Annotated in this window: 45 protein-coding genes and 1 riboswitch (2 of these 46 running past the window's edge); of the genes, 23 read left to right on the top strand and 22 right to left on the bottom strand. The window is 43.3% G+C overall.

The annotated features are described in order from the left end of the window. From E2R65_RS18145 to E2R65_RS18100, 10 genes are all read left to right on the top strand, one after another. Positions 1 to 582, top strand: partial view of an ABC transporter permease gene (locus tag E2R65_RS18145; protein WP_134337911.1) — the 3' end only. Its footprint begins 1,848 nt before the window's first position; only the last 582 of its 2,430 coding nucleotides appear in the window; its start codon lies off the left edge, out of view; its stop codon occupies positions 580 to 582. Positions 583 to 698: 116 nt separating this feature from the next. After that, positions 699 to 3,095: an ABC transporter permease gene (locus tag E2R65_RS18140; RefSeq protein ID WP_134337910.1), complete on the top strand. Its 2,397-nt coding sequence runs from the start codon at positions 699 to 701 to the stop codon at positions 3,093 to 3,095. Between the two features lie 63 nt (positions 3,096 to 3,158). Further along, positions 3,159 to 5,543, top strand: coding sequence for an ABC transporter permease (locus tag E2R65_RS18135; RefSeq protein ID WP_134337909.1), 2,385 nt, complete (start codon positions 3,159 to 3,161; stop codon positions 5,541 to 5,543). A gap of 18 nt (positions 5,544 to 5,561) precedes the next feature. Then, positions 5,562 to 7,931 carry an ABC transporter permease gene (locus E2R65_RS18130; RefSeq protein WP_229704610.1) on the top strand — a complete coding sequence of 790 codons (2,370 nt, stop codon included), beginning with the start codon at positions 5,562 to 5,564 and terminating at the stop codon, positions 7,929 to 7,931. A gap of 90 nt (positions 7,932 to 8,021) precedes the next feature. Then, a complete protein-coding gene (locus E2R65_RS18125; protein ID WP_134337908.1) occupies positions 8,022 to 10,475 on the top strand; it encodes an ABC transporter permease in 2,454 nt (817 codons plus the stop codon). 38 nt (positions 10,476 to 10,513) lie between these two features. Continuing rightward, on the top strand, positions 10,514 to 12,919 hold the full coding sequence (locus tag E2R65_RS18120) for an ABC transporter permease (RefSeq protein ID WP_134337907.1): 2,406 nt from the start codon (positions 10,514 to 10,516) through the stop codon (positions 12,917 to 12,919). 54 nt (positions 12,920 to 12,973) lie between these two features. Continuing rightward, positions 12,974 to 15,394: an ABC transporter permease gene (locus tag E2R65_RS18115; protein ID WP_134337906.1), complete on the top strand. Its 2,421-nt coding sequence runs from the start codon at positions 12,974 to 12,976 to the stop codon at positions 15,392 to 15,394. Positions 15,395 to 15,686: 292 nt separating this feature from the next. Further along, the gene (locus tag E2R65_RS18110) at positions 15,687 to 16,364 is read left to right on the top strand and encodes an ABC transporter ATP-binding protein (protein ID WP_134337905.1); all 678 of its coding nucleotides are present in this window, start codon (positions 15,687 to 15,689) and stop codon (positions 16,362 to 16,364) included. A gap of 13 nt (positions 16,365 to 16,377) precedes the next feature. Continuing rightward, the gene (locus E2R65_RS18105; protein ID WP_134337904.1) at positions 16,378 to 17,715 is read left to right on the top strand and encodes a TolC family protein; all 1,338 of its coding nucleotides are present in this window, start codon (positions 16,378 to 16,380) and stop codon (positions 17,713 to 17,715) included. 113 nt (positions 17,716 to 17,828) lie between these two features. After that, positions 17,829 to 18,431 carry a porin family protein gene (locus E2R65_RS18100; protein ID WP_134337903.1) on the top strand — a complete coding sequence of 201 codons (603 nt, stop codon included), beginning with the start codon at positions 17,829 to 17,831 and terminating at the stop codon, positions 18,429 to 18,431. Between the two features lie 65 nt (positions 18,432 to 18,496). Here the strand turns inward: E2R65_RS18100 and E2R65_RS18095 are convergent, their stop codons facing one another. The 5 genes from E2R65_RS18095 to E2R65_RS18075 form a co-directional block, all read right to left on the bottom strand. Then, a complete protein-coding gene (locus E2R65_RS18095) occupies positions 18,497 to 19,606 on the bottom strand; it encodes a DUF3667 domain-containing protein (RefSeq protein ID WP_134337902.1) in 1,110 nt (369 codons plus the stop codon). 18 nt (positions 19,607 to 19,624) lie between these two features. Beyond that, on the bottom strand, positions 19,625 to 20,884 hold the full coding sequence (locus E2R65_RS18090) for a nucleoside permease (RefSeq protein ID WP_134337901.1): 1,260 nt from the start codon (positions 20,882 to 20,884) through the stop codon (positions 19,625 to 19,627). A 153-nt stretch (positions 20,885 to 21,037) separates the two neighbouring features. Then, on the bottom strand, positions 21,038 to 21,637 hold the full coding sequence (locus tag E2R65_RS18085) for a bifunctional nuclease family protein (RefSeq protein WP_134337900.1): 600 nt from the start codon (positions 21,635 to 21,637) through the stop codon (positions 21,038 to 21,040). Positions 21,638 to 21,670: 33 nt separating this feature from the next. Further along, positions 21,671 to 22,648: an electron transfer flavoprotein subunit alpha/FixB family protein gene (locus E2R65_RS18080; RefSeq protein WP_134337899.1), complete on the bottom strand. Its 978-nt coding sequence runs from the start codon at positions 22,646 to 22,648 to the stop codon at positions 21,671 to 21,673. A gap of 28 nt (positions 22,649 to 22,676) precedes the next feature. After that, positions 22,677 to 23,417, bottom strand: coding sequence for an electron transfer flavoprotein subunit beta/FixA family protein (locus E2R65_RS18075; protein WP_134337898.1), 741 nt, complete (start codon positions 23,415 to 23,417; stop codon positions 22,677 to 22,679). A gap of 78 nt (positions 23,418 to 23,495) precedes the next feature. On the opposite strand from E2R65_RS18075, the gene E2R65_RS18070 reads away from it, so the two are divergent. Then, the gene (locus E2R65_RS18070; RefSeq protein ID WP_134337897.1) at positions 23,496 to 23,840 is read left to right on the top strand and encodes a tetratricopeptide repeat protein; all 345 of its coding nucleotides are present in this window, start codon (positions 23,496 to 23,498) and stop codon (positions 23,838 to 23,840) included. 107 nt (positions 23,841 to 23,947) lie between these two features. On the opposite strand, the gene dnaB is transcribed toward E2R65_RS18070, so the two are convergent. Next, positions 23,948 to 25,513, bottom strand: coding sequence for a replicative DNA helicase (gene dnaB, locus E2R65_RS18065; RefSeq protein WP_134337896.1), 1,566 nt, complete (start codon positions 25,511 to 25,513; stop codon positions 23,948 to 23,950). Positions 25,514 to 25,805: 292 nt separating this feature from the next. Between dnaB and rlmB the strand changes: the two genes are divergently transcribed. From rlmB to E2R65_RS18050, 3 genes are all read left to right on the top strand, one after another. Then, entirely contained in the window at positions 25,806 to 26,576 is a 771-nt protein-coding gene (gene rlmB, locus E2R65_RS18060) for a 23S rRNA (guanosine(2251)-2'-O)-methyltransferase RlmB (protein WP_229704611.1), read from the top strand. Between the two features lie 175 nt (positions 26,577 to 26,751). Further along, positions 26,752 to 28,221 carry an IMP dehydrogenase gene (gene guaB / locus E2R65_RS18055; protein ID WP_134337895.1) on the top strand — a complete coding sequence of 490 codons (1,470 nt, stop codon included), beginning with the start codon at positions 26,752 to 26,754 and terminating at the stop codon, positions 28,219 to 28,221. 105 nt (positions 28,222 to 28,326) lie between these two features. Then, positions 28,327 to 28,911 (top strand): LOG family protein, encoded by a 585-nt coding sequence (locus E2R65_RS18050; RefSeq protein WP_134337894.1) that lies wholly within the window; start codon positions 28,327 to 28,329, stop codon positions 28,909 to 28,911. 15 nt (positions 28,912 to 28,926) lie between these two features. Here the strand turns inward: E2R65_RS18050 and E2R65_RS18045 are convergent, their stop codons facing one another. Both E2R65_RS18045 and E2R65_RS18040 read right to left on the bottom strand, forming a co-directional pair. Then, the gene (locus E2R65_RS18045; protein ID WP_134337893.1) at positions 28,927 to 29,421 is read right to left on the bottom strand and encodes a T6SS effector amidase Tae4 family protein; all 495 of its coding nucleotides are present in this window, start codon (positions 29,419 to 29,421) and stop codon (positions 28,927 to 28,929) included. A 1-nt stretch (position 29,422) separates the two neighbouring features. Beyond that, positions 29,423 to 29,884 (bottom strand): hypothetical protein, encoded by a 462-nt coding sequence (locus tag E2R65_RS18040; protein WP_134337892.1) that lies wholly within the window; start codon positions 29,882 to 29,884, stop codon positions 29,423 to 29,425. A gap of 147 nt (positions 29,885 to 30,031) precedes the next feature. Here E2R65_RS18040 and E2R65_RS18035 point away from each other — a divergent pair, with 147 nt between their 5' ends. The 6 genes from E2R65_RS18035 (at position 30,032) to E2R65_RS18010 (ending at position 37,671) form a co-directional block, all read left to right on the top strand. Beyond that, on the top strand, positions 30,032 to 31,660 hold the full coding sequence (locus E2R65_RS18035; RefSeq protein WP_134337891.1) for an acyl-CoA carboxylase subunit beta: 1,629 nt from the start codon (positions 30,032 to 30,034) through the stop codon (positions 31,658 to 31,660). 175 nt (positions 31,661 to 31,835) lie between these two features. Then, positions 31,836 to 33,011: a dipeptidase gene (locus E2R65_RS18030; RefSeq protein WP_134337890.1), complete on the top strand. Its 1,176-nt coding sequence runs from the start codon at positions 31,836 to 31,838 to the stop codon at positions 33,009 to 33,011. 85 nt (positions 33,012 to 33,096) lie between these two features. Further along, positions 33,097 to 34,053 carry a thioredoxin-disulfide reductase gene (gene trxB, locus E2R65_RS18025; RefSeq protein WP_134337889.1) on the top strand — a complete coding sequence of 319 codons (957 nt, stop codon included), beginning with the start codon at positions 33,097 to 33,099 and terminating at the stop codon, positions 34,051 to 34,053. A 198-nt stretch (positions 34,054 to 34,251) separates the two neighbouring features. Next, positions 34,252 to 36,567 carry a family 20 glycosylhydrolase gene (locus tag E2R65_RS18020; protein ID WP_134337888.1) on the top strand — a complete coding sequence of 772 codons (2,316 nt, stop codon included), beginning with the start codon at positions 34,252 to 34,254 and terminating at the stop codon, positions 36,565 to 36,567. A gap of 11 nt (positions 36,568 to 36,578) precedes the next feature. Continuing rightward, positions 36,579 to 37,319, top strand: a complete 741-nt coding sequence (locus tag E2R65_RS18015; protein WP_134337887.1) for a hypothetical protein — start codon at positions 36,579 to 36,581, stop codon at positions 37,317 to 37,319. Positions 37,320 to 37,383: 64 nt separating this feature from the next. Further along, a complete protein-coding gene (locus E2R65_RS18010) occupies positions 37,384 to 37,671 on the top strand; it encodes a hypothetical protein (protein WP_134337886.1) in 288 nt (95 codons plus the stop codon). Here the strand turns inward: E2R65_RS18010 and E2R65_RS18005 are convergent. From E2R65_RS18005 to E2R65_RS17995, 3 genes are all read right to left on the bottom strand, one after another. Then, positions 37,652 to 38,392, bottom strand: coding sequence for a DUF72 domain-containing protein (locus tag E2R65_RS18005; RefSeq protein ID WP_134337885.1), 741 nt, complete (start codon positions 38,390 to 38,392; stop codon positions 37,652 to 37,654). The genes E2R65_RS18010 and E2R65_RS18005 overlap by 20 nt on opposite strands. Positions 38,393 to 38,458: 66 nt before the next feature. Next, the gene (locus E2R65_RS18000; protein ID WP_204986332.1) at positions 38,459 to 39,739 is read right to left on the bottom strand and encodes a DNA polymerase Y family protein; all 1,281 of its coding nucleotides are present in this window, start codon (positions 39,737 to 39,739) and stop codon (positions 38,459 to 38,461) included. Between the two features lie 96 nt (positions 39,740 to 39,835). Next, a complete protein-coding gene (locus E2R65_RS17995) occupies positions 39,836 to 40,360 on the bottom strand; it encodes a DinB family protein (protein WP_134337884.1) in 525 nt (174 codons plus the stop codon). Between the two features lie 134 nt (positions 40,361 to 40,494). Between E2R65_RS17995 and E2R65_RS17990 the strand changes: the two genes are divergently transcribed. Next, positions 40,495 to 41,076: a hypothetical protein gene (locus E2R65_RS17990; RefSeq protein ID WP_134337883.1), complete on the top strand. Its 582-nt coding sequence runs from the start codon at positions 40,495 to 40,497 to the stop codon at positions 41,074 to 41,076. A gap of 1 nt (position 41,077) precedes the next feature. Next, positions 41,078 to 41,728, top strand: a complete 651-nt coding sequence (locus E2R65_RS17985) for a hypothetical protein (protein WP_134337882.1) — start codon at positions 41,078 to 41,080, stop codon at positions 41,726 to 41,728. Between the two features lie 126 nt (positions 41,729 to 41,854). Here the strand turns inward: E2R65_RS17985 and E2R65_RS17980 are convergent, their stop codons facing one another. The 8 genes from E2R65_RS17980 to E2R65_RS17950 all read right to left on the bottom strand — a co-directional run bounded on the left by E2R65_RS17980 (position 41,855) and on the right by E2R65_RS17950 (position 50,556). Further along, complete coding sequence (locus tag E2R65_RS17980; RefSeq protein WP_134337881.1) at positions 41,855 to 43,156, bottom strand: DEAD/DEAH box helicase; 1,302 nt, start codon at positions 43,154 to 43,156, stop codon at positions 41,855 to 41,857. Between the two features lie 25 nt (positions 43,157 to 43,181). Beyond that, positions 43,182 to 43,568 (bottom strand): acyl-CoA thioesterase, encoded by a 387-nt coding sequence (locus tag E2R65_RS17975; RefSeq protein WP_134337880.1) that lies wholly within the window; start codon positions 43,566 to 43,568, stop codon positions 43,182 to 43,184. 73 nt (positions 43,569 to 43,641) lie between these two features. Continuing rightward, a complete protein-coding gene (metE, locus tag E2R65_RS17970) occupies positions 43,642 to 45,966 on the bottom strand; it encodes a 5-methyltetrahydropteroyltriglutamate--homocysteine S-methyltransferase (protein ID WP_134337879.1) in 2,325 nt (774 codons plus the stop codon). A 175-nt stretch (positions 45,967 to 46,141) separates the two neighbouring features. After that, positions 46,142 to 46,335: riboswitch (cobalamin riboswitch) on the bottom strand. Between the two features lie 57 nt (positions 46,336 to 46,392). After that, the gene (locus tag E2R65_RS17965; protein WP_134337878.1) at positions 46,393 to 46,872 is read right to left on the bottom strand and encodes a nucleotidyltransferase; all 480 of its coding nucleotides are present in this window, start codon (positions 46,870 to 46,872) and stop codon (positions 46,393 to 46,395) included. Positions 46,873 to 46,875: 3 nt separating this feature from the next. Continuing rightward, positions 46,876 to 47,040, bottom strand: coding sequence for a hypothetical protein (locus E2R65_RS19675; RefSeq protein WP_158285296.1), 165 nt, complete (start codon positions 47,038 to 47,040; stop codon positions 46,876 to 46,878). A 54-nt stretch (positions 47,041 to 47,094) separates the two neighbouring features. Next, entirely contained in the window at positions 47,095 to 47,850 is a 756-nt protein-coding gene (locus tag E2R65_RS17960; RefSeq protein WP_134337877.1) for an EcsC family protein, read from the bottom strand. 14 nt (positions 47,851 to 47,864) lie between these two features. Continuing rightward, positions 47,865 to 49,184 (bottom strand): BamA/TamA family outer membrane protein, encoded by a 1,320-nt coding sequence (locus E2R65_RS17955; protein WP_134337876.1) that lies wholly within the window; start codon positions 49,182 to 49,184, stop codon positions 47,865 to 47,867. Between the two features lie 94 nt (positions 49,185 to 49,278). Continuing rightward, positions 49,279 to 50,556, bottom strand: a complete 1,278-nt coding sequence (locus E2R65_RS17950; protein WP_134337875.1) for a DUF5690 family protein — start codon at positions 50,554 to 50,556, stop codon at positions 49,279 to 49,281. A gap of 143 nt (positions 50,557 to 50,699) precedes the next feature. On the opposite strand from E2R65_RS17950, the gene E2R65_RS17945 reads away from it, so the two are divergent. Then, positions 50,700 to 51,848 (top strand): DUF3095 domain-containing protein, encoded by a 1,149-nt coding sequence (locus E2R65_RS17945; protein ID WP_134337874.1) that lies wholly within the window; start codon positions 50,700 to 50,702, stop codon positions 51,846 to 51,848. A gap of 12 nt (positions 51,849 to 51,860) precedes the next feature. Here the strand turns inward: E2R65_RS17945 and E2R65_RS17940 are convergent, their stop codons facing one another. From E2R65_RS17940 to E2R65_RS17930, 3 genes are all read right to left on the bottom strand, one after another. Then, positions 51,861 to 53,306: a TonB-dependent receptor gene (locus E2R65_RS17940; RefSeq protein ID WP_134337873.1), complete on the bottom strand. Its 1,446-nt coding sequence runs from the start codon at positions 53,304 to 53,306 to the stop codon at positions 51,861 to 51,863. A gap of 68 nt (positions 53,307 to 53,374) precedes the next feature. Then, entirely contained in the window at positions 53,375 to 54,760 is a 1,386-nt protein-coding gene (locus tag E2R65_RS17935; protein ID WP_134337872.1) for a sigma-54-dependent transcriptional regulator, read from the bottom strand. 155 nt (positions 54,761 to 54,915) lie between these two features. Next, a protein-coding gene (locus E2R65_RS17930) for a S9 family peptidase (RefSeq protein WP_134337871.1) crosses the window boundary here: on the bottom strand, positions 54,916 to 57,671 show its 3' portion. Its footprint extends 52 nt past the window's final position; the window shows 2,756 of its 2,808 coding nt (coding positions 53–2,808); its start codon lies beyond the right edge, outside the window — the gene reads right to left on this strand; it ends in the stop codon at positions 54,916 to 54,918.

Here is a 57,671-nt window from a genome sequence, read left to right as displayed (position 1 = left end):
CGTGATGCTGTTAAGCCGATAGTTATATCACCGCTTAAAAAGTTCGAGTCGGTTGCGGCGGTTAAGATTCAAACAAAAAACCTGACCAATACGGTAGCATCCATCCAAAAACTTTGGGAAAGCACTTACCCGGAATATGCTTACAACGGCTATTTTCTGGATGAGAACATTGCGCAGTTTTATAAGCAGGAAAACCAGCTGGCACTGGTTTACAAGATATTTGCCTTTATAGCCATCTTTATATCATGCCTGGGCTTATACGGCCTGGTATCTTTTATGGCAGTACAGCGCACTAAAGAGGTGGGTGTACGTAAAGTATTGGGTGCATCGGTATTTAATATCGTATTGCTGTTCTCTAAGGAATTTATGATCCTGATAGCCATTGCATTTGTGTTAGCAATGCCTGCGGCCTGGTACCTCATGTCGGGCTGGCTGCAAAACTTCGCCTATCGTATCAATTTAACAGCCGGGGTGTTTGTTCTGGCTATAGCGTCATCATTGGCCATAGCCTGTTTAACGGTTGGCTACAAAGCAATCAAAGCGGCGCTGGTTAACCCGGTAAAAAGTTTAAGAAGCGAGTAGCTTTAAAGAACACGCATTAGTTTATTAAAGATTAAACAGAGCTACTTTAGGATTTAGTTTTTAGAGTTAGCTTTTAGAATTTAGTATTTAAAGTTTAGAATTTCACCTTCAGCATTATGATAAAGAATTACTTTAAAATTGCCTGGCGCAACCTTTGGAAAAACAAGGTGTCATCGGCCATAAACATAGTAGGTTTAGCTATTGGTATGGCGGCATGTATTGTAATTATGCTGTTTGTAACCTACGAACGTAGTTTCGACAGTTTCCACGGTAATGATATTGTACGATTGAACGAGGTGCAAAAATTCCCGGGGATGGCCGCCTCACAAAAGGTAGGCTTATCTATGTTCCCGATGGGGCCTGCGTTAAAGGCAGAATACCCCGAGGTAAAAAGCTTTACCCGCATAAAGTGGGACCAGAAATACCAGATGACCTATGGCGAGAAACGTGTATTTGTGCCACAGGTATTTGCCGTTGACCCTGATTTTTTAAAGATATTTACCTTTAAAACACTAAAAGGCGACGCCCAAAGCGCCGTTAATAAACCAAACAGTATAGCCATCACCAAAGAAACTGCCGAAAAGCTGTTTGGCACCGAAGACCCTATTGGTAAAGTGATCAATCATTATGGCGGCGATACTGTAAAGTTTACCGTGACCGCTGTAATGGAAAATGCGCCAAAAAATTCGCAGCTACAGTTTGATGCTATTTATTCGTTACCCGGTATCCAGCAAAAATGGATGGACAGCTGGGGCGGCAACTGGCTTAATACCTATTTAAAATTAGCGCCGGGTACAGATCTGAAAGCTTTTGAAGCCAAGATGCCCGCCTTCCTCAAAAAACACCTTAAGCCAGAATATACTTCCTACTACGAATTATTTTACCTGCCGCTTAAAGATGTGCATGCGGGCGCTACAGATATAGGGCTGGATTATTTGAACTTCCAGAAATTCGATCAAAAGTCAACTAATCTTTTCGCCATTATCGCATTCATCGTGCTGATCATCGCCTGCGTTAACTTCATGAACCTGTCTACCGCGCGCTCGGCAGACAGGGCTAAAGAAGTGGGCATCCGCAAATCTATCGGTGCTAACCGGCCACAGCTGGCGTTTCAGTTTTTAGGCGAAACTATCCTGCTATCGTTACTCGCCCTGGTGCTTGCCTTAATATTGGTAGAATTGGTATTACCTTATGTAAACAACCTTAGCTTGCGCAATATGAGTATGCCTATATTCAGCAAGCCATCCTTTTTAATCCTCATTTTGTTGGGTACGGTGCTGGTGGGGCTTGTTTCGGGCATCTATCCGGCGTTGTTCCTGTCGTCTTTTCAGCCGGTTAAGGTGTTAAAGGGAGCAGTAGAATCCGGTAAAAATAAAGGCATGCTGCGTAATGTGCTGGTGATAGGGCAATTTACCAGCGCTGTGTTTTTGATGATCGCTACCGTGTTTGTAGTAAAGCAGCTAAAATTTATGCAGGAAAAAGACCCCGGCTTTACCCGCGAACAGGTGGTTACCATACCGCTGGACAATATTTCGGGCAAAAAATACGAATTGTTTAAACAGCAGTTATCGGGCAATACTTTAATTGCCGGTGTTACCGCTTCGCAAGATCAGTTGGGCAGCCACCTGGATCAATCGGGTGTAAACTTTAAATATAATAACGATGCCGTAAGGGAGCTTGCTGCCACACAACTTGTTGTAGACCATGATTACCTGTCGGTTTATAACATTAAACTGGCCGCGGGTAAGAATTTTTCGACGGAAAGAACCGCCAACGGGCGCGAATACATCGTGAATGAATCTATGGCTAAGGAGCTTTTGAAAGATCATCAGGGTGCCAGGATAGAAACCTTATTGGGGCAACGCTTTGGTTATGATTCGCTTGGGGTGATTACCGGGATCGTAAAAAACTTTAATTTTAATTCACTGCATTACAAGGTAGAGAATTTGTTTATCGTTAACCAAAGCGAGTGGGGGTTCCGTACGGTATCTGTAAAAATAAAACCCGGCAGTTCGGCACAGGCTATCAACTTTATAAAAACCACCTGGACAGATGTTAATCCCGGTTACCCCTTTGAATATGAGTTTCTTGACGACCATTTTGCCGAAGTGTACCGGGCAGATAACCAGGTGAGTAAAATTGTTGGGATCCTGGCTGGTTTGGCTATCCTGATATCCTGCCTGGGCTTGTTCGGCCTGGCATCCTTCTCTGCCGAAAAACGGATCAAGGAAATTGGTGTGCGCAAGGTATTGGGTGCATCGGTGCAAAACATTGTGCTGTTGTTATCCGGCCATTTTGTTAAACTGGTTGTCATATCAAACATGATAGCCTGGCCGCTGGCCTGGTATGCCATGAACCGCTGGCTGCGCGATTTTGCCTTCCATATAGATATTACCCTGGGCACATTTGTTTTTGTGGCTTTGTTATCTGTTTTTATAGCGCTTATTACCATCAGTTTTCAATCGGTTAAAGCAGCAATTGCTAACCCGGTTAAAAGTTTAAGAAGCGAGTAGGGGTTAGTGACCCGAGATCAGAGTTATTACAGAATTGGATTTAGAATTTTCATCTTTCATATTATGTTAAAAAATCATTTTAAAATAGCCTTACGCAACCTTTGGAGGCACCGGGTATTTTCATTTATTAATATCACCGGCTTATCTGTAGGTATTACGGCCTGCTTTTTTATATCCATGTATGTGGCTTTTGAATTAAGCTACGATAAATTCCACACCAAGGCCGACAGGATCTACAGGGTGGTTACGGATATTAAAACCCCGTCGGAAACCATTAAAACGGATGTTACCTCCTGGGCATTCGCACCTAACCTTAAGTTAGATTTTCCGGAGATACAATCATTTGTGCGGGTTAGCGGCGGCAGTTTTTTGGTTAGAAAAGGCAACGTTAAATTTCAGGAAGATAACACCCTGTTTGCTGATTCGGCTTTTTTTAAAGTGTTTGATTTTAAAATGTTAAAGGGTAACCCCAACACCGCTTTAATTGCACCGGCCAGCGTTATCTTCAGCCAAAAGGCGGCTAAAAAATATTTTGGCAACACTAATCCCATCGGGCAAACGGTGCTGTTATCCGGCGAGGCAATGCCCGCCATGGTTACCGGTATCATTAAAGACATGCCCGAAAATTCGCAGATCAAGGCAGATATGATCTTATCGATGACTACCCTCACCCAAAAATTCAATAAGGGGATTGATGAGCAATGGGGCAATTATGGTGCTACCACTTACTTGTTGTTGAAGCCTGGCGTAAACGCTAAAGTACTGCAATCAAAGTTTCCGGCTTTTATAGAGAAACGTAACGGCGAAGAAAGCCGCAAGCGCCAGATGTCGGCAACCCTGATGTTGGAACCACTCAAAGATATTTACCTGCACTCCAAACGGGGCGGGCAGGAAGTTGGCAGCATCAGCAATGTTTACATTTTTAGTATTGTGGCTGTATTTATCCTGCTTATTGCCTGTATCAACTTCATCAATTTAACTACGGCCCGCTCGGTAGAACGCGCTAAAGAGGTGGGTATCCGTAAAGTAGTTGGCGCCGCTAAAGGCGAGTTGGCCGGCCAGTTCATCGGCGAATCGGTGGTGCTGTGTATCATAGCGTTTTTTGTGACCGTAATACTATCGGTCGTTTTTCTGCCAATGTTTAACCAGTTATCAGGTAAAATCATCAGTCCGGGGATATTTTCAAATGTATCATACGTTGCCATATTGTTTGGCATATCTGTGCTAATCGGTTTATTGGCCGGTATCTATCCGGCATTGGTGCTTTCCTCATTTAAGCCGGTGATGGTGTTAAAGGGCAGGTTCTCCTCGGGCACAAAAGGGAACTTCCTCCGCAAAAGCCTGGTGGTAGCACAATTCAGTATTTCTATTGCGCTCATCATAGGCACCATCATCGTTTATAACCAGATGGATTTTATGCGCAACCGCGACCTGGGATTTACAAAAGATCAGATGCTGGTAATGGATAGCAACGGCGACCCGGCCAAACAGGCTTTTCAGCAGGCCATTAAAGAGATCCCCGGTGTTAAATCAACCGCTTTATCATCAAGCGTGCCCGGTGGCGGTAACAGCGGCGCCTATTCTGAAATTGAGAACAACAAAGGAGATCTGCAGATAGCCAATCTCGACCTATATTTTGTTGATTTTGATTACCTGAACCAGTTTAAAATAAAGATAGTTGCAGGCAGGCCTTTTTCACGGGATTTCATGAGCACCGATACGGCGCAAGCTATGATCCTGAACGAGGAAGCGGTAAAACTATTCGGCTATAGTTCGCCGCAGCAGGCAATTGGTAAACGCTTTAAGCAATGGGGCCGCGAAGGTAAAATAGTAGGGGTGATGAAGGATTTTCACTTCCGCTCTTTACAAGAAAAAATAAAACCGCTAAGTATGCGGGTGGAATTGAACAACCTTAATCTGGTATCGGCAAAGGTGGATGCTAAAAATTTAACGGCAACCTTAGCAGCTATAGAAAGCAAATGGAAGGAACTGATCCCAAACAGGCCATACAGCTATTACTTTTTAGACGAATTTTTTGACAGGCAATACCGCACCGAGCAGCGTTTTGGTAAACTGTTCTTCAACTTTGCCATACTGGCCATCGCTATATCATGCCTTGGTTTGTTAGGCCTGGCCTCCTACAGCACTTATCAGCGCACCCGCGAAATTGGCATCCGCAAGGTATTAGGGGCATCTACACCGGGTATCGTAAATATGCTTTCGTCAGATTTTATGAAACTGGTGGGCATCTCATTTTTGATCGCCTCGCCAATTGCCTGGTATTTTATGCATAAATGGCTGCAAGATTTTGCTTATAGAATTGATATACAATGGTGGGTGTTTGCAGTGGCCGGCGTTTTAGCCATGGTTGTGGCGCTTACCACCATCAGCTTCCAGGCTATCAGGGCTGCCATTGCCAACCCGGTTAAAAGTTTACGAAGCGAGTAAGTACCCTTTAAATTAATTATGATGCTGAAAACCAATTTAAAAATTGCGTGGCGGAACCTTACCCGCAACAAGGTATATAGTATATTAAATGTAATGGGCCTTGCTGTAGGTATGGCCGTTGCTTTGCTGATTGGCCTTTGGGTTAGCTACCAATATGCTTATGACAGGTTTTTGCCCAATTACGGGCAGGCCTACCAGGTAAGGCGCAATTTTAACAGTAACGGCGATACGCTAACCTTTAGCAGTACATCATTAAAACTGGCAGATGCCCTGCGTAGCAACTACCCCGAAATAGCGTACGTTGCAGAAACAGACGGCGGCCGCAGCCATGGTTTAATGGCGGGCAACACCAAATTAAACTTAGATGGTAAACAGGCAGGTGCCGATTTTTTTAAGATCTTTCAATTTCCGTTTGTGCAAGGTAACGCGGATGCCCTGAAAGACCCGTATTCTATTGTACTGACCGAGGCCACGGCCAAGGCGTTGTTTGGTAATAAAAGCGCCATCAACCAAATGGTAAAGGTGGATAATAAGGATAACCTGAAGGTGACCGGCATTATCAAAGATCTCCCTGCCAATTCATCCTTACATTTTAGTTATATTATCCCCTTCAGCTATTTTGAGATTACCGACCCGGGGGTAAAAGAATCGCGCAAACAGAATTTTGGCAGCAACGGATTTGAACTTTTTGCCAAGCTTAAAGATGGCATCAAGTATAGCCAGGTTGCCCCCAAGATCAAAAACCTGGAGCATTATGAGGATAACCTTAATGCCAAAAACTCCGACGTGATCATGCAGCCCATACAGGACTGGCACCTCTATGGCACCTACACCAACGGTAAAGCGCTGGGTGGTTTTATAGAGTATGTCCGCATCTTCAGTATCATTGGTATATTGGTGCTCTTGATCGCCTGTATCAACTTTATAAACCTGACTACAGCCCGGTCGGAAAAGCGCGCCCGCGAGGTAGGCATCCGCAAAGCCATAGGCTCGCAGCGCCAGCAATTGATACTGCAATTTTTAACAGAAAGTGTGCTGGTTACCTTTGTGGCCTTTTTATTTGCCGTTGTAATGGTACAACTGGCCTTGCCATCATTTAATATACTCGCCGGTACATCTGTTACCATACCCTACAGCAGCGCAATTTTTTGGCTGATAACCCTAAGCTGTACATTGCTTACAGCCATATTAGCGGGTAGCAGGCCGGCTTTCTATCTGTCGTCATTTAACCCGGTGCTGGTATTAAAGGGCACAATACAAACAGCCCGGTCTGCCTCTGTATCCCGTAAGGCGTTAGTTGTACTTCAATTTAGTTGTTCTATCGTGCTTATTATCAGTACAGTTATTATTTACCAGCAGATACAACATGCTAAAGACAGGCCGACCGGCTATGCGATAAACAGGCTGGTTACCACCACAACCAACGATGATATCAATGCAAATGCAGTTGCCCTAAAAAATGAGCTGCTGCAAAGCGGCGCCGTGTCATCCATCACTACCTCATCAAGCCCTGCAACCCGGGTAGACTGGCATAGCGATGTGGAAGAGTTTCCGGGTAAAAACCCCGGCGAAACGGTAGAAATGGGTACCATCCTCATCTCAGAAAATTACTTTAAAACCCTGGGCATGCAGCTAAAAGGGGGGCACGACTTTGTGGGGAACGCTAAAGCTGATAGCAACAGCGTAATTTTAAACGAAGCTGCCGTAAAACGCTTAAGACTAACCAACCCTTTGGGCCAAACCATCCGTAAATTTGGCAGGCAAATGCACATTGTGGGTGTTGTGAAAGATGCCCTGATGGATTCGCCATTCCAGGCGGCAGACCCCAGCATGTTTTTCTTTGATGGCGGCAGCAATATCATTTATCGCCTATCGCCTAACATTAATCCGCATGAAGCTATTGAAAAGGTAAGCGCCATTTTTAACAAGTACAGCCCGGCTAACCCGTTTACTTACCGTTTTGTGGATGATGATTACAACCAAAAATTTAACCTGGAACTGTTAGTAGGTAAACTGGCCGGCATATTTGCGGCGCTGGCTATATTTATATCGTGCCTGGGCTTGTTTGGGCTTGCTGCATACGTTGCAGAACAGCGCACCAAAGAGATAGGGGTAAGAAAAGTACTGGGTGCTACGGTAGCCCAGGTTTGGATTTTGCTATCTAAAGACTTTGTTGTACTGGTAGTGTTAAGCTGCCTTATTGCATCGCCCGTTGCTTTTTACTTTTTACAAAACTGGCTTAATCAATACACCTACCGTATTACCATAGGGCCGGGTGTATTTGTAATATCGGCAATAATAGCAGTAACTATAACGCTTTTAACTATTAGTTTTCAGTCCATAAAAGCGGCACTTGCTAATCCCGTAAAAAGTTTAAGAAGCGAATAGGTTTAGGGATCAGACATTAGTTTATTAAAGATCAGACAGAGCTACCTTAGAGTTTAAGATTTAGCTTTTTAGAATTTCATCTTCAAAATTATGATAAAAAATTATTTTAAAATAGGATGGCGTAACATGATGAAGAACAAGTTCTTCTCATTCATCAACATATTTGGTTTGTCGGTAGGTTTAGCATGCTGCATTCTGATAGCGCTGTACCTTAACTATGAAACCAGCTATGATAGCCAGCATAAAAACGCGCCAAACATTTACCAGGTAGTAACTGCATTTATACAAAGCGGCAGCAAGCGCATGGCACTGCCTAACACGCCGGCGCCGATGGCTGCTGCCTTAAAACGGGAGTACCCCGAGATTGTGGAGACAGCAAGGTTACTGAGCTTGTTTACCGAAGATAAAACCATTGTGCAGTACAATCCGGCACAGGGCGAAAGGCGATCATTTCTTGAGCAACGGGGCTTTTTAGCGGATAACTCTTTTTTTAAGATCTTTACCTATCAGTTTACCGAAGGGAGCCCGGTTAATGCACTGGCAAACCCACGCACGGTTGTAATTTCACAGCAACTGGCTAATAAACTGTTTGGCAGCCAGCCGGCGCTTAATAAAGTGATACATGTAAACAGCAACACCAACGGCGAGCAGGATTACACCGTTACCGGCGTATTTGAAGCCGGTAAAACACCATCACACATCGATGCCAACTTTTTCCTGTCGGTTAACGGCGGTAACATGGAAGGCTTTATTAAAAGGCAGCAAAACGATTTTGCCAGCAATAATCTGTTTTTTACCTACTTGCTGCTAAAGCCCGGTACGGATGCAGCCAAATTACAAGCTAAACTGCCGGCCTTTATAAATAAGTATGCCAGTAAGGACCTTAAAAATATAGGTTTCCGTAAAGAGCAATCGCTTTTGGCCCTGCGCGATATACATTTAACCAGCGAGGTAGATAGCAATGTTACCCCGCCTGCCAGCAAAACTTATTTGTATGTGCTGTTCTCGATAGCGGTATTTACACTGATAATTGCCTGTATCAACTTCATGAACCTTTCTACCGCTCGCTCATCTAAACGCTCGTCCGAGGTGGGTGTGCGTAAAGTATTGGGAGCAGAAAAATCAACCCTGATCAAACAATTTTTGGGCGAATCTATTTTGATGACGCTTATTGCATTCGTGTTTGCCATAGCGCTAACGCTGATACTGCTGCCGCTGTTTAACCAGGTATCCGGCAGGGCAATAACACTGTCGTTTTCGAGGGACTTAGTGATGTTTTTTGAATTTTTGCTAATGGCCTTAATTACAGGAATTTTAGCAGGCAGTTACCCGGCATTTTATCTGTCATCGTTTAACCCGGTAAAAGTTTTAAAAGGCAAACTAACCAACTCGCTTGCCGTAGTGGCTGTGCGTAAAGGCCTGGTGGTATTCCAGTTTATCATCTCGGTAGTGCTTATTGTGGCATCGGTGGTTATTGCAAGGCAAATGAATTACATGCGCACGGCTGATCTGGGCTTTGCCAAAGATCAGCAAATTATCGTGCCCCTGCGTACCGGCGCAGCCAAGGCAGCCTACACCGCTTTAAAAACCGTATTGGAGGAGAACAGCAGCATAGCATCTATTGGCGGCTCGGCCTATTATCCGGGTATTTTTAACCCGAGCGATAACCTGGTTTACAAGGATGGGCAAACCTCTGCAGAAGGGCGGCGCACGCGTATGAATTTTGTTGATGATAACTTTTTGCAAACCTTAAATATCCGCCCGGTAGCAGGGCGCTTGTTTAGCCCCGAGTTTCATTCAGATACCAACAATAATATCATCATCAACGAAAAAGCCGTGCAGGAATATGGCTTTGGCACCGCGCAGAATGCCATCAACAAAAAGCTGTACAATAAGTATCAGGACAATACCTCCACCTTTACCATTATTGGGGTGGTGAAAGATTTTCATTACGAAGACCTGCATTTGCCGGTAACCCCTTACGGTTTCTTTTTGAACACATCGGGCTTTAATTACATGGTGATACACGCCAAACCGGGCAACATGGCCGCGGTGCTAAAAACCATTGAAACCAGCTGGAAAAAGTATGATACCAGCGATCCGTTCGATTATAGTTTCCTGGACGAGGACTTTAATAAAAACTACAAGGCAGATACGCGCCTTGCAGCCATTGTAAGCTACTTTACAGTTGTAGCCATAGTGATATCCTGCCTGGGACTGTTTGGTTTGGCTGCCTTTAGTGCCGAGCAGCGCACTAAAGAAATAGGCGTGCGCAAAGTGTTGGGGGCGAGTGTAAAAACCATCGTATCTTTATTATCGATAGATTTTTTAAAGCTTATTGTGGCCTCTATCGTTGTAGCATCGCCCATCGCCTGGTGGCTGATGAATAAATGGCTGCAGGGATTTTCTTACCGTAGGGAAATAGACTGGACGATATTTGCTTTAACAGGGGGCATTGCCATCCTTATTGGGCTGATAACCATTTGTTCGCAGGCATTAAAGGCCGCGCTGGCAAACCCTGTAAAAAGTTTACGTTCAGAATAATAAAGGCATAAAAACAAAATACTCATAAACTACAAAGCATGATCAGGAACTATTTAAAAACGGCGTGGCGCAACCTTGTTCAAAACAAAACTACATCATTCATCAGCATGGCCGGGCTTGCGGTAGGAATATGCAGCTTTTTGCTGCTGGCAACTTACCTTACTAACGAATTGCGGTATGACAGGTTTAATACCAATGCCGGCAGGATCAGCCGTTTAACGTTCAGCTACAAATCTGCCGACGATAAAGAGGTAAATACCACCGCTTTAACGCCTACTGCCCCCGTGCCTGTTTTTAAGCAGCAACTGGCTGATATTGAAGATGGCGTAAGGGTTGTAAACTACTCTAACATGCGTGCTGCCGTTGTGCAGTTTGGCGATAAATTGTTTAAAGAGAAAAAGATGCTGGTAGCAGATGCATCTTTTTTCAAGATCTTTACCTTCAAGTTTCTCTCCGGTAACCCGGCAACGGCGTTGGCTAATTCAACCTCTATCGTACTTACAGCATCAACGGCTGAAAAATACTTTGGTGATGAGGATGCCATGGGTAAGATCTTAAAGGTAGACCAGAAGAACAGTATGATCGTTACCGGCGTGATTGAGGACGTGCCCGAATATTCGCAGATAAAGTTTGATATGATGGGCAGCTACGCTATGATGCCCAGATCATTGAATCTGGCCTGGAGTTCATCAAACGATTATTCTTACATCCTTTTAAAACCTGGCGCAAACAGGGAAGCGGTTGCCAAACAAATGACCGACTATATCAATAAAGACAGGCCTGCATCGGGCGGTAAAATGTGGTTTGGTTTAGAGCCGCTTACCCGTGTGCATTTGTACAGTACCGCAGGTAAGGGTTTAGAGCCGTCGGGTAATATCAAGTACGTTTATATTTTAGGCTTTGTAGCTATCGTATTGTTGGTGCTGGCCTGCGTAAATTTCTTAAACCTGGTTACGGCGCGCTCGGCAGAACGTGCCAAAGAGATTGGCGTACGTAAAGTAATGGGGGCTATGCGCGGCCAGTTATTTGTGCAATTTATTGCAGAGGCGGGGATAATTACCTTGTTTTCGTTAATAGCGGGGGTATTGTTGTTATCGGCATTGTTACCGGTATTCAGCAACTTTACGGGGCAGCAGCTCTCCCTGCAAACCTGGAACCCCGAATGGCTGATTTTGGCATTGGTTACCCTGTTTGTTGTGGTTACGCTGTTAGCCGGTACTTATCCGTCGTTATACCTGTCGGCCTTTAAACCGATTGTAACCCTAAAGGGTGGGTCATCCATGCAGGCGGGCGGTAATATGTTAAGAAAATCGTTGGTGGTGTTTCAGTTTGTGGTATCGGTATTCTTTATTATCAGTACCATCATTGCCGGTAACCAGTTGCGTTACATCCAAAGTTTAAATACAGGTATCAACCGGGATCAGGTTTTGGTGTTGGATCTGGGTGGTATGGGATACAATCAAATAGAGTCATTTAAGGGCGAAATAGGGCAGCAAACAGGCGTTTTAGGGTCTACGGCAAGCTACGATTCGCCGGTTAATGTGGGCGGTGGTTACTCCATTAATACCGCCGAAGGTAAAAATGCCGATTTTAACCTTTCGGTAACGGCCATCCCTGTGGAGAAAAGCTTTACCAAAACGCTGGGCATCAAATTGATAGCCGGCAACGACCTGGACCTTGGCGACGAGCAGCAGGTGATGGATACCAGCGCTGACAAAAGGCGCTACAGCTTCATCCTGAACGAGGCCGCCGTAAAGGGAATGGGGTGGAAGCCAGAGCAGGCTATTGGCAAAAAAATAGGCTTAAACGGCCGTATGGGAACTATTAAGGCCGTGGCAAAGGATTTTAACTTTGCATCCCTGCACGAAGAAATCACACCTATAGTGATGTTTCCGGAATATGATTGGTTTGGCAAGCTGCTGGTTAAAACATCGGGTAAAAATACAGCTAATACCATAGCCGCTATCGCCTCTAAATGGCATAAATTTTACCCTAATTCGCCCTTCGAATACCATTTTCTTGACCAGGAGTTTGATGCCATGTATAAAACCGACCAGCGTACGGGGGGCATACTTACTGCATTTACCGTAGTAACTATATTGATATCTTGCCTGGGCTTATTTGGTTTGGCAGTGTTCTCTACCCGCCAGCGTATCAAAGAAATAGGGATCCGCAAGGTACTGGGTGCGGGCGTGGCAAGCATTGCAGGCCTCATATCCTTTGATTTTATTAAGCTGGTGCTGATAGCCATTGTGATATCATCCCCGTTGGCCTGGTTTGCCATGAATAAATGGCTGCAGGATTTTGCATTCCGCGTAAGCATACAATGGTGGGTTTTTGTGCTTGCCGGCGGTATGGCCGCGCTGATCGCATTTTTAACCGTTGGTTACCAGTCTATTAAGGCGGCGCTATCCAACCCGGTTAAAAGCTTGCGCAGCGAATAACGGCAATTACATCATATTTAAGATTCAGTTATCAGAATTTAGAGTTAATAAATCATGCTTAAAACCAACCTTAAAATTGCCTGGCGTAGCTTGTTAAAACACAAAGCATACTCATTAATAAATATTATTGGGCTAAGTGTGGGGCTAACCGCCTGCCTTATTGTAGCCACTGTGGTAATTGATGAATTATCCTACGATAAGCAATGGGCTAAGGCTGATAATATTTATCGTATTTTATCTGCATACAAGGAAGTTAAGGGTGAAGAATTGATGCCCGCAGCTTTCTCGGGACTTGGGCCTTCACTAAAAAAAGACCTTCCCGAGGTGCAAAATTACTGCCGGATGGATGTAGTTAAAAACCGCTTGCGTTTTGATGAAAGTAAAGATGCTGTAAGTTTTAATATGTTACGTGCCGAAGCTACGGTTTGGAATATACTTGATTTTAAGATAGTACAAGGCAATCCACGTAGATTTGTAAAGGGATATACCAACCTGATAATTACAAAAAAAACGCAGCAGCAATACTTTAAAGGCAAAGATGTAATTGGTACGATAGTTACTACGCTACCAGATTTTGGCGAACCACAAAAATATTTGATAACAGGCGTTGTAGATAATTTGCCACAGAACACCCATTTGCGGGCAGATGTGATGGCGCTATCTGAATACAGGGCAATTGATAACAAAGTACCGATAACAGGTGAGAGCTATACCTTTCAGTCGCAGTATGTTTTACTTAAACCCGGTACAGATGTTAAGGCTTTTACGCAAAAGGTAAATAATTGGTATAAACAACAATTAAACGGAAGGAAAGTAGATTATCTGTTTACGTTCCAACCTATAAAAGATGTGTATTTAAAATCGGATTTTGCGGCTGTGCAAGATGTACATGGCAGCATGCGCAACGTTTACATATTTGCCGGTGTTGCTGCCTTACTATTGCTGATTGCCTGTATCAATTTTATTAATTTAACAATATCCCGGATATTTAACCGCGCCAAAGAAACAGGCGTGCGCAAGGTTTTAGGTGCCGGTAACAGCCAGTTAATTATACGTTTCCTTTCAGAGTCGGTACTGTTTTTTGCAATATCTTTTTCGCTGGCTATCATACTTTATCCCTTTTTATTAAAACCTGTTGAAACCTATCTGGATCATAAGTTAGTTGTTAATTTATATAGCTCTGTTTTTTTACTGGTAACAATAATTGGGGTATTGCTCATCAGTATAGCAACGGGGCTTTATCCGGCCTGGTATCTATCACGCCCAAAACCCGCGGTTATTTTGCGGGATAAAATAGCATCAGACGTGGGGCTTAATTTTTTGAAAAAAGCTTTAGTAGTTGGCCAGTTTGCGATATCTGTAACTATTATTATAATAACGCTGGTAGTGCATAATCAGCTTAATTTCATGAGCCATAAAGATCTGGGGTTTGATAAAAACAATTTGGTTAATATTGATTTTAGCGATTGGGGCAAAAGCGGGCAGTCATTTAAAACGGAGTTGATGCGGATGCCGGGCGTTGCAGGGGCAAGTATAACTAATTGGTACCCATCTTCCGGATCGGGCAATATGTCGAGAACCGTAAAGGTGGGTAATGAAAAACTGACCTTGCACTTTATACAGGCCGATGCCGATTTGCCGGGTGTATTAAAACTTAAAGTAAATTCGGGCCGCATCTTTAACCCTAACGTTAGTACTGATGCTATAGATCAGGACACATTAATGGGAGGAGGGGCCACAGCTAAAACAAAGGCTTTGATACAAAACCAACCCATGCTGGTAACGGCTTACACCGCTAAACTGCTTAACCTGAAGGTAAATCAAAGCAATGTTAAGTTTGAAGGTACTACCGTAGGTATAGTAAAAGATTTCTACAGCGAATCGCTCCATAACAAAATTAAGCCTACGGTGCTGCAAGCGTTGTCTAACCCACGATACGGCGCTATGCTGATCAGGGTTATCCCCGGCACCGAAAGGGCTGTATTGACAGGTTTAAACAGGTTGTACAAGCAATACTATCCGGATAATAAACCATTTGAATATAATTGGGTAAACGAACTGGTAGATAAGCAATATAAAGCAGAAGCTAAATTACAGCAATTGTTTACTTGCTTTAGCCTGCTGATAGTTTTTTTGGCCTGCCTGGGTTTATTTGGCCTGGTAAGTTTTACGGCAGAACAACGCGTAAAAGAAATTGGCATCCGCAAGGTACTGGGGGCTAATGTAAGCGATATTGTTGCACTGATATCAAAAGATTATTTGTGGCTGGTTATGATAGCTTTTATAATAGCCACACCAGTTGCCTGGTATTTTATGGATAAATGGCTGCAAAATTATGCTTACCGAACCCATATACAATGGTGGCTATTTGGTATAGCCGGCGCTGCAGCCGTGCTTATCTCCTTTTTTACCATTAGCCTGCAATCTGTAAAGGCGGCTTTAGCCAACCCGGTAAAAAGTTTAAGAAGCGAATAGTATCAGCATCAGAGATTGGTGATTAGAGGTTAGAATCGAATATTCTGACCTCTAATTGTATATATGCCTTTCTGATCTCTTATCGCTAATCACCAATCTCCATCTCTCTAACAACTGTATCATTACCGAACGCACGCTGTACATAAGCGTACAGTTTTTACTTTTAAATTAATTATAAATATCTGATACGTAGTAACTTATAAGTTTGGTATATTATTCATACTTCAATACCAAAATCAGTTTAAGAAATTGCAAAAAAATAAACAGTAATTCATTAACCTAACAATTAAACATGTTATCACTTCAGCATATTTCTAAGTATTACCAGGTAGGCGGGAACAAAAACTTTGTTGTAAACGATATTAGCCTCGATGTAGACGAGGGTGAATTTGTTTCGATCATGGGGCCGTCCGGGTCGGGCAAATCAACATTACTAAATATCATCGGGATGCTTGATGAACCGAACGACGGTTACCACTATTTTGTTAATCAGCCCGTTCATCAGCTTAAAGAAAAACAACGTGCCGCTTTGTACAAGCAGTATATCGGTTTTGTTTTTCAGGCTTACCATTTGATAGACGAACTTACCGTTTACGAAAACATCGAAACACCACTCATCTACCAGGATGTAAAGGGTTCTGAGCGTAAGGCGATGGTAGCCGATATGCTGGATCGTTTCCAGATCGTAGGTAAAAAGGATTTATTTCCGGCGCAGCTATCGGGCGGCCAGCAGCAACTGGTAGGAATAGCCCGTGCGCTTATTGCCAAACCAAAACTATTACTGGCTGATGAACCTACAGGTAACCTTAATTCTAAACAAGGGGAGGAGATCATGGAGCTTTTTCGTAAGCTGAACAAAGAAGACGGTGTTACCATCATCCAGGTAACGCACTCTGAAAAAAACGCGGAGTATGGTTCGCGGATTATTAACCTGTTGGATGGAAGGGTAGAATCTTCGAGGAAATTCTGAACAATAACACAAAATGCGATACTTTAAATTTATACTTTTTAGCTTAATAACCCTTGCGCCGGTTTTGGCACACAGCCAGGCTGTTGATAGCGTACTTAACCTGCAGCAATGTATTGATATAGCTGTAAAAAATAATCTCGACGTAAGAAAAAGCGAGTTGCTGTTACAAACTGCTAAGGTTGATAAAAACCAGGCAAAAGAAAACCTGCTGCCCTCTATCAACGGGCAGATTGACCACGGTATCAGCAACGGGCGTAGCCTTAACCAGGTAGATTATACCTACGTTAACGCTTCAACTAAATTTGCCAGCTACAGTGCCAGCGCCGATCTTACCTTATTTAGCGGCCTGCAAAACCTGAACAGGATAAAACAAACATCCCTGGCCTATAAAGCGGGCGAGATGGACCTGCAGCAAGCAAAGGACCTGGTAACCATTAACACCATTACGGCTTATTTACAGGTGCTTAATAATACCGAATCACTGTCGCAGGTGTTAAACCAGCTGCAGGTTTCAAAACAACAGGTAGACAGGCTGAACATACTGGAAAAACAAGGTGCCAATAAACAACCAAATGACCTGACAGATCTTAAAGGCATTTATGCCGATAACCAGGTAAGTTATGTGAATGCAAAAGCTACGCTGCAAACATCTAAACTGAACTTATTACAGATATTGAATATCCCTTACCGGCCGGAAATAAGGTTTGAAAAAATTGTGGGGAACGAGATCTTACCGCAAAACGGTACGTCAGACCAGATCTATCAAACAGCACTGCAACAACTGGCTTATGTTAAGGCAGCAACACTACGCCGCCAAAGCGCAGAAAAAGGCGTATCGGCAGCTAAGGGTGCTTTATCGCCAACGCTATCGCTGTTTGGCGGTTTAAATACCAATTATTCAAGCGCAGCACAGGTAAATAGTGCAACCATACCTTACTGGGATCAGTTTAAAAACAACTTTTACAACCAGTTTGGTGTAACCGTCAGGATCCCGATCTTAAACTATTTCCAAAACCGCAATAAGGTAACCTTAGCCAAAATAGATCTTCAGAACTATAAATATGTTGAAGAAAATACCCGGATCCAGCTGCGCCAGAATGTAGAACAGGCTTATCTAAACATGAGCAATGCGCTTGAACGTTACGCTGCCTTACAAGACCAGGTTAAAGCTTATGCCGAATCTTTCAGGATTGCCGAGATCCGTTTCAATGCCGGTGTTTTAACTTCTGTAGACTTTGTATTGGCTAAAAACTATATGGACAGGGCAAACCTAAACCTTATCAACGCCCGTTACGATTGCTTTATCTACAACAAAATATTAGATTATTACCAGGGCCGCTTATCACTCTAAATTGCTATGCATTTGTAATGCCCAAATATCCGGCGCCATAAACAGGGCAGCTGGATATTTGCTTTTAAAACAAATGTTAACTTAGCACGTTTAAAGGTAAAAATCATTAAACCATGAAAAAACTAATACTTGCGTTTGGCTTATTTATAGCCGCAGCTACAGCAACCCAGGCACAAATACTCCCCAAAGTGCAATTTGGTGTTAAGGGAGGTGTAAATTTATCAAGCTTATCAAACTCAAACGGTACTTTCAGCAGCGATAACCGTGCGGGTTATCTGGGTGGTTTTTGGGCCAGATTTGGCGCTTTAGGTTTTAATTTCCAGCCGGAGTTGTATATCACCAGCAAAAATGTTGATATCAATAACAGCAACGTAAAAATTGGTTCTGCAAAATTCACAAGTATTGATGTACCCTTGCTTTTAGGTGGTAAAATTGGTGCATTTGGTTTAGGCGGCAGGTTTTATGCCGGCCCGCTATTATCATTTGCCATTAATAAAGATAATAACTTTGGTACGGCGGTTGCAAGCGCTTCCCGTTTTGATTACAAAGATTCGAATTTTGCTATTACGGCAGGTGCCGGCGTAGATATCCGTAAATTTTCAATTGATTTACGTTATGAGGCAGGCTTATCTAAACAGAATTATTATGACGGCTCTACAAATTACAAAACCCGCGTAAGCTTATTTAACCTGAGTTTAGGTTACGCTTTTTTATAATAGCTAAACATTAAAACAACAAGGCCTGCCATGTAAATTTGCAGGCCTTGTTGTTTTAATGCGTTTTATACTGATGTTAAAGCTGTTATAACTAATATTATAAATACCGACAGGCCAAACACCATAGAATACATAAACGACACACCAACCATTTTACTAACCGTGCGCCAGCGTGTACGGTTATAAACCAAACGTAAAGACCGGTAGATATACCAAATAATACTAAGGGTTGCTGCGGCCTGTATGATGCTGATCAGGGTTTCCCAGTTATCGGGTATAATTATTTTAACCAGTATGGTAATGGTTAAAAACAAAAATAAAAAACAATGCAGGTGGATAGCATAGATGATGTGCTCTACATAAAGTTTGTGATTTTTCCAGAATGCCACTTTTAATATCAGGGCAAACAGGGGTAAAAGCAAAAACATCACCTTTGGTGCATTATGCTTCAGTCCTTCAAATAAAACCTCTTTAGCATTTTTACCCTGGTTTTTCCAATCAAAGCCTTTTTTTGTAATATATCTCCAAATAAAATTATCCCGTTTAGCTTCGGGTAGCTTTTGCTGGTCGGCAAGATATGCATCATAGTTTTTAAATTTATTTAGCTTATCATCGCCATATACTACAAAACCACCGCCGTCATCATTATCTACCTTCAGTTGGGCCTTATCTTTATTTCTATCATGTTCTATTTCTTTGGCAATTTTATCGGGTATCCAGGCATCTACTTTTTCTGCTAAAACCTTTTTTTGTTCTTTAGTTAAATTTTTGTCTGCATTAATAGCCTTTCCGATATTCTTTTTTACAGTATCTGTAGATGTTGTTTCTTTAGCATGTTCCTGTTTGCCGCTTTTTGCGTTATGATTACTTCCGCTTAAAAAGAACACAAAAAACACCAAACTTATAAAAATATACATTTTAACAGGGTGCAGATATTGCGCACGGCGGCCGGCAAGATATTCAGTGGTAAGATGGCCGGGCTTTAAAAAAAGCGGCCTAAGTGTATGAAAAAACTGATAATCGAAATGGAAGTAATCGCTTACGGCATGGTTGAGCATGTGGCCAAAGCTTTCTTTCATCTCCAGGTTTTCCTGCCCGCAGTTGTGGCAAAATTTACCTGCTAATATAGTCCCGCAATTGAGGCAATCGTTCTCTATACGGTAATGCTTTTTCATGGTTTAGGGTTAGGTGTATTAAGCGTTCTCTATAGCTTGTTTTAACGCAGCATTATGTTTGTACTTAAATATAAAGGGAAACACAATAGCAATAGCCAGGGCGTAGCCTGCAAAGGTTAGCCAGATGCCATGCCAGTTCTTACTATGGTCTGCCAGGGTAAAATATTTATCAATAATGTAACCGCTTGCAAAGCTGCCAAACAAAGCACCAAAACCGTTCACCATCATCATAAACAAACCCTGTGCGCTGCCCCTTATCTCTGGCGTGGTTTGTGTTTCAACAAATAATGAGCCCGAGATGTTAAAGAAATCGAAGGCCATACCATAAACGATGCACGATAATACGATCATCCAAAGGCCGTTGGCAGGGTCGCCAAAGGCAAAAAGGCCAAAACGCAGCACCCAGGCCAGCATGCTAAATAACATTACATATTTGATCCCGAATCTGCGCAGAAAGAAAGGGATAGCCAAAATAAACAAGGTTTCGGATATCTGTGAGATAGACATAATGATAGCCGGGTACCGCACAGGCACCAGGTTTTTATAAGCAGCAACCTTGGCAAAATCGTGAATGTAGGTATCGCCATAGGCATTGGTTAACTGTAAGGCTGCACCCAACAGTAACGAGAATGCGAAGAAGATGGCAAATCTTGGCGTTTTAAAAAGGGCAAATGCATTTAAGCCTAACAGGTTGGTGAATGATTTATTACCCGTGCGCACGGCGAAAGGCCTGCATTTAGGCAGCGTAAAGGCATAAACACCCAAACAAAGGGATACTGCCGATGCGATATAAAATTGATTTGATGAAGTTTCGTTATGTGTTAAGCTTACCGTCCACAAGGCTACAATAAAGCCTATTGTTCCCCATATACGAATAGGCGGGTACTCTTTAACAATATCAATGTTGCTGTTTTTTAATGCAGAATACGCCACGGTAATTGATAAGGATAGGGTAGGCATGTAAAACATCATGTTAAGCAGTAATACCCAAAAAAATGTAACCGGATTTTCTACCAGTGGTAAACAAAATAAAGTTACAGCACCCAGTATGTGCATGATGCCGTATAACTTTTCGGCATTAATAAATCTGTCTGAAATTATACCCGAAATGGCCGGGGTGAAGATAGATGCAATGCCCATGGTTGAAAAAATTGCAGCAAAGTTGGTGGCCGACCATTGTTTATTTTGAAACCAGTATGCACCAATGGTGAGTAGCCAGGCCCCCCATATAAAAAATTGCATAAAATTCATCAGTATTAAGCGAAACTTAATATTCATACAGCACTGGTTTAAACAATTAATAGTTAAAAAATAAAGGCTGAAAATAGTGAAATAAAGCGATATGGGGAAACTGCAAAATCCAGTTCAAAAAAAACGGAATAATTAGCTTATTCCGTTTTTTGTTAAATATTATCTCATGAATTTATCCGGTCAGGATGATTTGCGCTTGTTTAATTCATCTCTGATCTTAGCTGCTTTTTCATAAGCTTCTTCGGCGAGTGCCTGCTGTAACCTGGTTTTTAATTCATCCTCGCTTAAGGATGTAAAACTACCCGCTGCCGATGAATGCGTTTTCTCTTCGGGTGTTTCGTTAATGTTTTCCAGGTAAACAAAATCGTTGCCCTCTATCACAATACCCGCCGTAGAAAGGATAAACTCATAAGTATAGATCGGGCACTCAAACCTTACGGATACGGCAATAGCATCTGAGGTGCGCGCATCTATCTCTACAGTTTTTTTGCCGTCGTAGCAAATCAGTTTGGAGTAAAAGATCCCGTCAACCAGGTTGTAAATAATAACCTCCTGCACGGTAATATTAAATGCCTGCCCCAAACTTTTAAACAAATCGTGGGTTAGTGGGCGGCTTGGCGTCATTTTTTCTATCTCTATGGCTATGGCCTGCGCCTCAAAACTACCTATAATAATAGGCAGCCTGCGCCGGCCGCTTACCTCGCCCAATACCAAAGCATAAGCGCCGGATTGTGTTTGGCTGTAAGATAATCCTACAATATCCAGCTTGATCTTTTTCATGTCATTCCCCATCACGGCGATATATTATATGTTTTAAGCTGATGCTTTGTATTCTTTTACTGCGGCAATTAATTTTGGCAATACTTCAAATGCATCGCCAACAATGCCATAATCTGCTACTTTAAAGAACGGCGCTTCGGCATCTTTGTTTATCACAACAATAACTTTTGATGAACTGATACCGGCCAGGTGCTGTATAGCGCCAGAAATGCCTATAGCAATATATAAATTAGGGCTTACGGCTATTCCCGTTTGGCCAACGTGTTCGCTATGCGGGCGCCATCCGGCGTCAGATACCGGCTTTGAGCAGGCTGTAGCAGCACCTAACAGGTCGGCCAGTTCTTCAACCATTCCCCAGTTCTCGGGCCCTTTTAAGCCACGGCCGGCAGATACCACGATCTCGGCATCCGGCAAAGATACCTTGTCTGTAGAACGAAGGATGTCTTTGATCATTTCTTTAAAATCAGACGCTTTTGCTTCTGTAGTAAAATCTTCTACAGGTGCTTCAGCGCCGCTTTCAACCACTTTATAGGAATTTGGCGTAAGTGCAATAACCTTGTTAACAGAAGTCAGCTCAACCACGGCAAAGGCTTTGCCGGAAAAGGCCGTTTTTTTAACCGTAAACTTGCCGCCATCCTGCACAGGCAGTGCCACTGCGCCATCGGCAACACCGGCTTGCAGTTTAACACCCAAACGGGGGGCAAGGCCGCGGCCACTAAAAGAGTTTGATAGCACCACCACATCTGCACCATTGGCTTTAGCAGCCTCGGCAATAACCGATGCATAAGCCTGGTTCAAAAAATTCTTTAGTTTATCGTTACTTACATTTAAAACTTTTTCGGCACCATATTTACCTAATGCGGCCAGGTCATCTTTGGCAACATCCCCAATAGATATGGCGATAAGGCTGGTGTTATTTTGGGCGGCTATTGCTTTGGCATAGGATACAGCTTCAAAAGTTGATTTTTTGAATTTGCCGTCCGCATTTTCCGCATATATTAAAACTGACATATTATAATGTTAATCGTTAAAACCTTAATTATATAACTTTTGCCTCGGTATGCAACAGGTTAACCAGTTTAGCGGTATCATCTGCCGAAATCAAATTTACCTGTCCGCGCGGGGCAGGGGTTTCATAACTGATGATCTCTGATAAAGTTTCCACTTCAACCGGTTCAACCACATTTAATGGTTTGGTACGCGCACCCATAATACCGCGCATATTGGGTATTTTAGGCTCGGCCACACCCTCGGCACAACCGGCCACAAATGGGAATGGGACAGTCAGTACTTCTTTACCACCTTCTATCTCCCGCTCAACAGTAGCTTCAGTTTCGGTAGCATCCAGTTTTTTAATGATGGATACCGACGGAATATCAAGCAATTCGCCCAGCATGCCGGCAACTTTAGAGCCATTGTAATCGATCGATTCGCGGCCGGTCAGGATCAGGTCAAACGGGTTTGCCTTGGCATATTCAGCAATCTGATAAGCCACATACCAGGCATCGTGTGCTTTGGCATTGATACGCACGGCATCGGTGGCACCAATAGCCAGCGCCTTACGGATGGTGGCTTCGGTATTGGCTTCGCCAACATTAATAACGGTTACGCTGCCCTTGCCGCCATCTGTTAGTTCGATAGCGCGTGCCAGGGCTATTTCATCATAAGGGTTTAAAATGAACTGTACACCGTTTGTATTAAATTGGGTGTTGTTATCTGTAAAAGTTATTTTTGTAGTGGTATCCGGAACATTGCTGATACCTACCAGTATTTTACTCATTATAATTGGTTTATGTTTTTACAGGTATTTGTAATTTAAAGGACACCACAAATTTAGTTAAAAAAGAGAGAGTTTAAAATGGATACAAGCAGATTAGATAAGCTGTTGGCGTTTTTACAGAACGAGCCCGAAGATGAGTTTTTAAAATATGCGCTGGCTACTGAATACCTGCGACTTAACGATACAGATAAAGCGTTGAGCTATTATGAGGACCTGGTAAATAACCACCCGGGTTACACCGGTACTTATTATCACCTGGGTAAATTATATGAAGCCCTTAACCGTAAAGACGACGCAATTACCACCTACGAAAAGGGCATGGAAATAACCAAAAGCAAGCGCGATATGCACGCTTTTAGCGAATTGCAGTCTGTTTACCGCTCTGCCAAAGGCTTTGAGGAAGATGATGACGAGGATTATTAGGAGAGCATTAAGATAGTAAGAATCAACAGTCAGGACAGATAAGATAAAGGCCGTTTAAATGAAACGGCTTTTATCTTTGTTCTTAGGGTCTTAATATCCTGTGTCTTTTAAAAAGGCGGCTCATCATCTATATCATCCATTCTGGATGGGCGGATAATGAAGTTGCTTGGCTTACTGTCAAAATCTTGTGAGGGGCTTAGGCCGGCAAATGCATTTGCTGCACCGGGCGCACCAAAGCTGTCCATCCCCTGGTCAAGATCCTGGAATTTTACATATTTACCTACGAATTTTAATCTTACGCGGCCGGTTTCGCCGTTACGGTGTTTGGCGATGATCACCTCACCAACGCCCTGGGTAGGGTTATTATCCTCATCCACATCTAAACCGTAGTATTCTGGTCTGTAAAGGAACAATACCATATCCGCATCCTGCTCGATAGAGCCCGATTCACGAAGATCTGATAGCATTGGCCTTTTAGAGCCACCCGGCCTGTTCTCTACCGCACGGCTTAACTGCGATAGTGCAATAACAGGTACGTTCAACTCTTTAGCTACCGTTTTAAGGGCACGGGAAATACTGCCAATTTCCTGTTCGCGGTTACCACCGCCTTTACCATCGGCCTTGCCCTGCATCAGCTGCAGGTAATCGATAATGATCAGCTGGATATCATGCTGCGATTTTAATCGGCGGCATTTGGCACGGAATTCAAATATATTCAGCGAAGGTGTATCGTCTATAATTAAAGGGGCAGCTTCTAAACGGCCAATCTTAGAGTGGATCTGCTGCCATTCCCATTCTTCTAAAGTGCCTTTACGGATCTTTTCCTGCTCTATTTCAGTTTCGCCGGATATTAAACGGTTAACCAACTGTACAGACGACATCTCCAGCGAGAATACCACAACCGGTTTATCAAAATCAACTGCGGCATTACGGGCGCAGCTTAATACAAAGGCCGTTTTACCCATGGCGGGGCGGGCAGCTATAATTACCAGATCTGATTTTTGCCAGCCCGAGGTCATCCGGTCCAGATCGGTAAAACCGGATGCAACACCCGTTAAGCCGTCTTTTTTATCTTTCAGCGCCTCAATATCTTTTAAAGCCTCGTGCACCAGGTCATCCATCTTACGCGAATCACGGCGGAGGTTGTTCTGGGCTATCTCAAACAGGTTTTTTTCAGCCTTATCCAGCATTTCCAGTACGTCGCTGGTATCTTCATAAGCAGAGTTGATCACATCGGTCGAGATCCGTATAAGTTCGCGCTGAATAAACTTTTGGATAATGATACGCGAGTGATACTCAATGTTGGCCGCAGATGCTACGCGGTTGGTTAGCTCTGTTATATAGTATGCGCCGCCTATCATTTCCAGCTCGCCCTGCTGGCGTAGCTGTGCGGTAACAGTAAGAATATCTACAGGAGATGTTTTCTCGAAAAGGATGCGTATGGCATCAAATATTTTTTGGTGCTTAACCTCGTAAAAAACCTCGGGTTTCAATACATCAATAACAGATGACAGGGCATCTTTTTCCAGCATCAGCGCACCAAGTACGGCCTCCTCAAGGTCTAAAGCCTGGGGCTGTAACTTACCATTCCCAAGGTAAGATTGTGGGTTAGTGATCCGGCTTCTCCGGTCGGTGTTTTGCTTGTAATTAGGGGAATCGTTCTCAAAATTCATGACGAACAAAAATATATAAAATATGTTTCCTAATATTTTGCGGCAGGTTGATAACTGTTTTTAACCAGTTAAAGTGATGATAGACATTAAGATAATTTTTTATATCTATTAACACTCTAATGTTAATAACGTAAATGAAATTCTTGTGTTGTATTGATTATTAATAAGTTGAAGTATTTGTGTATAATTTTTAGAATTGTTAACTAAAATAAAAAGTCTAAAGTTCGATGTAGTTCAATAACCGCAAAATGAGTTAATATAGCTACTTTTGGCGAAAATAACTTTAGTTGAAATGGCATATAATTCTAAACCACCGCCACGCGAAGGCAACCAGATGGTTTTTGGTATCAGAGCAGTAATTGAGGCAATACTGGCCGGTAAAGAAATTGAGGCTTTATACCTGCAGCGCGGTTTGGGCGGGCAGTTACTTAACGAACTGAAGGAGGTTTTGAACGAATACCATATTACAGCGCAGCAAGTACCGGTAGAAAAGTTAAACCGCATCACCATGAAAAATCATCAGGGTGCCATTGCGTTTATTTCGCCTATTATCTATCAAAAAATAGAGAACATTATTCCCGAGGTTTTTGAACGGGGCGAAGTGCCCCTGATATTAGTGCTGGATAATATTACCGATGTACGCAACATGGGCGCCATAGCCCGCACGGCAGAATGCGCCGGAGTGCATGCTATTGTTATTCCGGCAAAAGGTTCGGCACAGATAAACCCGGATGCCATAAAAACATCGGCAGGGGCCTTATATAAAATACCGGTTTGCCGCCATGATAACTTTATGCAAACCGTTAAGTTTTTGCAGGAATCGGGCCTGCAACTGGTTTGCTGTACCGAAAAAACCAACGACTATATTTATAAACCGGATTATACCGCGCCAACGGCCATCATTATGGGTTCTGAAGAAGATGGTATCCGCAACGAGATCATCCGCATCAGCGACCATCTGGCCAAGATCCCGATGTTTGGTGAAATAGAATCGCTTAACGTATCGGTATCAACCGCGGTTATTTTATATGAAGCTATAAGGCAACGCGAAGTGTTAAAATAGGTTTGCAGAAAATCAGATGTAAGGGCGGATCGCACACTTACATCTGATAGCTGTAGATATTTCTTCGTAATGTAAAATTAGTGGGCCTGGCGTTCTATTCTTAAATCTGTTTCGCAAGTTCCATAAATTTTGTTAGCTTTGCCCGGCAAATAATAACTCCAAATAATTATTTGCTATGCAGTTAGACCCATCCAAATTTGTCGCCGAAGGATTAACTTATGACGACGTACTGTTACTCCCCGCATATTCAGAAGTATTACCCCGCGAAGTTAACACGAGTACTTTTTTAACCAAAAAGATCCGTTTAAACATCCCGATCATATCGGCCGCTATGGATACCGTAACCGAAGCCGGTTTGGCTATTGCCATTGCCCAGGCAGGTGGTATTGGCATGCTGCATAAAAACATGACCATACAGCAACAGGCTGATGAGGTGCGTAAAGTAAAACGTTCTGAAAGTGGCATGATCCAGGAGCCAATTACCTTATCTGAGGCCGCCTTACTATCTGATGCGGTAAATATCATGCGCGAATATAGCATTGGCGGTATCCCTGTAATAGATGCCGAAGGCAAATTAAAAGGCATTATAACTAACCGCGATCTGCGTTTTCAAAAGGATCTTACGGTACCGGTGAGCGAAGTGATGACCAAAACTAACCTGATCGTAGCGCCAGAAGGCACAACTTTACAGGACGCCGCTGCCATACTGCAAGATAATAAAATTGAGAAACTACCTGTTGTTAATAAGGATGGTAAACTGGTAGGGCTCATCACTTATAAAGATATTCAAAAGGTTAAAAACTTCCCTAATGCATGCAAGGATGAGTTTGGCCGCTTACGGGTAGGCGCAGCAGTAGGGGTTGCCGCTGATAATATTGACCGCGTTACCGCCCTGGTTAAAGCAGGAGTGGATGTGGTTACGGTTGACACCGCCCACGGCCACTCTAAAGGGGTTATAGATATGGTTAAAGCCGTTAAAGCCCTTTACCCTGATCTGCAGGTTATAGCGGGTAATATTGCTACAGCCGATGCTGCTATTGCTTTGGCAGATGCCGGCGCCGATGCTGTTAAGGTAGGTATAGGCCCGGGGTCTATCTGTACCACACGTATCATAGCCGGTGTGGGTGTACCGCAATTATATGCCGTTTATGAATGCGCTAAAGCCCTGGAAGGCCGTGGCATACCGGTTATTGCAGATGGTGGCATTAAACAAACAGGCGATATGGTTAAGGCTATAGCGGCAGGTGCAAGCACCATCATGGCGGGGTCGTTATTTGCAGGGGTAGAAGAATCACCCGGCGAAACGATCATATACGAAGGCCGTAAGTTTAAATCATACCGGGGTATGGGCTCTATAGAAGCTATGGCCAAAGGTTCAAAAGACCGTTACTTTCAGGACGAGACAGATGTGGTAACCAAATTGGTACCCGAGGGCATTGTTGGCCGTGTACCATTCAAAGGTAATATGGCCGAGGTGATCTATCAATATATTGGCGGCTTACGTGCAGGTATGCATTACTGTGGTGCTGCTACGATAGAAGACCTGCAAAAAGCAAAGTTTGTACGCATCACTGCTGCCGGTATGCGCGAAAGCCACCCGCACGATATTACCATTACTAAAGAAGCACCGAATTATACACGATAGTGATTAAAGACTGGAGGTTAGAGATTAGGATGAAGTTCTAAATTCTAACCTCTAAATCCTAAAAACAGGCATTCCTGATTTCTAATTAACTCATCTCTTACCTCTATGCGTAGCATTTGCGTATTCTGCGGTGCCAATTTTAACGGCGACCCTGTTTTAAAACAAACTGTTGAATTACTGGCTGATGTGATGGTTGTTAAAAACATCAGTTTGGTTTACGGTGGCGGCAATGTTGGCGTAATGGGTTTACTGGCTGATGCGGTACTAAGCAGGGGCGGAGAGGTGATCGGTGTTATTCCGCAGTTTTTGATGGATAAGGAAGTTGGGCACAAGGGTATTACCAAGTTGCATATTGTTGATAATATGCACCAGCGCAAACAAATGATGAATGACCTTTGCGATGGCATTATTATGCTGCCCGGTGGCTTTGGCACGCTCGAAGAATTTTTTGAAGTACTTACCTGGCTACAGTTAGGTTTGCATAACCACCCTGTGGGTATTTTAAACATCAATGGTTTTTATGATGCCTTGCTCACACAAATGGATGTAATGGTACAGCAGCGTTACCTGAAACCTGCCAACCGCGAACTGGTATTAACGTCTACCGACCCCATACAACTGGTTAATCAGATGGAAAATATTGACATAAAACCCGATGAAGTTTGGTTTAGAGACAGAAACCTGACTTAACAGAATAATCAACGGTTAACATTTCCAAAATGCTATGGAAGTAGTTTGTTTCATGGCGAAATAGTTATGATCGCCACAATACACACAAGATGATCCGTTCCAAAAGGTAAAATGACCGGTTGCATCGCTCCAGCCACTTACTTCAAAACGAATTATACCAGATACACCATTGATCTTTTTAAGATCAAACTCACCGTTTTTCCTGGTTAACGATACCGTAGGGTCATGATAATGATGCCTCAAATACTTGTCGAACTCCTTTACCCTGATGGCATAATTAAGTTTATCTCCACCCAAAAATGTTACCATGCCGGGGTATGCTTTAGGTATGTCAAACAATTTGCCGCTGTTAGCATAGTTAAATGCGCGGCTCATTCTTATAACGCAGGTATTACTAAAACTTGGGGAATGGCTTTCAATCTCACCTTTTATTAATTCCCTAACCTGAAAAGAGCTGTAAGCGCTGTCAGGATAGTTCTTTATCAAACTTTCATAAGTAGGTAATATCATGTTATTTAAGGTTTAGCAAGTAATTTTTAAGATCGTTATCAAAAGCAAATTCAACATTAGGCTCTGTACGGCTCCAATGCACACCTTCGTTGTAAAGTTTCTTATCTTGTTTATTAGAGGTAAGAAACATAATCAGCTCCTTTCCTATAAACTCTTTGTAATCACCCTCTTCTAAAAAGGCTTCATACTTAATATGAGGTTGTTTTTCTGTTTTACCCTTGTAAACTTCAATTAAACGGGCATCTATAACGTAAATCTCCTGATGCTTTACTGCGCCGGTAACCTTAATCCTGGCAACAAGGTCAGATTTAGCGTACAGGCTTTGTACGTATGCTTCATTGAATTTTACAGAATTGGTTTTAACTGCAACGGTATCCGGTGATTTGGCTACCGGGGTTTTTGTGGGGTTTGAGCAAGCACTTAAAAACAAAGTTGTGATAAGAACTATCGATCGTATCTGCATAATAAACTTTTATTTTATAACGCCGTAATTAACTAATAGTTTTATTTAACCTTTAGTTATTATTATGCATGCATAATAAATTAGCTGTTGATAGGGGATTTTATGATTTATTTACTTAAAATTACATAACCTATTATAAACACGTACATGGATCTGGAATTCAATAAGAATGAGGATGTTAACAAACAGTTAGTTTACGAATTTAACACCAGGCTTAAAAAAATATTTCTGGGTGGTGGCGATAAGGCTGCTGCCAAACAAAAAGAAAAAGGCAAAATGCTTGCCCGCGAGCGTATTGCTTACCTGATAGACGATGATAAGCCCTGGCTGGAAGTTGGCGCCTTTACGGCTGATGGTATGTACGCAGAACATGGCGGCTGCCCAAGCGGTGGCGTGGTTTGCGGTATTGGTTATATAAGCGGCAGGCAATGTGTAATTGTAGCTAATGATGCCACCGTAAAAGCCGGTGCCTGGTTCCCTATAACTGCCAGGAAAAACCTGCGCGCACAAGAGATTGCGATGGAGAACCGCCTGCCTATTATTTACCTGGTAGACTCTGCCGGAGTGTATTTGCCTCTACAGGATGAGATCTTCCCGGATAAAGAACATTTTGGGCGCATTTTTAGGAATAACGCACAAATGAGCAGCATGGGTATTATCCAGATCGCTGCTATTATGGGTTCGTGCGTGGCCGGTGGTGCTTATTTACCTATCATGAGTGATGAAGCCATGATTGTAGAAGGTACAGGTTCGGTATTTCTTGCAGGTTCGTATCTGGTAAAATCCGCCATAGGCGAAGATGTGGATAACGAAACCCTTGGCGGTGCAACTACCCAATGCGAGATATCCGGTGTTACCGATTACAAGCACCCTAATGATAAGGCCTGCCTGGATGCTATCCGTAACATCATGAGTAAGGTGGGCGATTATAACAAGGCCGGTTTCGACCGTATCAAACCATCAGCACCAAAACTTAACGAGAAAGAAATTTACGGTATCCTGCCGGATACGCGGGATAAAGCCTATGACATGTACGAGATCATCAAACGACTGGTAGATGATTCGGAGCTGGAGGAATACAAGGCAGGGTACGGGCAATCTATCATATGTGGGCTTGCCCGTATAGATGGCTGGGCTGTTGGCATTGTGGCTAACCAGCGCAAGGTAATCAAATCAAAAAAAGGCGAGATGCAGTTTGGCGGGGTCATTTATTCCGATTCGGCCGATAAGGCAACCCGCTTTATCATGAATTGTAATCAAAAGAAGATTCCACTGGTTTTCTTGCAGGATGTTACCGGTTTTATGGTAGGCAGCCGCAGCGAACACGGCGGTATCATCAAAGATGGTGCTAAAATGGTGAATGCGGTTTCCAACTCTGTTGTGCCCAAATTTACCATAGTAGTGGGTAACTCTTACGGCGCCGGTAACTATGCAATGTGTGGCAAAGCTTACGACCCCAGGTTGATATACGCCTGGCCATCTGCAAAAATTGCCGTAATGGGTGGTGCACAGGCAGCCAAAGTTTTGGTACAAATGCAGGCGGCAGGTTTAAAAGCAAAAGGCGAAGAAGTAGACGAGGTAAAAGAAGCCGAACTGCTTAAACAAACTACCGACAGGTACAACGCACAAACCACGCCGTACTATGCCGCAGCCAGGCTTTGGGTAGATGGCATCATAGACCCATTAGAAACCCGTAAAGTGATCTCTATGGGGATAGAGGCGGCTAACCATGCACCTATAGAAAAGCAATTTAACGTAGGCATCATACAGACGTAGGGGGATAATGAGCGGTGAACATAGGTGGACTTTGTTTTCTACCCACCACTTCATTGCGAGGTACGAAGCAATCTCTTTAGGATAGTTATACACTATGCGTGATAGATTTGCTTAAAAAGATTGCCACGCTATCGCTCGTAATGATGTGTTTTTAAAACTTTTCTTATCTTCCCAAATGAAAAAACTTCTACTGCCACTATTTCTTTTTTCAACCCTTGCCGCTTCCGCACAAAACGTTAAGCAAATTCATCAGCGTGCAATTTTAATAGATACCCACAACGATGCCTTATCTAACCAACTCATCACCAAAGTTGACTTGGGTAAAAGGCAAACCGAAGGTAATTTTGATTTGCCACGTGCCAGGCAAGGCGGGCTTGATGTACAGGTTTTTTCGGTTTGGTGTGGCGACCAATACGGCAATGGCAACGCTTATGCCTACGCTAACCGCGAGATAGATTCTTTATACGCGCTCATTAAACGTTACCCTGCTAAAATACAATTAGTGCGTACGGCAGCAGATCTGCGAAAAACCGTAACACAAAAAAAACTGGCAGCCATGATAGGTGTTGAGGGCGGCCATATGATAGAGGACAGGCTGGATTATATAGATAGCCTGGCTAAACGCGGCATGAGTTACCTTACTTTAACCTGGAACAACAGCACCAGCTGGGCAACATCTGCCCGCGACGAAACCTTGCACAGCGATTCTTTACCGCACAAAGGGCTTACAGATTTGGGTAAGCAGGTAGTACAGCGCCTCAACAAACTTGGCGTAATGATCGACCTGTCGCACCCCGGCGAACAAACCTTTAAAGATGTAATGGCATTGACCACCAAGCCGGTTATCGCATCGCATAGCTGCGTTTATGCCTTAAACCCGCACCGCCGTAATCTTAAAGATTACCAGTTAAAAGCCATTGCTAAAAATGAGGGTGTGGTATTCCTTAACTTTTATAGCGGCTTTATAGATAGTACGTATAACAACAGGCACGAAGCTTACCTGGCCCGCCATAAGCCGGAAATGGATTCGCTCATCAAGGTATATAACGACTATGATCTGGCCAGTATCCGCCTGAATGCCATCAACAAAACAGAAGCCGACCAGTTTCGCCCGCCATTAAGTATGCTCATCAAACATATCGATTATATGGTGAAGATGATAGGTGCCGACCATGTGGGTATCGGCTCTGATTTTGACGGTGCCGAATCATATCCCTTAGGTTTGGATAGCGTACTTGATTATCCTAAAATTACTGCCGAACTGCTCAAGCTAAATTATAGCGAAAAGGATATTGATAAAATTTTAGGTGGCAATTTTATAAGGGTTTTAAAGGCTAATGTTGGTAAATAGTCATTAAGGTATGGCAGTGTGTTGACTATTACCTATTGGCATAATGATGTATTAATAGTAAATTCGCGTCATATAACAGATACAAATGTCACAAGATATCGAACACGTTAAATGTTTAATTATAGGTTCTGGCCCGGCGGGATATACCGCAGCAATATATGCTTCACGCGCCGATCTGCACCCGGTAATGTACACAGGGATGCTGGCCGGCGGGCAGCTTACCCAAACTACAGATGTAGAAAATTTCCCGGGTTACCCGGAGGGGATCATGGGGCCGGAGATGATGGAAGATTTTCGTAAACAGGCCGAGCGCCTGGGTACCGATATTCGTTTTGGCTATGTAAGTTCGGTTGATTTTAGTTCGTTGCCCCACAAAGTAACGGTTGACGAAAGCAAAACTATCCTGGCAGATACAGTGATCATTTCTACCGGTGCATCAGCAAAATGGTTAGGTTTGAAATCCGAGCAAAAATACAGCGGTTTTGGGGTTTCTGCCTGTGCCGTTTGCGACGGATTTTTCTTTAAAGGGCAGGATGTAGCTATAGTAGGCGCCGGTGATACTGCTGCCGAAGAAGCGACCTACCTGGCTAAACTGGCCCGAAAGGTTTACATGATTGTTCGCCGCGATGAGTTCCGCGCTTCTAAAGCAATGGTACACCGCGTGCTAAACACCCCTAATATCGAGATCTTATATAATACTGATACTAAAGAAATTTTAGGCGACGGGCAAAGTGTTAATGCGGTTAAGGTATGTAATAACGTAACTAACGAAGACCGCGTGCTGGATGTTACCGGTTTCTTTGTAGCTATCGGCCACAAGCCCAATACAGATATCTTCCGTGGAACGATCAATATGGATGAGACGGGTTACATCATCACTCGTCCCGGTTCTACAGAAACAAATATAGAGGGCGTGTTTTGCTGCGGTGACGCACAAGATCATATCTATCGCCAGGCGGTAACTGCTGCGGGCACAGGTTGTATGGCTGCTATAGATGCCGAGCGCTATTTGGCTGCTAAAGAGCACGTTGTTACTGCGTAATTGTCTTTTGTGATTTGAGGCCAGTTAATTAGAAATTAGTTTTTTTATTTATTCTTAGCAATTGGTTTAGAGTACTAATCTGTAATCTTTGATCACTAATCTCTATAAAAGTAAAAGGCCAATTCTTGTAAAGAATTGGCCTTTTACTTTTATAATGCTAAATTACGGCCTCGTTATTTACCTGATTTTGTTTTTGCTATGTATTTAAGGATAACTGCGGTATTACTCATCGTTTTAATAACCACCTCGGTGATGGCCCAGGTGGAGGGTACCGGCCCTTATGCTGGTATTATTCCTGCCCCTGTATCTGTAAAAAAATCAGCCGGCGAGTTTATTTTAAGCCAGGAAACCGTTATACAGGCCGATACCACCAATAACAAGGCTGTACAATTCTTCTCGGCTTTTTTATCCAATAATATGGCCTATAACAAACAGGTAGGCTTAAGAAACGCCCGTGTAAGCACTACTACCATATATTTAACATCAGCAGGTGCAGAAAATCTGCCTGCAGAAGGTTATCGCCTTACCATTACGCCGCAGCAAATTACAGTTGCAGGTAAAGGCGCAGGTTTATTTTACGGCATTCAAACTTTGATACAATTAATGCCGCTTGAAAGGGCCGCAACAGCAAAATTACCTGCGTTGGTTATTGAAGATTACCCGCGTTTTGGTTACAGGGGGATGATGCTGGATGTTTGCCGCCACTTTTTTTCGGTAGAGTTTGTTAAGCGTTACATCGACCTGATGGCTGCTTACAAATTAAACACCTTTCACTGGCACCTGACTGATGACCAGGGCTGGCGCATCGAGATCAAAAAATACCCAAGGCTTACTTCAATAGGCAGCACACGTAAGGAAAGTGTTATCGGTAATTTTAAAGACCGTACACCGCTGCAATACGATGGTGTACCAGTATCGGGTTACTACACACAAGACCAGATTCGCGAGGTGATCAAATATGCTGCAGACCGCTATATTACGATAGTGCCAGAAATTGAAATGCCCGGACATGCCTTAGCTGCTTTATCTGCCTATCCGGAATTAAGCTGCGACCCAAGCCAAACCTATGAGGTATCCGGTAAATGGGGGGTGTTCAACAATATCTTTTGTCCCTCAGAAAAAACGTTTAGCTTTTTGCAGGATGTTTTAACGGAGGTAATAGATCTTTTTCCGGGCAAGTATATTCATATCGGTGGGGATGAAGCCCCAAAAGAAGTATGGAAACAGTCTGCATTTTGCCAGGCGCTGATCAAACGCTTAAAGCTAAAAAACGAGCATGGCCTGCAAAGCTATTTTGTACAGCGTATAGAAAAATTTGTGAACAGCAAGGGGCGTAGTATTATTGGTTGGGACGAGATACTGGAAGGCGGCCTTGCACCAAATGCTACCGTAATGAGCTGGCGTGGCGAAGAGGGCGGCATACAAGCAGCCAAACAAAACCACGATGTGATTATGACGCCAAGCAGCCAGGCTTTATATTTTGACCATACGCAGGGTAAATTAAACCAGGAACCGGTAGGTATTGGCGGTAATGCACCCATACAAAAAACTTATGCTTATAACCCAACGCCTGCAGCTTTAACGCCCGAACAGCAAAAACATATTATAGGGGTACAAGCCAACCTGTGGACAGAATATATCACTACCGAGAACAAAGTGGAGTACATGATACTGCCCCGTATGCTGGCCTTATCTGAAGTAGCATGGACACCGGTTGCGAACAAAAACTATAAAGATTTTGCAGAAACCCGCCTGCCGGAACATTTGGCCTGGTTTGACGAAAACGGCTACAACTACCGTGTACCGCAAGCCATCGGCGCAACAGATACTACCATGATAGGCAGCAGCATGACGGTTAACCTTAAATCGCCGGTAAAGGGGGCGAAGATCTATTACACCATAGATGGTTACACCCCGCGCGAAACCGAATTATTGTACACTAAACCCGTAACTTACCAAATTCCGCTAAATGAGTACCGCGATCTTAAAACCATTGTGGTAACCCCATCCGGCAAGCGAAGCATTATCACTGCTGCTAAAGTATTTAATAAGGCGCCGTTAGCCCCCGTACAATTTACAGGCAATACGCCCGGTTTAAAATACCAGGTATCGGCAGGTACTTATATTAATACTACACAGGTAAACCCGGCAGCAGTTATTGATACAGGTGTGGCAAAAAGCTTTAGTACGGCGTTAAGTGCGTTTAAAAAAGCGTTTAATAAATATGGTGTGGTGTTTAACGGTTATTTAAGGGCCGATGTTGATGGCAATTACGGCTTTTCTACCGCATCGTCAAATGGTTCGGTGTTATTGATTGATGATGTACCGATTGTAGATAACGATGGCAGAACCGGCTCGGTAGAGCAACAGGGTGTTGTACCTTTATTAAAGGGATATCATAAGATCACTATAAAATATGTTGATGCCAATTCATCAGGCAGCGGCCTGCGTGTTTACATGACCATACCGGGTAAACCCAAAGGAGAAGTATCGCCAGACATGATGTTTAATTAACTATTCACATAATGAATTTAAGGAATTATTTATTCGTAACTGTGCTTGGCTTATTAATTACCGGCTGTGGTAGTAAGGATAATAAACCGGCTGCCGGTAAAAGCGTTGCTGCCCGGCCGGCTGTGATGCAGCCGTTCCGCTTTCATAAAGCTATTGAGGTATCGCCGGGGCAAACCTATGATGTGGTAAGCTGGGGCAGGGGATCAACCCAAACAGGGGCGTTTGCCATACTGCATTCAGATTCGGCCGCGATGAAATATAATACAACCACCGGCGACCTGGATGGTACGATAAGCGATGTTTTTAATGCTGATATGGATCTTGATGGTAACCCCGAGATATTGATCCAGTCGAAAGGGAAAGACACGGTTAACTATGCTAAAATTTATGCCTTTGAGTTTAATAACAACAATGTTAATAAGCTTGATTTCCCGAAGTTAACCAGGCAGCAAAAAAAAGGTTACCGGGGCAATGATAATTTTTATATCAGGGATGGAAAGCTTATTCGTGAGTTTCCGATATATAACAGTAATGATTCTACCGCAAAACCTACCGGTGCAAAACGCTTGTTAGAATATGGCCTGCGCAGCAACAGCTTTACGGTTACGCAGCTAAGTAAGGATTCTGCATCGGTTAAAAACGACAAACAAGTTATAAAACAAGACGCACCCGAGAAGAAAAGATCTGTTAGCAGTTCTAAAAAACGTAAGCATACCGAAACTAAAAAGAAGCGACGCAGGCGCAGGGGGTAGTAATAACTATACATTCATAGCAGGTGGTTTGGTATAACTAAGCCACCTGTTTTAATTTAAGTAAATGATATTAGAAGATTTTTTGTACCGCCTTAAACTGGAATACCATACACTGCATACGTTGAACACAGAAACTTATTACCAGCGCCTGGCAAGCCTTTTTGTGGTGCTGGAGTTGGATGGCGATAATCTGAACGCCGAACACGACCTGGGTTTAGACCAGGTACTCGAAAAAATGAACGATATTAATGAAGACGACCTGCACCAGGATCTTTCGCCGGAGGAGCTTGCTTTGCTGATCAAAAAAGTTAAAACTGGCCTGGCGCTCCTGATCAATCAGATAGAGGCATAGTTAAACCTGCCATAAGCATCATTGTTTTAGCATTGTGTATGGCATGGGTTTCTACATCATTATTAAAATACAGCCAGGCTTGTTTAATTTTGGGGTTTGCAATAAGCGTGTCTGCTATATTTTGCAGATATACTTCAGTATAGCAGGAACGGTAAAGATCAGGCACGCCATGAAAACGGTAATATACAACAGGTGTATTTGATATTACTTCATCAGGCAGGGTAGGGTGGCTCATCCCGCAAAAAGCGATACCATGTTCGGCAAGTTTTTGATATACATCTTCCTGCCACCAACTGGGATGCCTTGGTTCCAGCACATTACTAAAAACAGGGTTAAGTGCTTTAATTATTTTTTCTAATTTCTCTTCGGTATAATTATAGTTTGGGGGGATCTGAAACAGCACCGGGCCAAGCTTGTTTTTTAAACCGTTGTTTATGGTATCGTAAAAACTGTTTAACAGATCAGCGGTATCATTAAATTTTTTATAATGTGTAATGGCCCTTGGCGCTTTTACGGCAAACCTAAATTCGGGCGGGCTTTTAGCATACCAGTTTTGCAGGAATGCAACCTGCGGGAAACGATAAAATGTAACGTTTAGCTCAAGCGTACTAAAGTGCCGGCAGTAAAAATCAAACCACCTGGCCATAGCCAGCTTTTGGGGGTAAAATGTGCCCCGCCAGTGTTTATAATAAAAACCCGAACAGCCGATATGCCAATCCATAGTATTATAAAAGCCAGCAGGTGTAATTTGTTTTATTGAAACAGATAATCAGATATATGATGCAGATCAGGTGGTTTTGTAATCCAGGTCGGTAAGGTCTTTTACCGAGCCAAAACCTATTACGTCCTTTATTACTTTTCCATCAGTCATCTCCACGGCGCGTATCAGCTTGTCAGATCCAAATTTATCTTTTATCTGGTGCATGGTTTTCAGCGCAGTTTCCTGTTTATCCATGTCTTCAAACAGGCTGTAAAGCATATTGCCGTTATTTACAAAATTGGTTACGGCAACCCGCATCTGGCTTATTTGGGTATTTAAGATAGGCCCGCATTTTGCTGCTTCTTCAAATTTTGCCATCCGGATGCGGATCATGCGCATCAGGCTGATGGCATCCTGCACGGGGGTGCTAATGGTAAAGGCATCATCCCAGCGGGTATCATCGGTATAGCGCACGGTAAAGCCTACCGATTTGCAATAAAATTTATGATGTACCATGCGTTTCTCCAGCGTCAGGCAAAGTGTCATAAATAATTGGTCGATGTAATTGATATGCTGCCTTTTCTCTGCCGAGATCTGCCGCATGGCCTGCATGCCTTTGTATTCATGCGCTACAATATTAGTTTCGATGAAATTCAGGCGATAATGCCAGTAAACGCCGTCAATACTTTTAAAAATACTACGTAAGCGTTCGGGAGGGGTGTAACGCATTTCCAGGGGCGTTTTAACCCCGGCCCGCTCCAGCCTGTATGACATGTTTGCACCGATGCCCGGCAGGTCGCCCAATTTTAATTCGCCCAAAACGGCATCAATATTTTGCGGGGTTATCATCATCAATCCATCCCGTTTTTTACCGCGTACAGATGCCAGCTTGGCTAAAAATGCATTAGGCGCAATACCAACAGAGCAGGTAAGCCAGTCGCCCACCTTGCTCAAAATATCCCGTTTGATGCTAATGGCCATTTGCATGGGGTCAACATTCTCATAATTGCTAAAGTTTAAAATAGCCTCGTCTATACTTTTGGGTACCACATCGTTGCAGTACTCGCGCATTACATTTATAATTTTGGTGTGATACTGCCGGTAACGGGCAGGGTTGCTTTCAACCGGGATAAGTTCCGGGCATTGCACAATGGCATCGTTAAGGCGCATCCCAGCTTTAAGGCCACGCTCTTTAGCCTCGGTAGATAAAGAGATAACGCAGCCGTATTTACCGGTGTACACACAAACCCCCACCGGGCGGCCTCGCAGCCAATAGTTTGCCTGCTGCTCGCAACGGGCAAAATAACTGTTCATATCTATGAACAATACCCGCGCCTCTACCTTTATCTCTATTTTATTTTGGTTCACAATTACAAATTTGCTAATTATTTTAGCAAATTCAAATGTTTGTTAACAAAAAAGCCACTCTAATTAAGAATGGCTTTATACGAGTTAAAATCCGGGTTAAAACAACATTTCGTTTGGCGGAGTTACACCTTTTAAACGGATGTAAATAGTTGTTTGGCCGCGGTGATGGGTTTGATGCTCAAATGCTTTTGCCAGCAACGCGCCTTTTTTTACCTTCATATCTTTACCCATAGATACTTCTTCCTGAAATTGCGCCTCAGTCATACCTTGTATGGCTGTAATCGCAAAATCGTAGCTATCCATTACGGCTTTGGTAACGGCTTCTTTGTTTTGGGCAACTGTTTTTTCTAAAGACGTTTTACCAAGCGGACTTGCTTTGCCGCTGATCGTAGATAAAAAGAAGTAGTTAGCATCGCCAATGTGCAGCATCTGCTCGGCAAATGTTTTTACCTGCGGGGTTGCTTTAAGGGTGTAACCATCATCAGGCATGGCATCCAAATAAGCTTTGGTGTACTTTTTAGCACGCTGCCATTCGCCAACAATCTGGTCTTTGGTCATCTGTGCAAAAACGGTTGAACAGGCGAAGGTGAACATCACCAGCAAAAAGGATAATTTTTTCATAACAAGGTTAATTTAGTTTATATCAAATATACTTTTTTTAAATTTTAGCTGCCAAACTCTTATAAAATTAAAACCATCACTCCGAAGAGTTGTTAATTGCAAACTCATCAAGTCCGAATATCAATCCGTTTTTTATGAAAAAAATTCTTTTTTGCCTTTTGATATTATTTGCGGGGGGCGCCGTGGCCCAGGATGCTCAAATAATCAAGAAAGATTTTGAAGCCATCGTAGCCTATACACATCAAAAAAATATGGATAAGGTGATTGATATGACCTATCCGCAAATATTTAAAGTGATGCCCAAAGCCCAGATGAAAGCGATGGCTAACGGCGCCTTAGATGGCATGGGGATTAAAACCATATTTGAAGAAGTGCCGCTGATGCTGAAATTGAGCCCTGTTAAGAAGTTAAAGGATGCAACTGTTTGCCTTGGTAAATACAATCAAAGCCTGGTTTTAGAATTTAAGAACCCATCGTTGGTTGATATGATGGCTAAAACAAAGATGAAGGATACAAGGATAGAAAAACTTGGCGCTAATAAATTGCGAATGAAGGGCACGCAATACCTATTGGCCATTAAAGACAAATACACTAATAACACCTGGAAATACCTGCGTTATGATGATGAAGATGCGGCCACCAATGGCAAAATCTTATCTAAAGAAATAATTACTGTGGCTACACAACTAAAAACTGCATTAACCAACCTTAACTAATATGAAAAAGACAGCTTACCAACTAATGATACTTGCTGCGTTAGCATCATGCAAAAGCAAAACTAACAATGCAACACAAGCCGATACAGCAATTAACAAAGCCGAGGTAAGTAAAACATCGCCGGATGCAGTTGCGAATAATACGCCTGTTGCCATAGCGCCTTTTGATATTAATAGTATCCCGGTTACTGATAAAGACCCGGGCAAATTCCCGTATTTGGGTTTGCCGGATAAGTACACTTTTGATTATCATAAAGAAGCCAGCGCCGCCAGCATCAACAATATGGATAAAGAGTACTTTGCTGTAAATGGCAAACTAATACCGCAGGAAGGCAAAACTTTTAAAACTCATATTGAGTTGCCCAATGCCGAAGGCAAGTTTAGCAGCATGGTGGTAAGCAAATATTACAATGAAGCCATTAAAGCTTTAGGCGGTGTGCAGGTAAACCATGTTGCCGTACCCAAAACCCAGATAGATAGCGTAGGGAATAATGAACTGGTTGACAAAAAATACGGTTATTCTATCGACTACAATCTGCTGGATGATATTAAAACTTACGTTATTCGCACCAAAACCAAACAGATCTGGATCCAAATGACGCTGATGAACGAAGAAAGCGGTAAGCTAACTGTTTTAGAGAAGGCTAATTAATATCGAATATACTTGTCGTGCTGAAAGGTAGTGAAGCATCTATTGGCCACCATGCATTGTTGTAATTGACAATTCACTAATAGATCTTTCGCTATCGCTCAGGATGACAGTTTAGGAGGATAATAGCTACCTTGATATGTCTATCTTAATTTTACGCCCTTTAATTTTTTCGTTCTTTACCAAAGCAACCGTGCGCTCTATTAAATTGCGTTTTACGGCGGCGTACGAGGAATGATCCAACACTTCAATCAGACCAAGATCTTCTTTAGCCAATTCGCCTTTTTTAAGCAGCAGGCCTACAATATCTACTTTGTTTATTTTATCTTTTTTGCCTGCGGCGATGTACACCGTTGCCCAGGGCGATAGGGACGGTATAAGCGTTTTTTGAGGCAATATCTCTTCTTCCGGCATCTCATCTATATAGGCAGGCTTTTCGCCGGGGGATAATAGCAGGTAGGAGGTACCAGTTGCCTGCATCCTTGCCGTGCGGCCGTTGCGGTGTATAAATGCTTCCTGGTTATGCGGCAGCTGGTAATGCACCACATGTTCTATCTCGGGGATATCTAATCCGCGCGAGGCCAGATCTGTAGTTATTAAAATATGGTGGCTGCCATTCCGGAATTTGAGCAGTGCGCGTTCGCGGTCGTCCTGCTCCATGCCGCCATGAAAAATATCATGGGGCAAGCCCATGTCATACAACAGATCGCTGATACGGTCTACAGCTTCGCGATGGTTGCAGAATACCAGGGTAGGCTTATCGCTTATCTTACAGATTAGGGCAAACAATGCGTCCAGGCGGTCGGCAGGTTCGCATATCACTACTTTTTGTTTAAGATCCGGGGTTGATGCCGCATTACTCAGATAATCTAACTTTGCGGGGCGGTTAATGCCGGTAAATGAAGGGATACTATCCATCTGCGTAGCCGAGGTAAGGATCCGCTTTTTCAGGTTAGATAGTTGCTTGATGATGTAAGCCATATCCTCCTTAAAACCAAACTCTAATGATTTATCAAACTCATCTAGTATTAATGTGGTAACCGTTGATGTATCAAAGGTTAAGCGGCGCATGTGGTGGCCAATACGGCCCGGCGTGCCCACAATTACAGCGGGCGGCTGCGACAGGCTGTTCAACTCTATTTTAAGCGGATGACCGCCGTAAAAACAGTTTACCTTAAAGCCGCTGCCCATGTTGCGAAATACCTGCTCAATCTGTAATGCCAATTCGCGCGAAGGCACCAGTATCATTACCTGTACAGTATTGATTTTATTATCAAGCAGATCCAGCAAGGGCAATAAAAAACCTAAAGTTTTACCAGAACCAGTAGGCGACAATAGTATTACGTCGCCTTTTTTTGCGGCGGCTATGGCCGCCTGCTGCATTGGGTTAAGGGCTGTTATCTTTAAGTTTTGTAGCGCTTGCTGTATCATAAGGGGCAAAGATACGCTAAAGCTGCTACTTAATTATCCTTACCGGTTTCTTATGGTCATCTATCGCTACAAAGGTAAAGCTGCCATGTATGGCCAGTTCGCGGCCTTCGGCATACATTTGTTCTACATAAATTTCTACATCAACTTTCAGGCTGGTATTACCTACATGGCTAACCCTGCCAATCAATTCTACAATGGTACCGGCTGGAATGGGTTTCTTAAAATCTATTTTATCGCTGCTAACGGTTACCATTACCTGCCTGCTAAAACGGGTGGCCGTAATAAAGGCAACCTCATCCATCATGTGCATGGCGGTGCCGCCAAAAAGGGTATCGTAGTGGTTGGTGGTGTTAGGGAAAACGGCTTTAAAAATGCGCGTTTCTGATGCTTGTATTCTTTCGTCTGATGTCATATCTGTGGTAAATATACAGCCTCACCCAAACCCTCTCCAATGGAGAGGGCTTTAAGTTTGGCATTTGTTTAAATTATATTGTTAAAGGTTCTTCTACCGTGGCGCGCATTTCTTTGGCAGCGGCTACCATTTCTATCAGTGCCTTTTTAGTTTCATCCCATCCGCGGGTTTTAAGGCCGCAATCCGGGTTTACCCAAAGTTGCTTATCAGGTATCACCGCCCGGGCTTTTTTAAGCAGGTGGGTCATTTCATCCTTATTTGGCACACGTGGCGAATGGATATCATATACTCCCGGGCCAATCTCGTTAGGGTACTTAAAATCGGCAAACACATCCAATAACTCCATTTGCGAACGCGAGGTTTCGATAGTGATCACATCGGCATCCATAGCCGCTATATTCTGTATAATATCATTAAACTCAGAATAGCACATGTGCGTATGGATCTGCGTATCATCCTGTACGCCACTTGCCGAAATCCGGAATGCTTTTACCGCCCAATCCAGGTATGCTGTGTGGTCGGCCTTGCGTAAAGGCAGGCCTTCGCGGATGGCAGGCTCATCTATCTGGATAATCTTGATACCTGCCTGTTCCAGGTCGCAAACTTCATCGCGAATGGCCAGTGCAATCTGCGTACAGGTTTCAGACCTTGGCTGGTCGTTCCGTACGAAAGACCATTGCAGAATGGTTACCGGCCCGGTCAGCATTCCCTTCATCCACTTATCCGTTAAAGACTGTGCGTAGGCCGACCATTTAACCGTTATAGCTGTTGGGCGTGATACATCGCCATAAATAATAGGTGGTTTTACACAGCGGCTGCCATAGCTTTGTACCCAACCGTTTTGCGTAAAAGTAAAACCCTGCAGTTGTTCGCCAAAGTACTCCACCATGTCGTTACGTTCAAACTCGCCGTGCACTAAAACGTCTAAGTCAATTTCTTCCTGCCATTTAACGGCTTTTTGGGTTTCTTCGGCTATGCAGGTGTTATATTGTTCCTGGGTTATAGCGCCTTTTTTTAACTGCGCACGCCAGCTACGTACCTCTGCAGTTTGCGGGAATGAGCCAATAGTTGTGGTAGCAAACAAAGGCAGGTTTAATAACTGCTGTTGTTTTTGCTTGCGCGATGCGAAGGTAGCCGATCGTTTTGAATCACTTTCTGTTATGGCTTTAACGCGTTGTTTTACAATTACGTTATGGATAAGTGCTGAAGTTTTACGCGAAGCATGATCATGTTGATTCTCGGCCAGCTTATATCGTGTGCCCACGCCGGCATCATTCGCCGAAAGGCTTTTTAATAAGGCAATCTCGTTAACCTTTTGGCGGGCAAAAGCCAGCCATTGTTTAATTTGGGGCGTAAGTACTTCGGTATTATGCTCATTCTTCAGATCAACAGGCGAGTGGATAAGCGAACAGGAGGGTGCTATCCAAACCCGCTCGTGGCCCAGTTTTTCTGTAGCTTTTTTGATCATAGCAAGCGAAGCATCAAAATCGTTTTTCCATACGTTACGGCCATCTACTAAACCTAACGACAGGATGGTTTTAGCAGGAAGAAGATCAAGTACTTCATTCAGTTGCTGTGGCGCACGCACTAAGTCGATATGCAGGGCATCAATTGGTAGGGAAGCAGCCAGTTCTGCATTACTGCCTAATTTTTCAAAGTAGGTGGTCAATACAAATTTCAGACGGGGGAAATCTTTACGCAACTGCTTGTAAGCATCGCGGTAAGCCTGCTGTTCTTTTTCGTTCAGGTCAAGCGCCAGGAAGGGCTCATCAAACTGGATCCATTCGGCACCTAAGTCCTGTAGTTTGCTCAGGATCTCCGTATAAACAGGTAATAAGTTTTTCAGCAGGTCAATCTTTTCAAAACCGGCTTCTTTTTCTTTACCTAAAAGCAGGTAGGTAACCGGGCCAATCAATACGGGTTTAGTAATAATCCCTAACTGTTTAGCCTCATAAAACTCATTAGTTATTTTGGTAGAAAACACCTTAAACTGCTGGTTCTTATAAAACTCGGGTACAATGTAGTGGTAGTTGGTATCAAACCATTTGGTCATCTCCATCGCTACTACATCCAGCCCATTCTTTTGGTAGCCGCGGGCCATGGCAAAGTACAGGTCCAACTCTTCGTTACCTTGTTTCAGCATCACCTCGTTGTACCGTTTTGGGATAGCGCCAAACATCAGGGAATGATCCAGCACATGGTCGTAATAAGAAAAATCGTTTGAGGGTATCAGGTCTATCCCTACATCCTTTTGCATCTGCCAGTTATCGTGGCGGATGGTTTTACCTACAGTAAGCACATTTTTATGCCCCGTTTTGCCTGCCCAGTAACCCTCGCAGACTTTTTTCAATTCGCGTTGGCTACCAATACGCGGGTAGCCTAAATTTTGCGTTAGCATTGCTTTAATTGATTAAATGAATAAATCGGTTAAAAGCCCGTTTAGCTAAACTTCGCAATGCGTTTTGAGCGTGGGTTGATGGAAAAGTATGGATACAGCACTCCCTTGCATAAAAATACAGGTTGAAATCAAAAAACTATATCAAACACAGACCATTGCCCCATACCGCGAAAGCATTGTCAATTCGGTATGGCAGGTCTCCTGACTTGTAACATTTTTGCCGCCCTTCCCAACCGTTTTAAGACAGTCAGTGGGCATATACATTGGCAAAAACCTTTTGTGTTACTTACAGTTGCGCGACAGTTAGTGATTTACACACTATTCCCTATTAATCTACAATTAAGTAAAACCTATACCGGTTGATGAAGGAAAGTAAAGAACTTACATCGGCCCAAATGTAAGTAATAAGGACGAGGAAAAGGAGGGTTAGCTATTTTCTCTTAATTTTTTGATCTCTTCTAAAGCATTGATATCAATTTGATCTTTGGGACGATTGATGATTTTTTTATTTTGAATAAGTTGATTAATATGCAAAAACGGCACACTCACACCTTCAATATCCGCAACAGACGCCATTTTTAAACACTCATCAAATGTGTAACCTTCAAGGCCTTTCATATCAACCATTAAATCCAGGCTCATGCCATTCTTTAATCGAAATTCTGTCCACCCTGCAATAAATTGCATGTATTCCAGCATGGGGTAATCACCCATATCACAACTTATGAAAGCTTTACGCAGGTTCACTCTGTTTTCCAGCGTATCTTTTAACCAAACATCCATGTCGCCTGTAAAGCGTTGAAATCCATGAAAATTAATGGCATAACCACCAATAATAATATATTGAACATTATTTTTCTGAAGAGCTGTCCAGAAACTCAGAATGTCTTCATCAAAGATATCCACCGGTTATTTACTGATAAATGGTTTGTGAGTTATTACAGCCTTTTTCATGGTTTGCTGTATTTTATATAATCGGGTGCACATCTCAAAGCGCTCTTTATAAGTTCGTTTTAAACCTTCTTTAAGGTGTTCAATTAAGGCGTCATCAACGTTTGTATCCTTTTTATCCATAGCGCTACCATCAAATTTAAATAAAATGCCGGTATCTTACAAACAGCCTGTATGCTATTGCAATAACTTAAACGCCGGCGACAGATAGTTTAGTTTCATGATACGCATCCTAAAACAATTTATGGCGGTATCGCCCAGTTGGGCAATCAACTTGTAGTTGGCAATGGCGCCAACCGGTGCACCTATAACGGGTAATAACTGGGCCATTTTAGCCAGGTCGATGTAGTCTCGGTATTCCTGCTGAAAGATCCGCCAGTCAAAGTTTTCTGCATGATCGGGCAACTTGCTGCTGTAAGTATCCCAATCCTGTAAAAGCAGGTAAATCTCGTTTCGCCTTTGCTGGCTGGAATAAGCAAGCTGAAATATATACAGCAGATAAAGCCGCTCTTTATAATTTTTAACATCATAGCCGTACAGAGAGGCAATATTAAAAAGTAGCTTCATTTTTATACCGATAAGCACCGGGAAATCTGCAAAGCCCATTAAAATACCCCCGGCTCCGGTAATGGCACCTTCTACTGCTGCTGTTTTTTGATATAGTGTTATTTGCTTTTTAACGTGGCTCTCTCTTAACAAAAGGGAAGCATCTGGTGGCAAGGTAACGCTTGTAGTATATTTAATACCAAATAGGGTGGCCTTAACCATCTTTTCGATAGTAACGGTTATCACCTGATGAACTTTTTCGGGGATCCAGCCATTGATCTTGTTCTGCAAAGATTTTGCAATCCGGTTTGACAGCGAGGGGCCTTGCTGCATTTTTTGCTTCCAGGCCTGCAATTCGTTTAAAGCTTGTTCTTCGTACGCTATCATCAGTTGTTTAGCCTTTAAAACGCTTCGTTCAATCCCAAAAAGAAGCCTCGTGCGCCATATTTGCCCCAGGCATAGTCCAGGCATAGGTTGGTGCGCGTTGCCTTATTAAATAACACCCGCAGGCCACCGCCATAACCCGGCTGCCATTTTTCGAACAATTTGGTGCCCACTTCGTCGTTAGCAGTTTGCAGATTAAAAAAGGTAACGCCGCTTATAAACTTATTTTTTAAGATCGGGAAACGATATTCTACTTCCGAGTAATCGTATTGGGTACCCTTAAAGTAGCCGGTAGTATAACCGCGGCCGCTGCGGAATGCACCGTCCCTGGCGGTACCCGGTAATTCAAGATAAGGTATGGCACCGCTTATCTGATATGCACCCCAGTTCCAGAATGCAATAACATGCTCCGGGTGGCTTTCTGATAAGCTAAAGTATTTCCTAAAATCGGCAGTAAACTGCAATGCGTTTTTAGAACTGCCCATCCAGGTTTGGTTAGCCCTGAATCCCGCATCAATATAAATGCCTTTGTAAGCGCGGTTCTGGTTATCGCGTGTGGTATATTGTACATTAAAAAGTAACCCGTTCGCCGAATAGCCCTTCCGGTCAAACCCATAACGGTCGCTGTAAATGTTATACGGGGTTAGGTCGCTGGTAGAATTCCTGTCCTCAATGTTTCTTCTGATATCAAAAGATACACCTGCACCAACAAATAGCCCTTTACTCACTTCTTTATATGCTTTTTCTCTAAAGTTGAAAAACAAGGAGTGCAGGGCGCGGCCTTTTCGCTCGGGGTTGGTTAAAATAGCGTTCTCGGGGCTGTTTGTGGCGCCATTACCTATGCCCAAACCAAAATCGGGCGTAACCGTTTTGGCTGCCACCAGGTTACCCTGAAAATTCCACTTATTGCCTGGGGTGTACACGTTGTGGTTAAGATAAAAATAGATGATACCCTTCGTGGTGATAGATGCCGACGTGGCTGCAACCGATAGGAATGTATTTGGATCTGAGCCTAAAACGCGGCCCGCAACCGCCTTGATGCCAATTTGCGAACCAATACTTGGGTTAGAGGCAATATTAGGTATAATGGTGATGCCCGATGGCCTTTTAATAACCGAATCTGGTTTCTTTTTTGGGTGGAAGATGTCTTTAATAAGGTCACCTATATCATACTGTTTACTAAGATCTTCTTTTTTAGGAGTGATGACCGTATCTTTTTTCAAATTTGCTGATCCAACGGTACTCTGGCCGTAGCTGCTGTTGCAAAATGCAAAGCAAAACAGCAAAGGTAAAAGCTTTAATACGGGTATCCTGATGTAAGTAAAATTTTGCTGCATTTAAATAAGATAAGTTTCGTGCTTTGTAAATAAAGTTTAACTATAAAACCTGCGTAAGTGTTTGAATTTAAATGTATTTATTACCTTTTAATGATTAAAGCACAGATTGGTGTTGCTTGTACTTCCATTTGAAATACCATGCCGAAAAAACAGTGAGCAGCAACCCTACAACTGATAGCACCATTACACTATCAGAAAAAAATGCAACCCAGTTAAGTTTTACCTTAAAAACTTCTTTAGAAAGCAATACTCCCACACTGCCTATGTACCCAAAAGAATCAGCCAGATAGATCAGAAAACCAACGTTACCGGCATATTTAAAAGTAGCTATCAGCCGCTCAAAAAACACGGCATTAAACGGTATATAAACCATATAAAGGCCAAGCCCTACAATGGTCATCCACCAAATGGCAGATAAGCTGCCTTGTATAAACAGCAGCGTAGATAAGCCGGCAAATAAAAATCCAATACCAATAAAAATATGGGCAGTAAGCAGCGCTTTATAGCTGTTACGGATCATGACCATACTGCCAATAAGCACCAGGATGATTAAAGTGATAGGTGTTTCGGTTTTAGAGAATATTGCAGGCTGGTTGATAAACCCCATTTCCTTCCACATCTCGGCGCCAAAGTTATCACGGATATCCCTGAATATGGTGGCGAAGGTATAAATGAGGATGCATGCTGCAATACCCGGAAGGAACGCCCGCACAAAAGCACGGCGCTGTATTTTGCTCATGGGTACACGCGCTGTGCGGTCGGCAATATCCTCCGCATCCGGCGGCGGGATCTTTTCCATCAAATAAAGAAACAGCAGGAGCGGGGCGGCAAAGAGCAGACCGGTAAAAAATGGCACCCAAAATTCGGTAACACCAAACTTAAGCATGAGCCAGCCACCTGCCGTACGCACAAAACCCGAAGCGAAAATAAAGCTTACGGCCAGTGTTGCCCCAATAAAATCTGTTCCGCGCCTGCCTTCAATATATGAAAATACTACACCCCAAAGCATCCCCAGCGGGAAACCATTGATAAATAAGAACACGATATTGTAGGGGACAGGTACCAGTGCAAAGCCCAGCCAGCTAAACCATGCTATGCCCGTTAGCAAAATAATAACTGATGCGCGGCCGGTGCGCTTAAGTTCGGCAATGTATTTTATGCCATAAAACTTGGCCAGCATATAGCCCAATACCTGGCTTATTACCAGCAAGGTTTTATAACTATAACCGGCTACGGTGATGCCATCAAATGTGGCCACCGTAAATGATTTACGAAAGCCAAAGATCATGGTGTAAGCCAAAAACACGGTGATTGCGGCATAAATATTTACCTGTAAGCTGCTTCCCTTAACTTTACTTGGCGTTAAAAACATCAATAAATTTAGTTTTAAATTATTAGCCTGCTGCTGCTGTCACCAAATATAATCAGTTATTTAGCACTAACGTATAAACTGCCTGCATACTGCTTTAATAAATACAGTAAAACCCCCGGGCTTTTTTTACGTATGTTTATTTAATGATAACTGCTGCTAACAACCATTTTTACGATGCGCTGCCTGCAAATAAAACCAATTTGGGCAACCTGTTGCTCAACCAAAAACTTTTTCATGAGATCCCTGCCGACTGGCATGTGATCATTACGGATATTAAAGGATCAACCAATGCTGTACTTGGCGGCCAGCACGAAAAGGTAAACCTGGTAGCTACCGGTAGTATAGTAACCGTACTTAATATTGCTTTTGATTACCATATTACTATACCCTTCTTTTTTGGTGGAGACGGCGCTACCTTTATAGTGCCGCCTAATATTATTGATAAAGTGATGCAGGCACTTGCCTTATACCGGGTAAATACCTTAAACAACTTTAACCTGGAATTGCGCACCGGCAAGGTTTCGGTTGCCGAGATCTACGCTAAGGAATACCATTTGCATATTGCTAAATTTTGCAGCTCGCGCTCTTTTAACATACCCGTTTTATTGGGTAACGGACTAAACTATGCCGAGAAACTGATTAAAGGCGATGATGCGCTATTATCAGACCACCCTATACCGGATGATGAACTTAACCTGAGCGGGATGCAATGCCGGTGGGACAGGATAGACCCGCCCGAAAATAAGGAAGAAGTAGTTACCTTGCTGGTAGTAGCAAAAGACGGTATAAAACAATCTGCATCATTTAGCAAAGTGATGAATAAAATAGATGAGCTATATGGTTCGCCTCGTAAAAGGCAGCCTATATCTATCAAACAACTGAAGCTAAAAACTACGTTCAGCAGTATTGGTGAAGAAATGCGATTCAGGCTGGGGCAAATAAAATGGTTCGAACTTGTAAAAACGTGGTTGGTTACGCTTTACGGTTTTATCTATTTCAGGACACAAAGTGGCAGGCGATATTTGAAAAGCCTGGTAGAAATGGCCGATACCCTGGTGATAGACGGTAAAATAAATACGGTAATATCGGGTACTATCAACCAGCGCAAGGCACTGCAGCAAGCCCTTGACGAACTGGAGCAGGAGGGCGCTATATTATACGGATTGCATATTAGTACGGCCTCCATCATGTCGTGCTATGTACGCGATCTGAAAGACGGGCACATCCATTTTGTAGATGGATCTGAAGGGGGCTATACCCAGGCTGCTAAAATGTTAAAAGAGAAGTTTTAAGATAACCCTTTATCACAATTTGTTTTGCCCCGCATAACCAAACAGGTTGCGGGCTTTTATCATAACGGCAACCTCAACAGGTACATATTCTTCCCAGCCGGGCTCGTTATTTTTTATAAGCTGCAATACCTTGTCTGTTTCTACCTGCAGGTTGTTTTTGTTGTAAGTGGTAATATCTTCTATCTTATTATTGGCAAGCAGATATTCGTACAGGTCTATCAGGTTTGGCGGCAGCGAAAACTTTTTACTGTCGTAAATTTCGCCATTGCGCAGGGTGGGGTAAATAAACAATTTAACCTCGCGGCTAAACAGGGTAGCAAACGACTCTAAGATACCGCCATGCAGGTTTTTGTAATGCTCTTCAGAAAAAATATACTCCAGGTTGGGGTATCCTAAAACCACACCCATCTTTAACTTGGTTATTTTTGACAAAAAAGCCACCAATTTATAGTACTGATGAAAATTTGAGATCAATACCGTTTGGCCTAATGAACATAAAATGTCTACACGGTCTAAAAAATCTTTTTCGTCTATCTCGGCACTGTCATCTGCATCTCTTTCTTTTAATGCCTGCAGCGTAAGCTCCGTTATCACGCTTACGCGTTCTTTATTCACATCCGGTTCCTGTAAAAATTTCTCTACGCCGGTATTTAGCATGTCCAGGTGCACGTTAATAAGCGGCCGGAAACGGCCGCGCACCACTACCACATGCTTTTTATACAATACCTCTGATGCCTGCAGGTTTTTACCGTCGGGCCCAAATACTGCAGCGTCAGAAAATCCATATTTAACCAGGTGCAAACTCATCAGGCGGTTATCAACCTTGCTAAAGCCGGGCCCTTCAAAGCGGATCATGTCTATCTGAATCCGGTCTTTGGTCAGGTCATCCATTAATGATTGTAAGAGTATGGCAGGATTTTGTGCGTAGTAAAAGCAGGCAAAAATCAGGTTGACCCCCAATACGCCAACGGCCTGCTGCTGCAGGTTGTTATCGTTATCGAGCAGGTTAACGTGTAGTACTACATCATGATATTCGCCGTGCGGCTCCATCTGAAACCGAAGGCCCATCCAGCCATGTCCCTCGTTGGTTTTGTGGTAGTTTAAGGCCGAAAAAGTGCCCGAAAAGGCGAAAAAAGTTGTGTCGTTTCCGCGCTGTGCGGCAAGTCTTTCTATCACCAGGCTATACTCGTGGTTAAGCATCGATATTAACCTGGATTCGGTTACGTACCTACGCACCTGCTGCGCACCATAAATAGCATCAGAAAAAACCATATCATAGGCCGACATGGTTTTAGCTATAGTACCCGCGGCGGCGCCTGCTTTAAAAAAGTTCGCCGCAACATCCTGGCCTGCGCCTATCTCTGCAAATGAGCCATATATCTTAGGATCAAGGTTTATGGCAAGCGCCTTTTGCTTGGTACCTATGTCTTTATTATGGATGATGTTTGTGCTGCTCATTCGAATTAACGGCTGTAATTGTATGTCATAATAAAGCCCATGTAGTGTTACATGGGCCGGGTAAATTCTTATTCGCCTCTTTTTAAACCAAACTTCTCTATCTTACTGTATAGGTGACTGCGCTGGATATCAATATCATCCGCAGTTTTTGATACGTTCCAATTGTTTTTTTCCAGCTTAAACTTAATGTACTCCCGCTCGGCATAATCTTTATATTCCTGGAAGTTGGTAAACTGATCAAAATCTGTTTGCGGTGCCGTTGCAGCAGTTGCGGCAGCATCCGCGGTAACGGGTGCAGATGGGTTGGCAAACGCCTTTACATCACTATCTGTTATCACTTTATCGCTCAGGATGATCAAACGTTCAACCATGTTGCGCAATTCGCGGATGTTACCCGTCCAGGGTAATGCCTTAAGTGCCTCAAGTGCTGCATCAGATACTTTTTTAACCGGCATGCCATATTCGCTGCAAATTTCTTCTAAAAAGCTTTGTGTTAGCAAAGCAATGTCTTCGCGGCGTTCGGTAAGCGGCGGTACGTGTATCAATATAACGCTTAAGCGGTGGTATAAGTCCATCCGGAAATTACCGGCTTCTATTTCCTTTAACAGGTCCTTATTGGTTGCCGCCACAACACGCACGTCTACATCTATCTCTTTTTCGCCGCCTACCCGGGTAATTTTGCTTTCCTGCAGGGCACGCAGCACTTTTGCCTGTGCAGATTGGCTCATATCACCAATTTCATCCAGGAAAAGGGTACCGCCGCTGGCACTTTCAAACTTACCGATACGTTGTTTAATGGCTGATGTAAATGAACCTTTTTCATGGCCGAACAGTTCGCTCTCAATCAATTCTGAAGGTATCGCTGCGCAGTTAACCTCGATAATAGGCCCGTTAGAGCGGTTTGATTTTTCGTGCAGCCAGCGTGCAACCAGTTCTTTACCGCTACCGTTAGCGCCGGTAACCAATACGCGGGCATCGGTAGGGCCAACGCGGTCAATGGTTTCTTTGATGCGTAATATAGCCTGAGATTCGCCAAGTATAGGGCGTACTTTAGATACTTTGCGTTTTAAAACCTTGGCTTCAACAACCAGGCTTCCCCTGTCAAGGGCGTTGCGTACGGTTATCAGCAGGCGGTTCATATCAGGCGGTTTGCTGATAAAGTCAAACGCACCTTTTTTGCTGGCCTCTACAGCGGTTTCAACTGTACCGTGGCCGGATATCATAATAAAAGGAAGATCGGGCTTGATGGACAAACCCTCGGTAAGCACTTCCATGCCATCCATGCGGTTCATCTTTATATCGCACAGTACCAGGTCGTAATCATTTTTACGAATAAGTTCTAATCCGTCTACACCATTATCTATATCTTCTACAACGTAATCCTCGTACTCCAAAATTTCACGAAGTGCGCTTCGGATAGACCGTTCGTCATCAATTATTAAAATTTTCGCCATGTTGTTTTAAACTAAAAACAGGTAGTAATGTTTGCGGCTAAGATAAAAAAATGTATAGTATTTTAAACACTATTTTAACAACGCTGATAGTTTGTTATAAATGTTTTAAAAGGAATTTTATTAATTATAATTTAACAAATCACCACTTTATCATTTTATTCGCTAATCTCCAGCCCCCAATCTTTCCCTTTATCAACAGCAGGTACGCCCTTATCCATCCATACGGGCATGGGGGCTCCTTTTAAAAAGTGATCGAAAAACTGGGCTTCGCGGATGCTGATATCTTTGCGGTTTTGGCGTTTTACCAGGTTATGGGCTTCATCATTGTATTGCAGCAGCCAAACGGGTTTACCTAATCTGCGTAAGGCTGTAAACATTTCTATCCCCTGGTACCAGGGCACAGCGCCGTCTGCATCGTTACTCATAATTACTACCGGGGTTTTTACCTTGGGCAGCTGAAACAAAGGCGAGTTATCGATATATAAATTGGGCTTATCCCAAAGGCTGGCGCCGATACGGCTCTGTGTTTTCTCGTATTGCGACTGTCGATTGATGCCGCTTTCCCAGCGAATGCCACCGTAAGCAGAAGTCATGTTGGCAACGGGTGCGCCAGCCCAGGCAGCTGCATACATATTGGTTTGGGTTATTAAGTAGGCAACCTGGTAACCGCCCCAGCTTTGGCCCTGTATGCCAATATGTTCGGCATCAACCCATGTGTTCTTCTTTAACGCCTCTACGCCCGAATTTACAAATTCTACAGCCGATGCGCCAGGATGCCCGGTTTGGTAGCTAATATCGGGTGCGAAAACTAAATATCCGTTACTTACAAACCACGAAATTGGCAAGCGCGATGGCGTAGGGGAAGGGGGCAGGTAATTATATAAACCATCAGTAAGCTTCTCATAAAAATAGGCTATCATCGGGTATTTTTTTGCCGGATCAAAATCCTCTGGTTTATATAAAATACCTTGTGATCTGTATCCCTTAGGGGTTGTCCATTTTACCAGTTCGGCAGTGCCCCAGTTATACTGCGCCTGTTGCGGGTTGATGGCACTCAGCCTGGTTTCGTGTACCAGATCTGCAGATAGATACAGATCCGGTGATTGTGTATAGCTATACTTGGTATAAATGAAATCGTTTGCATTTTTTGCTTTTTGCAGGCTGCTGTAAGCTATTGGTGCTATAACCACTTTTTGGGGAGCATAATCGCTGTTTAATTCCTTTTTATAGTATCCCCATTGCTTATTCTCTTCATTCTGTACAATAAGCCACATCGTTTTTTTGGATGGAATATATTTTTCCTCAGGGTCGGTGCTATTGTACCTGAATTCCAGCTTATACCTGCGGCCCATACCGTTTGTAAAATTAGTGGCTTTGGCTGTTGCAGGGTCAATAGCCCAAATGTCGTACCTGTCGTATATCAGTACATGCTTGTCGTTCTCTTCCCAAGCGCAGATACCGTAAGGCGATGGATCATCGGGTACGTCGTTATCTTCGGCACCCATTTTAACATGTGTGCCAACAGTAATATTTGTTTTTTTACCCGTGGCTATGTTGTAGCTGTGCCAATTTTGGTCTTTAGCATCAAACCAAACCACAAAGTTGCCATTGGGCGATAGGCTGTAACGGGCCTTTAGCCGGTTGTTAATACGCATACGTTCGCCGGTTTTGGTATTAATGAGGTAAGCGGCCTGCGTTGTGCCGCCTTCCCATTGCGCCTGCACACGTGCCCCGGTATCGGTAAGCCCTAAAACAAAGGGTGCATCGTTATTGTCAGATACCGTTATCTCCCTGATGCCCATGCTACCTAATTGTACCAGCTTTTTACTGCCATCGGCCGGGCGGATAACGGCCTGGTAGCTGCGTTTTAGTTCACGCTGCAGGTTTTTTAACTGCTGGGGCTGCAGGTAATCATCTTTATAATTCCAGATATCTAACCGGGCATGCTCAAATTCAACCAAGGTTGTATCAGCCGGTTTGGGGATTGGTGCCGTACCGAAGAATAAGTTATGGCCGCTTTTACTAAAAAACACTTTGCCATCACCACTAACCGCCCAGTTTACAGGCATACCTGCCGTATTTGGTTCGGCAATAATAATGGCGCTATCTTTTGCTGCGGTGTAATAATATAGTTTAAATGGTTTTACCAGGGCTTTCTCCTGATTTTTTTCGGCGGTAAAGGCCAGTTGTTTACCATCATCATCAAAGGTTATATTTTTGTAATTACCGCGGCCGGTGCTTACTGCTTTAAGCGAATCCCTCTCCATATCATAAACAAACATGCCCGATTTAACGGCTTTATTTTTTTTAGGCGCTGATACCGCAAAAGCCAGCCATTTACCATTTTTACTTAACTGGTATTCGGTAACAAAATTAAAACTACGCATTTTACCGCTGGCCAGTTGTTGTACCGTAAGTTCTGCACCTTCTTTTACAGGTGGGGCAATAGTAGTTGCGATAGCTTTTTTTGAGGTATCTGATGGTTCGGGCTTTTTTAATGTATCGGCAGGGGACAGGTAAGCCACAACAGCTGCCTTATCGGCTATTTTGAATGAGCGTATAGCAGGGATCTTTTTGATAGCGCTTTTGCCCAACGTAATAATACCCAGTGTATCTTTAGGGAATTCAGCTTGCTTTTTCTTTTTGATCTTTGCTTCGCGGATTGCTTTGTAGAAAGGCCTGATCAGGAACACAGCATATTTAGAATCTGCTGTAAAGCGTGCCGTATCCGCCCGTGGAATAATGAGTTTATTTTTGCCTTTGTTATTAAGCAGCACTAAATTGGCATCACCTTCTTGCGGCTTAACAGCATAAACAACCCATTTACCATCATTGCTGATACGCTCGCCTGTAATGCTTTGCCAGCCATCATAAACCGACTGGTCAAGCGGCCTTTTAACGGCTTTTTGGG

Source organism: Mucilaginibacter phyllosphaerae (assembly GCF_004378255.1).
GTDB classification, from domain to species: Bacteria; Bacteroidota; Bacteroidia; order Sphingobacteriales; family Sphingobacteriaceae; genus Mucilaginibacter; species Mucilaginibacter phyllosphaerae.
The sequence above is the reverse complement of the archived record's forward strand: the minus strand, read 5'-3'. Positions and strand labels throughout refer to the sequence as shown.

Bases quoted from the DNA above. Each gene is read 5' to 3' on its own strand.
- E2R65_RS18140 (WP_134337910.1), top strand. From the start codon at position 699: ATGATAAAGAATTACTTTAAAATTGCCTGGCGCAACCTTTGGAAAAAC.
- E2R65_RS18135 (WP_134337909.1), top strand. From the start codon at position 3,159: ATGTTAAAAAATCATTTTAAAATAGCCTTACGCAACCTTTGGAGGCAC.
- E2R65_RS18130 (WP_229704610.1), top strand. From the start codon at position 5,562: ATGATGCTGAAAACCAATTTAAAAATTGCGTGGCGGAACCTTACCCGC.
- E2R65_RS18125 (WP_134337908.1), top strand. From the start codon at position 8,022: ATGATAAAAAATTATTTTAAAATAGGATGGCGTAACATGATGAAGAAC.
- E2R65_RS18120 (WP_134337907.1), top strand. From the start codon at position 10,514: ATGATCAGGAACTATTTAAAAACGGCGTGGCGCAACCTTGTTCAAAAC.
- E2R65_RS18115 (WP_134337906.1), top strand. From the start codon at position 12,974: ATGCTTAAAACCAACCTTAAAATTGCCTGGCGTAGCTTGTTAAAACAC.
- E2R65_RS18110 (WP_134337905.1), top strand. From the start codon at position 15,687: ATGTTATCACTTCAGCATATTTCTAAGTATTACCAGGTAGGCGGGAAC.
- E2R65_RS18105 (WP_134337904.1), top strand. From the start codon at position 16,378: ATGCGATACTTTAAATTTATACTTTTTAGCTTAATAACCCTTGCGCCG.
- E2R65_RS18100 (WP_134337903.1), top strand. From the start codon at position 17,829: ATGAAAAAACTAATACTTGCGTTTGGCTTATTTATAGCCGCAGCTACA.
- E2R65_RS18095 (WP_134337902.1), bottom strand. From the start codon at position 19,606: ATGAAAAAGCATTACCGTATAGAGAACGATTGCCTCAATTGCGGGACT.
- E2R65_RS18090 (WP_134337901.1), bottom strand. From the start codon at position 20,884: ATGAATATTAAGTTTCGCTTAATACTGATGAATTTTATGCAATTTTTT.
- E2R65_RS18085 (WP_134337900.1), bottom strand. From the start codon at position 21,637: ATGAAAAAGATCAAGCTGGATATTGTAGGATTATCTTACAGCCAAACA.
- E2R65_RS18080 (WP_134337899.1), bottom strand. From the start codon at position 22,648: ATGTCAGTTTTAATATATGCGGAAAATGCGGACGGCAAATTCAAAAAA.
- E2R65_RS18075 (WP_134337898.1), bottom strand. From the start codon at position 23,417: ATGAGTAAAATACTGGTAGGTATCAGCAATGTTCCGGATACCACTACA.
- E2R65_RS18070 (WP_134337897.1), top strand. From the start codon at position 23,496: ATGGATACAAGCAGATTAGATAAGCTGTTGGCGTTTTTACAGAACGAG.
- dnaB (WP_134337896.1), bottom strand. From the start codon at position 25,513: ATGAATTTTGAGAACGATTCCCCTAATTACAAGCAAAACACCGACCGG.
- rlmB (WP_229704611.1), top strand. From the start codon at position 25,806: ATGGCATATAATTCTAAACCACCGCCACGCGAAGGCAACCAGATGGTT.
- guaB (WP_134337895.1), top strand. From the start codon at position 26,752: ATGCAGTTAGACCCATCCAAATTTGTCGCCGAAGGATTAACTTATGAC.
- E2R65_RS18050 (WP_134337894.1), top strand. From the start codon at position 28,327: ATGCGTAGCATTTGCGTATTCTGCGGTGCCAATTTTAACGGCGACCCT.
- E2R65_RS18045 (WP_134337893.1), bottom strand. From the start codon at position 29,421: ATGATATTACCTACTTATGAAAGTTTGATAAAGAACTATCCTGACAGC.
- E2R65_RS18040 (WP_134337892.1), bottom strand. From the start codon at position 29,884: ATGCAGATACGATCGATAGTTCTTATCACAACTTTGTTTTTAAGTGCT.
- E2R65_RS18035 (WP_134337891.1), top strand. From the start codon at position 30,032: ATGGATCTGGAATTCAATAAGAATGAGGATGTTAACAAACAGTTAGTT.
- E2R65_RS18030 (WP_134337890.1), top strand. From the start codon at position 31,836: ATGAAAAAACTTCTACTGCCACTATTTCTTTTTTCAACCCTTGCCGCT.
- trxB (WP_134337889.1), top strand. From the start codon at position 33,097: ATGTCACAAGATATCGAACACGTTAAATGTTTAATTATAGGTTCTGGC.
- E2R65_RS18020 (WP_134337888.1), top strand. From the start codon at position 34,252: ATGTATTTAAGGATAACTGCGGTATTACTCATCGTTTTAATAACCACC.
- E2R65_RS18015 (WP_134337887.1), top strand. From the start codon at position 36,579: ATGAATTTAAGGAATTATTTATTCGTAACTGTGCTTGGCTTATTAATT.
- E2R65_RS18010 (WP_134337886.1), top strand. From the start codon at position 37,384: ATGATATTAGAAGATTTTTTGTACCGCCTTAAACTGGAATACCATACA.
- E2R65_RS18005 (WP_134337885.1), bottom strand. From the start codon at position 38,392: ATGGATTGGCATATCGGCTGTTCGGGTTTTTATTATAAACACTGGCGG.
- E2R65_RS17995 (WP_134337884.1), bottom strand. From the start codon at position 40,360: ATGAAAAAATTATCCTTTTTGCTGGTGATGTTCACCTTCGCCTGTTCA.
- E2R65_RS17990 (WP_134337883.1), top strand. From the start codon at position 40,495: ATGAAAAAAATTCTTTTTTGCCTTTTGATATTATTTGCGGGGGGCGCC.
- E2R65_RS17985 (WP_134337882.1), top strand. From the start codon at position 41,078: ATGAAAAAGACAGCTTACCAACTAATGATACTTGCTGCGTTAGCATCA.
- E2R65_RS17980 (WP_134337881.1), bottom strand. From the start codon at position 43,156: ATGATACAGCAAGCGCTACAAAACTTAAAGATAACAGCCCTTAACCCA.
- E2R65_RS17975 (WP_134337880.1), bottom strand. From the start codon at position 43,568: ATGACATCAGACGAAAGAATACAAGCATCAGAAACGCGCATTTTTAAA.
- metE (WP_134337879.1), bottom strand. From the start codon at position 45,966: ATGCTAACGCAAAATTTAGGCTACCCGCGTATTGGTAGCCAACGCGAA.
- E2R65_RS19675 (WP_158285296.1), bottom strand. From the start codon at position 47,040: ATGGATAAAAAGGATACAAACGTTGATGACGCCTTAATTGAACACCTT.
- E2R65_RS17960 (WP_134337877.1), bottom strand. From the start codon at position 47,850: ATGATAGCGTACGAAGAACAAGCTTTAAACGAATTGCAGGCCTGGAAG.
- E2R65_RS17955 (WP_134337876.1), bottom strand. From the start codon at position 49,184: ATGCAGCAAAATTTTACTTACATCAGGATACCCGTATTAAAGCTTTTA.
- E2R65_RS17950 (WP_134337875.1), bottom strand. From the start codon at position 50,556: ATGTTTTTAACGCCAAGTAAAGTTAAGGGAAGCAGCTTACAGGTAAAT.
- E2R65_RS17945 (WP_134337874.1), top strand. From the start codon at position 50,700: ATGATAACTGCTGCTAACAACCATTTTTACGATGCGCTGCCTGCAAAT.
- E2R65_RS17940 (WP_134337873.1), bottom strand. From the start codon at position 53,306: ATGAGCAGCACAAACATCATCCATAATAAAGACATAGGTACCAAGCAA.
- E2R65_RS17935 (WP_134337872.1), bottom strand. From the start codon at position 54,760: ATGGCGAAAATTTTAATAATTGATGACGAACGGTCTATCCGAAGCGCA.